This is a genomic window from Salinicola corii, from assembly GCF_008298015.1.
GTDB classification, from domain to species: Bacteria; Pseudomonadota; Gammaproteobacteria; order Pseudomonadales; family Halomonadaceae; genus Salinicola; species Salinicola corii.
Genome location: NZ_VTPX01000001.1, coordinates 56006 through 113204, shown reverse-complemented (window position 1 = coordinate 113204; position 57199 = coordinate 56006). Strand labels below are relative to the sequence as shown.

General features: G+C 64.1%; 51 protein-coding genes (2 of these 51 cut by a window edge). 26 read left to right on the top strand and 25 right to left on the bottom strand.

Features of this window, described 5'->3' with window-relative positions; genetic code table 11:
• From F0A16_RS00540 to F0A16_RS00520, 5 genes are all read right to left on the bottom strand, one after another.
• On the bottom strand, positions 1-191 hold the 5' portion of the coding sequence (locus tag F0A16_RS00540; protein WP_149433461.1) for a putative RNA methyltransferase. The gene continues 706 nt to the left of window position 1, outside the view; the window shows 191 of its 897 coding nt (coding positions 1-191); the start codon lies at positions 189-191; its stop codon lies beyond the left edge, outside the window.
• 65 nt (positions 192-256) lie between these two features.
• Complete coding sequence (gene solA, locus F0A16_RS00535) at positions 257-1405, bottom strand: N-methyl-L-tryptophan oxidase (protein ID WP_149433460.1); 1149 nt, start codon at positions 1403-1405, stop codon at positions 257-259.
• A gap of 28 nt (positions 1406-1433) precedes the next feature.
• A complete protein-coding gene (locus F0A16_RS00530; protein ID WP_149433459.1) occupies positions 1434-2681 on the bottom strand; it encodes a dicarboxylate/amino acid:cation symporter in 1248 nt (415 codons plus the stop codon).
• A 116-nt stretch (positions 2682-2797) separates the two neighbouring features.
• Entirely contained in the window at positions 2798-3652 is an 855-nt protein-coding gene (gene yghU, locus F0A16_RS00525) for a glutathione-dependent disulfide-bond oxidoreductase (protein ID WP_149433458.1), read from the bottom strand.
• 119 nt (positions 3653-3771) lie between these two features.
• A complete protein-coding gene (locus F0A16_RS00520) occupies positions 3772-5838 on the bottom strand; it encodes a sigma-54-dependent Fis family transcriptional regulator (protein ID WP_239023655.1) in 2067 nt (688 codons plus the stop codon).
• Positions 5839-6281: 443 nt separating this feature from the next.
• Here F0A16_RS00520 and F0A16_RS00515 point away from each other — a divergent pair, with 443 nt between their 5' ends.
• Genes F0A16_RS00515 through F0A16_RS22070 form a run of 3 tightly spaced genes read left to right on the top strand, consistent with a single transcriptional unit; the run spans position 6282 to position 9179 of the window.
• On the top strand, positions 6282-8078 hold the full coding sequence (locus tag F0A16_RS00515; protein ID WP_149433457.1) for an NAD(P)/FAD-dependent oxidoreductase: 1797 nt from the start codon (positions 6282-6284) through the stop codon (positions 8076-8078).
• A 31-nt stretch (positions 8079-8109) separates the two neighbouring features.
• Positions 8110-8928 carry an alcohol dehydrogenase catalytic domain-containing protein gene (locus F0A16_RS00510; protein ID WP_275401738.1) on the top strand — a complete coding sequence of 273 codons (819 nt, stop codon included), beginning with the start codon at positions 8110-8112 and terminating at the stop codon, positions 8926-8928.
• Positions 8823-9179 (top strand): zinc-binding dehydrogenase, encoded by a 357-nt coding sequence (locus F0A16_RS22070; RefSeq protein WP_338100579.1) that lies wholly within the window; start codon positions 8823-8825, stop codon positions 9177-9179. Before F0A16_RS00510 ends, F0A16_RS22070 begins: the two co-directional genes overlap by 106 nt.
• Before the next feature lie 16 nt (positions 9180-9195).
• On the opposite strand, the gene F0A16_RS00505 is transcribed toward F0A16_RS22070, so the two are convergent.
• From F0A16_RS00505 to F0A16_RS00490, 4 genes are all read right to left on the bottom strand, one after another.
• Positions 9196-9654, bottom strand: coding sequence for a DUF417 family protein (locus tag F0A16_RS00505; protein WP_149433456.1), 459 nt, complete (start codon positions 9652-9654; stop codon positions 9196-9198).
• A gap of 101 nt (positions 9655-9755) precedes the next feature.
• Entirely contained in the window at positions 9756-10541 is a 786-nt protein-coding gene (locus F0A16_RS00500; RefSeq protein ID WP_149433455.1) for a molybdopterin-binding protein, read from the bottom strand.
• The gene (locus tag F0A16_RS00495; protein WP_149433454.1) at positions 10534-11439 is read right to left on the bottom strand and encodes a cytochrome b/b6 domain-containing protein; all 906 of its coding nucleotides are present in this window, start codon (positions 11437-11439) and stop codon (positions 10534-10536) included. Before F0A16_RS00495 ends, F0A16_RS00500 begins: the two co-directional genes overlap by 8 nt.
• A gap of 60 nt (positions 11440-11499) precedes the next feature.
• The gene (locus F0A16_RS00490; protein WP_223119675.1) at positions 11500-11820 is read right to left on the bottom strand and encodes a pentapeptide MXKDX repeat protein; all 321 of its coding nucleotides are present in this window, start codon (positions 11818-11820) and stop codon (positions 11500-11502) included.
• A gap of 191 nt (positions 11821-12011) precedes the next feature.
• On the opposite strand from F0A16_RS00490, the gene F0A16_RS00485 reads away from it, so the two are divergent.
• From F0A16_RS00485 to F0A16_RS00470, 4 genes are all read left to right on the top strand, one after another.
• On the top strand, positions 12012-12722 hold the full coding sequence (locus tag F0A16_RS00485; protein ID WP_149433453.1) for a response regulator transcription factor: 711 nt from the start codon (positions 12012-12014) through the stop codon (positions 12720-12722).
• 2 nt (positions 12723-12724) lie between these two features.
• Positions 12725-14197, top strand: coding sequence for a sensor histidine kinase (locus F0A16_RS00480; RefSeq protein ID WP_149433452.1), 1473 nt, complete (start codon positions 12725-12727; stop codon positions 14195-14197).
• 52 nt (positions 14198-14249) lie between these two features.
• A complete protein-coding gene (locus tag F0A16_RS00475; RefSeq protein WP_149433451.1) occupies positions 14250-14840 on the top strand; it encodes an NADPH-dependent FMN reductase in 591 nt (196 codons plus the stop codon).
• 164 nt (positions 14841-15004) lie between these two features.
• Positions 15005-16231, top strand: a complete 1227-nt coding sequence (locus F0A16_RS00470; protein ID WP_149433450.1) for an MFS transporter — start codon at positions 15005-15007, stop codon at positions 16229-16231.
• 7 nt (positions 16232-16238) lie between these two features.
• Here the strand turns inward: F0A16_RS00470 and F0A16_RS00465 are convergent, their stop codons facing one another.
• On the bottom strand, positions 16239-17192 hold the full coding sequence (locus tag F0A16_RS00465; RefSeq protein ID WP_149433449.1) for a LysR family transcriptional regulator: 954 nt from the start codon (positions 17190-17192) through the stop codon (positions 16239-16241).
• Between the two features lie 126 nt (positions 17193-17318).
• Here F0A16_RS00465 and F0A16_RS00460 point away from each other — a divergent pair, with 126 nt between their 5' ends.
• On the top strand, positions 17319-18524 hold the full coding sequence (locus tag F0A16_RS00460; RefSeq protein ID WP_149433448.1) for an MFS transporter: 1206 nt from the start codon (positions 17319-17321) through the stop codon (positions 18522-18524).
• A gap of 95 nt (positions 18525-18619) precedes the next feature.
• On the opposite strand, the gene F0A16_RS00455 is transcribed toward F0A16_RS00460, so the two are convergent.
• Entirely contained in the window at positions 18620-18838 is a 219-nt protein-coding gene (locus tag F0A16_RS00455) for a tautomerase family protein (RefSeq protein WP_149433447.1), read from the bottom strand.
• Between the two features lie 72 nt (positions 18839-18910).
• Positions 18911-19651, bottom strand: coding sequence for an SDR family oxidoreductase (locus tag F0A16_RS00450; protein WP_149433446.1), 741 nt, complete (start codon positions 19649-19651; stop codon positions 18911-18913).
• A 157-nt stretch (positions 19652-19808) separates the two neighbouring features.
• On the opposite strand from F0A16_RS00450, the gene F0A16_RS00445 reads away from it, so the two are divergent.
• On the top strand, positions 19809-20729 hold the full coding sequence (locus F0A16_RS00445; protein ID WP_149433445.1) for a LysR family transcriptional regulator: 921 nt from the start codon (positions 19809-19811) through the stop codon (positions 20727-20729).
• Here the strand turns inward: F0A16_RS00445 and F0A16_RS00440 are convergent.
• On the bottom strand, positions 20724-21680 hold the full coding sequence (locus F0A16_RS00440) for a LysR family transcriptional regulator (RefSeq protein WP_149433444.1): 957 nt from the start codon (positions 21678-21680) through the stop codon (positions 20724-20726). The genes F0A16_RS00445 and F0A16_RS00440 overlap by 6 nt on opposite strands.
• 217 nt (positions 21681-21897) lie before the next feature.
• Between F0A16_RS00440 and F0A16_RS00435 the strand changes: the two genes are divergently transcribed.
• The 8 genes from F0A16_RS00435 (at position 21898) to F0A16_RS00400 (ending at position 31254) form a co-directional block, all read left to right on the top strand.
• Positions 21898-23397, top strand: coding sequence for a CoA-acylating methylmalonate-semialdehyde dehydrogenase (locus F0A16_RS00435; RefSeq protein ID WP_149433443.1), 1500 nt, complete (start codon positions 21898-21900; stop codon positions 23395-23397).
• 15 nt (positions 23398-23412) lie between these two features.
• Positions 23413-24741 (top strand): aspartate aminotransferase family protein, encoded by a 1329-nt coding sequence (locus F0A16_RS00430; RefSeq protein WP_149433442.1) that lies wholly within the window; start codon positions 23413-23415, stop codon positions 24739-24741.
• A gap of 93 nt (positions 24742-24834) precedes the next feature.
• Positions 24835-26325 (top strand): APC family permease, encoded by a 1491-nt coding sequence (locus F0A16_RS00425; protein WP_149433441.1) that lies wholly within the window; start codon positions 24835-24837, stop codon positions 26323-26325.
• 510 nt (positions 26326-26835) lie between these two features.
• Positions 26836-27639, top strand: coding sequence for an ABC transporter substrate-binding protein (locus F0A16_RS00420; RefSeq protein WP_149433440.1), 804 nt, complete (start codon positions 26836-26838; stop codon positions 27637-27639).
• A 113-nt stretch (positions 27640-27752) separates the two neighbouring features.
• A complete protein-coding gene (locus F0A16_RS00415) occupies positions 27753-28418 on the top strand; it encodes an amino acid ABC transporter permease (RefSeq protein ID WP_149433439.1) in 666 nt (221 codons plus the stop codon).
• Positions 28415-29143, top strand: coding sequence for an amino acid ABC transporter ATP-binding protein (locus tag F0A16_RS00410; RefSeq protein WP_149433438.1), 729 nt, complete (start codon positions 28415-28417; stop codon positions 29141-29143). The genes F0A16_RS00415 and F0A16_RS00410 overlap by 4 nt, the downstream gene beginning before the upstream one ends.
• A gap of 15 nt (positions 29144-29158) precedes the next feature.
• Positions 29159-30448: an NAD(P)/FAD-dependent oxidoreductase gene (locus tag F0A16_RS00405; RefSeq protein ID WP_149433437.1), complete on the top strand. Its 1290-nt coding sequence runs from the start codon at positions 29159-29161 to the stop codon at positions 30446-30448.
• A gap of 11 nt (positions 30449-30459) precedes the next feature.
• Positions 30460-31254, top strand: a complete 795-nt coding sequence (locus F0A16_RS00400) for an IclR family transcriptional regulator (protein ID WP_149433436.1) — start codon at positions 30460-30462, stop codon at positions 31252-31254.
• Positions 31255-31310: 56 nt separating this feature from the next.
• Here F0A16_RS00400 and tmpT read toward each other — a convergent pair whose 3' ends face one another.
• Positions 31311-31970, bottom strand: coding sequence for a thiopurine S-methyltransferase (tmpT, locus tag F0A16_RS00395; RefSeq protein WP_149433435.1), 660 nt, complete (start codon positions 31968-31970; stop codon positions 31311-31313).
• A gap of 416 nt (positions 31971-32386) precedes the next feature.
• Between tmpT and F0A16_RS00390 the strand changes: the two genes are divergently transcribed.
• Together F0A16_RS00390 and F0A16_RS00385 are read left to right on the top strand one after the other, a co-directional pair.
• Positions 32387-36379 carry a hypothetical protein gene (locus F0A16_RS00390; RefSeq protein WP_149433434.1) on the top strand — a complete coding sequence of 1331 codons (3993 nt, stop codon included), beginning with the start codon at positions 32387-32389 and terminating at the stop codon, positions 36377-36379.
• 341 nt (positions 36380-36720) lie between these two features.
• Positions 36721-37182, top strand: a complete 462-nt coding sequence (locus F0A16_RS00385) for a hypothetical protein (protein ID WP_149433433.1) — start codon at positions 36721-36723, stop codon at positions 37180-37182.
• A gap of 46 nt (positions 37183-37228) precedes the next feature.
• Here F0A16_RS00385 and F0A16_RS00380 read toward each other — a convergent pair whose 3' ends face one another.
• From F0A16_RS00380 to F0A16_RS00370, 3 genes are all read right to left on the bottom strand, one after another.
• The gene (locus tag F0A16_RS00380) at positions 37229-38935 is read right to left on the bottom strand and encodes a mechanosensitive ion channel family protein (protein WP_149433432.1); all 1707 of its coding nucleotides are present in this window, start codon (positions 38933-38935) and stop codon (positions 37229-37231) included.
• Positions 38936-39069: 134 nt separating this feature from the next.
• A complete protein-coding gene (locus F0A16_RS00375) occupies positions 39070-39456 on the bottom strand; it encodes an ester cyclase (RefSeq protein ID WP_149433431.1) in 387 nt (128 codons plus the stop codon).
• On the bottom strand, positions 39457-40110 hold the full coding sequence (locus F0A16_RS00370) for a TetR/AcrR family transcriptional regulator (RefSeq protein WP_239023654.1): 654 nt from the start codon (positions 40108-40110) through the stop codon (positions 39457-39459).
• A gap of 94 nt (positions 40111-40204) precedes the next feature.
• Between F0A16_RS00370 and F0A16_RS00365 the strand changes: the two genes are divergently transcribed.
• From F0A16_RS00365 to F0A16_RS00355, 3 genes are all read left to right on the top strand, one after another.
• Entirely contained in the window at positions 40205-41212 is a 1008-nt protein-coding gene (locus F0A16_RS00365; RefSeq protein WP_149433430.1) for an NAD(P)-dependent oxidoreductase, read from the top strand.
• Between the two features lie 279 nt (positions 41213-41491).
• Positions 41492-41920 carry a DUF2231 domain-containing protein gene (locus F0A16_RS00360; protein ID WP_149433429.1) on the top strand — a complete coding sequence of 143 codons (429 nt, stop codon included), beginning with the start codon at positions 41492-41494 and terminating at the stop codon, positions 41918-41920.
• Positions 41917-43344: a PQQ-dependent sugar dehydrogenase gene (locus F0A16_RS00355; RefSeq protein ID WP_149433428.1), complete on the top strand. Its 1428-nt coding sequence runs from the start codon at positions 41917-41919 to the stop codon at positions 43342-43344. The genes F0A16_RS00360 and F0A16_RS00355 overlap by 4 nt, the downstream gene beginning before the upstream one ends.
• An 88-nt stretch (positions 43345-43432) precedes the next feature.
• Here F0A16_RS00355 and lldD read toward each other — a convergent pair whose 3' ends face one another.
• The 3 genes from lldD to F0A16_RS00340 form a co-directional block, all read right to left on the bottom strand.
• Positions 43433-44629 (bottom strand): FMN-dependent L-lactate dehydrogenase LldD, encoded by a 1197-nt coding sequence (gene lldD / locus F0A16_RS00350; protein WP_149433427.1) that lies wholly within the window; start codon positions 44627-44629, stop codon positions 43433-43435.
• A gap of 168 nt (positions 44630-44797) precedes the next feature.
• On the bottom strand, positions 44798-46480 hold the full coding sequence (locus F0A16_RS00345; RefSeq protein ID WP_223119674.1) for a pyridoxamine 5'-phosphate oxidase family protein: 1683 nt from the start codon (positions 46478-46480) through the stop codon (positions 44798-44800).
• 28 nt (positions 46481-46508) lie between these two features.
• Positions 46509-47162, bottom strand: a complete 654-nt coding sequence (locus F0A16_RS00340; RefSeq protein WP_149433426.1) for a glutathione S-transferase family protein — start codon at positions 47160-47162, stop codon at positions 46509-46511.
• Between the two features lie 144 nt (positions 47163-47306).
• On the opposite strand from F0A16_RS00340, the gene F0A16_RS00335 reads away from it, so the two are divergent.
• Positions 47307-48203, top strand: a complete 897-nt coding sequence (locus F0A16_RS00335; protein ID WP_149433425.1) for a LysR substrate-binding domain-containing protein — start codon at positions 47307-47309, stop codon at positions 48201-48203.
• A 164-nt stretch (positions 48204-48367) separates the two neighbouring features.
• Here the strand turns inward: F0A16_RS00335 and F0A16_RS00330 are convergent, their stop codons facing one another.
• A complete protein-coding gene (locus F0A16_RS00330) occupies positions 48368-49372 on the bottom strand; it encodes an NADP-dependent oxidoreductase (RefSeq protein ID WP_239023653.1) in 1005 nt (334 codons plus the stop codon).
• 104 nt (positions 49373-49476) lie between these two features.
• On the opposite strand from F0A16_RS00330, the gene F0A16_RS00325 reads away from it, so the two are divergent.
• A complete protein-coding gene (locus tag F0A16_RS00325; protein WP_149433423.1) occupies positions 49477-50034 on the top strand; it encodes a TetR/AcrR family transcriptional regulator in 558 nt (185 codons plus the stop codon).
• Between the two features lie 79 nt (positions 50035-50113).
• On the opposite strand, the gene F0A16_RS00320 is transcribed toward F0A16_RS00325, so the two are convergent.
• Positions 50114-51493: an NAD-dependent succinate-semialdehyde dehydrogenase gene (locus tag F0A16_RS00320; RefSeq protein ID WP_149433422.1), complete on the bottom strand. Its 1380-nt coding sequence runs from the start codon at positions 51491-51493 to the stop codon at positions 50114-50116.
• A 281-nt stretch (positions 51494-51774) separates the two neighbouring features.
• Between F0A16_RS00320 and F0A16_RS00315 the strand changes: the two genes are divergently transcribed.
• The gene (locus tag F0A16_RS00315; RefSeq protein WP_223119673.1) at positions 51775-52755 is read left to right on the top strand and encodes an AraC family transcriptional regulator; all 981 of its coding nucleotides are present in this window, start codon (positions 51775-51777) and stop codon (positions 52753-52755) included.
• 76 nt (positions 52756-52831) lie between these two features.
• Here the strand turns inward: F0A16_RS00315 and F0A16_RS00310 are convergent, their stop codons facing one another.
• Together F0A16_RS00310 and F0A16_RS00305 are read right to left on the bottom strand one after the other, a co-directional pair.
• Positions 52832-53821, bottom strand: coding sequence for an alpha/beta hydrolase (locus F0A16_RS00310; RefSeq protein ID WP_149433421.1), 990 nt, complete (start codon positions 53819-53821; stop codon positions 52832-52834).
• Positions 53818-54735, bottom strand: coding sequence for an MBL fold metallo-hydrolase (locus F0A16_RS00305; protein WP_149433420.1), 918 nt, complete (start codon positions 54733-54735; stop codon positions 53818-53820). The genes F0A16_RS00310 and F0A16_RS00305 overlap by 4 nt, the downstream gene beginning before the upstream one ends.
• A gap of 135 nt (positions 54736-54870) precedes the next feature.
• Here F0A16_RS00305 and F0A16_RS00300 point away from each other — a divergent pair, with 135 nt between their 5' ends.
• Entirely contained in the window at positions 54871-55770 is a 900-nt protein-coding gene (locus tag F0A16_RS00300) for a LysR family transcriptional regulator (RefSeq protein WP_149433419.1), read from the top strand.
• A gap of 275 nt (positions 55771-56045) precedes the next feature.
• Here the strand turns inward: F0A16_RS00300 and F0A16_RS00295 are convergent, their stop codons facing one another.
• Positions 56046-57199, bottom strand: partial view of an amidase gene (locus F0A16_RS00295; RefSeq protein ID WP_149433418.1) — the 3' portion only. Its footprint extends 250 nt past the window's final position; the window shows 1154 of its 1404 coding nt (coding positions 251-1404); the start codon falls outside the window, past its right edge; it ends in the stop codon at positions 56046-56048.

The following is a 57199-nucleotide window of genomic DNA, read 5'->3' as shown; positions in this document are numbered from 1 at the left end:
CGCGCGGCAACCATCGCCTTGCTGTCGCCGGGGTCGCGCGAGCGCTTGTGCTGGACCGGCAACAGGTGGGTATAGCCCTGGCGCGCCACATCGAAGCTATGGCCGGCATCGCAGCGCCAGGTCCGACCCTGACGCTGCATCGGCTTGCCGTCCAGCGGACACGCCAGCGCGGAGAAAGGAGTGGAAGACATATCGCTACCGCTTGCTCGTAGAGCCCGCCAGTCTACCCGACATCCCATCCGATGAGTGCGGGCCGTCAGACTGAAAGACGCGCCAGGCCGAATCCTGCCAGCGCGGATACGGCCTCTCCCGTCACCAGCCATTGCCCCAGCGACTCGCCCAGGGCACTGGCGAACTTGAAACCGTGGCCGGAGAAGCCACCGGCGACGATCAGGCCGGGGAGCGGTTCATCGATCAGGAAATGCTCGTCCGGCGTGCGGATGTACTGACAGACCGCACCGCGATGCAACGCCCCGACGCCTGGAAGATAGCGGTCGATCACCCGCCGCAGCTCGACCAGGTCATCGGGGTGATCGCCGAACGGCGCCATCGGCTCGCCTGGGTCCAACGGCTGGCCGCTGTCATGGCGGCCGATCTTGAAGCCGGCACCGTCGATATCGGGGAAACCGTAATAGATGCCCAGTTCCTCATCGGTCAGGCTGAATCCCGGGAAGCGCTGGGGCAGATAGTGGGTGTCCGCCTCGAACCAGGCGAAGGTCTTGCGCACCCGGGTCAGCGGCAGCTCGATACCCAGCGGCGCCAGCAGAGGCGCCAGGTGCTGACCGGTCGACGCCAGTACCCGATCGGCGACAAAACGCCGGCCATCGTCACAACTGGCCTCGAACCGCCCATCGACCCTATGCCGAATGCGCGTTATCGCCGTACCTGTCGTCAGCGTCACGCCGGGGCTGCACGCCACCCGCCGCCGCCAGCAGTCGATGATGCGCTCGACCCGCAACACGCCGGCGCGCGACTCGAAGCCCCCGCGCATCGAATCATCCAGCTGCCACCCCGGCCAGCGCTCGGTGGCCGCCACGCCGTCCATCTCGTCCAGCGGCAGATCGTATCGTCGGGCACTGGCTTCGACCTGCCGAATGAACGGCGCCGATGCCGGGCCGAGGTTGAGCACACCCGTCGGAACGAACAGCGACTCGCCAGTGTCCCGCTCCAGTTCCCGCCAGCGCTCCAGCGCGCGCAGGGCCAGCGGGACATAGCCGCTGCCCTCGCCGTAAGCCAGCCGGATCAGGCGCGTCTCGCCATGATGCGCGCCCTGATCGTGAGGCGGGCTGTGGGCGTCGAGCACCTGGATCGAATCCTCTCCGGCCGAGGCCAGGTAGTCGGCCGTCGCCAGCCCCATGCTGCCGGCACCGATGATCAAGGTCTTGCTGTAAACGGTCTGTGTCATGCGTCGACGAATCCCGGTATTCAATGGCTTACGTGGCGGTCGCGTCGGCGGTGCGCGGGGCCCGCTCGCCTTCGTTGCGCGAGATGATGGCGGTACCCGCCAGGTCGCCGGTGACATTGAGGGCAGTGCAGCCCATCCCGACCAGTGCGTCTATCGAGGTCAAGAGCGCCACGGTCTCGATCGGCAATCCGACCTGGGCAAAGACCGTCGCGATCATCACGATGCCGGCGCCGGGCACGCCGGCGGTGCCGATGGAGGTCAGCGTGCCGATCAGCACGATCTCGACCATGGTCATGAAGTCCAGCGGCATGCCGACGACATTGGCGGCGAACACCGCCGAGATCGCGATCCGGATCGCCGCACCGTCCATATTAATGGTCGCGCCCAGCGGCAGGCTGAAGCCGTAAAGGCTTTGGGAGATGCCCAGGCGCTGGGCGGCATTCAACGTCAGCGGCAGCGTGCCGGTACTGCTCTGGGTGGCGAAGGCCGTGGCCATCGGCGTGCGTGCCTCGCGGAAGAACGCCTTCAGACGCACACCGAAGACGCTCATCAACACGCCATAGAGAACGAGGTGTACCGCCAGTGCGAGATAGAGCACCACCACCATGCTGCCCAGCGACAGAATGGTATCCATGCCCTGCTTGGCCACGGTGCCGGCGACGATGGCGAACACCCCGATGGGCACGTACTGGAGAACACCCGACATCACCTTCATGGTCACCGCGTTGAGGCCTTCGATGACCCCATAGAGCTTGTCACCCAGCTCTCTCTGCCCGTCGCCATGGCGCATCTTCAGCAGCGCGATACCGAACACGAAGGCGGTGAAGATAATCCCCAGCAGATTCGGCTCGGCCAGCGCGCTGAGGATGTTGTCCGGCACGATGCTCAGCAGCACGCTGACGATCCCCGGATTCTCCGGCACCTCGACACTGGCGCCGTTGTCGAGCGCCATGCCCGTGCCAGGCGACAGTAACGACGCCACCGCCAGGCCCACCACGATCGCCAGGGCCGAGGTCAACACGTAGTAGCCGAACACCTTGCCGCCGATCCGGCCCATCCGGCCGACATCGGCCTGGTTGATGCCCACGATCAACGTGAACAGCACGATCGGCACGATCAGGAACTGCAGCAGACGCAGCAGCAGATCGCCGAGCGGTGCCAGCCAGGCGGCGACGGACTCGCCGCCGATCAGCCCGACCGCCACGCCAAGCACCAGTGCAATGGTGACACGCAGAATGAGTGAAGAGTCGAGATAGCCTCGAAACAGAGTTTTCATGAATGTACCTATGACTAGCCGCCGGAGGACGTCGCAAACCGCAGCGGCGTCGATGCCGCATAGCGTAACGCAAAAGCCCGACGCTAGGCCGGGCTCGGTATGGCGGGAACGCGAAATCAGCCGCCGATCTTGTCCTGCGTCTGCGTCTCGAAATCGCTGGCGTCGTGGCGTTCGTGAAGCTGGGTTTCCGGCTCACCGAAGGTACGGTTGACCATGCGGCCACGCTGCACGGCCGGACGAGCATCGATCTCTCTGGCCCAGCGCTGCACGTGAGTGTAGCTCTCGACATCGAGGAATTCGGCGGCCTCGTAGAGCCGTCCCAACGCCAGTTGCCCATACCAGGACCAGGTCGCGATATCGGCGATGGTGTACTCGTCGCCAGCCAGGTAGCGCGACTCGGCCAGGCGACGATCGAGCACGTCGAGCTGACGCTTGGCTTCCATGGTGAAGCGATCGATAGCGTATTCGATCTTCTCCGGCGCATAGGCGTAGAAATGGCCGAAGCCGCCACCGAGATACGGCGCGCTGCCCATCTGCCAGAACAGCCAGTTCATCGTCTCGACCCGCTGGGCCGGATCCCTCGGCAGGAAAGCACCGAACTTCTCCGCCAGATGCAGCAGGATCGAGCCGGACTCGAACACGCGAACCGGCTTGTCGCCACTGCGATCCATCAGTGCCGGGATCTTGGAGTTCGGGTTGACCTCGACGAAACCGCTGCCGAACTGATCGCCGTCGCCGATCTTGATCAGCCAGGCGTCGTACTCGGCATCCTTGCCCAGTGCCAGCAGCTCCTCCAGCAGTACGGTGACTTTGACGCCATTGGGCGTCGCCAGCGAGTAGAGCTGGAACGGGTGCTCGCCCACCGGCAGCGCCTTGTCGTGGGTCGCCCCGGCGACAGGACGGTTGATACTGGCGAACTTGCCGCCGCTCTCTTTGGGTTCCCAGACCTTGGGAGGGGTATAGTCGCTCATCACAACTCCATGACAACAAGTGGTCCCGACGAAGCCGTCATCACGGCCTCGCCATCGTGTGATAAAAACATAGCGTGTTAAAGGTTGCTCGGCGAGCTCGATAGCGCGATGCAAGCGCCTCAGCCGCGGAGTGCCTCGCGGCGGTTGGGCGGGATCAGCCCGTGGCGGCGCATGCGCCGGTAGAGCGTCGGCCGTGAAATGCCCAACTGGCGCGCCACCTGGCTGACGTTCCAGCTCGCCTGGGCCAGGGTACGGGCCAACGCCAGGCCCTCGGGATCGGCCAGCGCGTCGTCGCTTTCGCGCCTTACGCGGGCCGCCTCCGACGTCGCGGATGTCGAAGCGAGTGGCGGCGCCGAGACCAGGCCGGCGCGGCAGCTCTCGGGCAGGTCGTGCACGGTGACCGTCTCCCCCTCGCGGGTGGCCAGGGCGAACGCCAGGGCACTCTTGAGCTGGCGCACATTGCCCGGCCAGGGCGCGTCGAGCAGCGCGTGCAGGGCGTCGGCACGCAGCTGCACGGCACCATCCTGCTCGGCGGCCAGGGCGGCGAACAGCCGCTGGATCAGATAGCGGCGATCGGCGCGCTCGCGCAATGGCGGCAGGACCAGCTCGGCGCCATTGAGGCGGTAGTAGAGATCCTCGCGGAAGCGGCCCTCGGCGATCAGCGCGGCGAGGTCGCGATGGGTGGCGGTGACCACGCGCAGCGCCACCTTGACCGGCCGCTCGGCCCCCAGCGGCATCACTTCCTGCTCGGCCAGTACCCGTAATAGACGGCTCTGCAGCGTCAGCGGCATGTCGCCGATCTCGTCGAGGAATAGCGTACCGCCGTCGGCCTGCGGGATCAGGCCGCGCATCCCCTTGGGGTTGCCGCCGGTAAAGGCCCCGGGCAGATAGCCGAACAGCTCGCTCTCGATCAACGACTCGGGAATCGCCGCGCAGTTGACCGCGATGAAGGGGCCCTCGGCGCGGTCGCCGCTGGCGTGCAGCGCACGCGCCAACACCTCCTTGCCGGTGCCGGTCTCGCCCCGGATCAGCACGTTGAGCGGCTGCCGGCAGAGCCGTCGGGCCAGGCCCAGCAGCCGCTGCATCGCCGGATCGTCCCCCGCCAGGCGATCCAGGTCCGGCGTCGAGGTCGTCGCCACCGGATCGTGGGACGCGGTGGTAGCGCCAGTCGCGATATCAGTCACGGCGTCGGTCGCCGCCGCGTCACGCTGACGCGAACGAACACCGCGCGGCTCCACCAGTGCGGCGAAACGGATCTCGCCGCTGGCGCGCAAGCGCAGGGCACGTAGCTGGTCCGGCTCGCAGCGCGGCAGCGCCAGCAGATCGTCCAGTTCGGCCTCGAACAGCTGGGTCACCTGGGTCGGTGCCGGCGGCGTGCGCTGGGCGTGGGCGTCGATCAGCGCCCGCCCCTCGCCGTTGGCGGCGAGCACCCGCCCCTGCGGGTCGAAGGCGAGCAGGCCACGGCCGTTGAAGTGGACGAAGGCGCGGGTGGTATCGAAGCGCAGGATGGTGGTGTCGCGATAGCGGTGCAGGAAGTAGGCGTCCTCGATCATCCGTGCGTAGAGCGTAACCAGCGGCAGGCCAAAGCTCTGGCTCTCCAGCCCGCGGGGTGACTGCAGGGCCGAGATATCGAGCACCGCGATGGGCCGCCCCTGGGGGTCGTGGATCGGCGCCGCGGTACAAGTGAGCGCGATATGGGTGGCGTCGAAGTGCTCGCGCTGATGACAGGTCAGGGCACGCGCCTCGTGGATACAGGTGCCCACGGCGCAGGTACCGGCGTGGCGCTCGTCCCAGTCGGCGCCGAGATAGAGCCCGGCGCGACGCAGCGCGGCATCCTGGTCCGGATGACCGCGAAAGTCGACGGTGACCCCGTGGCGATCGGTCAGCAGCAGGACATAGCCCATCGGCGCCACCTGGGCGAAGAGCTGGTCGACCCCGGCCCGGGCCACGTAGAGGAGTTCGTCCACCGGCTCGCGCGAGTCGACTAGCGCTTCGTGGGTCAGCACACGTACCGGCCGCGGGCGGCTGGGGTCGAGCCGATAGTCGTCGACGCAGCGCCGCCAGGAGCGCTGGATGATCTCGCGCCCCGCCAGGGCCTCGCGCCCCTCGCCCAGGCGTACCAGCGTGGCGATGTGCTGGCGCTGTGCCTGCTCGAACCTGCCCGCTTTCATCAAGCCGAGTTCCATTCCGACGCCTCCTGCCGATGGCCAGCTGCCAGCCTGTGCGCTGTCTGGAAAGTCGACGCGCAAGGGTGTGTACGAAAATCGGCGAGCGACGGCCAGTTTGGTTTCCAGACTACGCCCTCGCGGCTGGCTGACGCCCTTGTCCGTTGGTCGCAGCGCCACCACCGAGCATGACAACTGTCACGCCTGAGTTAACAGCTGTCACGCACAGCCGTTACACCCATGCCATCGGCGTGCCCCTGCTCTCCCGCCGCGGCCGGACCCTGGCGCATAAAATTCTGATTCATCAATACCTTGTCATCTAAGACTAAAGCGCTAGCGCGACCTGGCACGCTTGCTGCTCTGCTTGAGCCTGACACCCGAACCGGATCAGCACGCCCACCACCGGCGTCATCGATGGCAGCGATCGATAGCAACAACTCATAGAGCAACAACAGGAGCAGCCCATGCCAGCATCCCCCTCCACCCAGCAGGCCGAACAGTGGCTGGCGGATTTCGACGCCGCCCTGCGCGCCGATGATATTCCGCGCGCCACCGCGCTGTTTCGCGACGACGGCTATTGGCGCGATCTGGTCGCCTTCACCTGGAACCTGAAGACCCTGGAGGGCCCGACGGAGATCGCCGCGATGCTCGAGGCCACCCTGGCGCATACCGCCCCCGGCCAGTGGCAGCTCGACGGGGAAGCCAGCGAGAGCGATGGCGTGATCGAAGCCTGGTTCACCTTTGCCACCGGGGTCGCCACCGGCAAGGGGCTGCTGCGCCTGAAGGCAGGCAGGTGCTGGACATTGCTGACCACCCTGCAGGCGCTCAACGACTACCCCGAGCCGCGGGGACACCACCGCCCCAAGGGCGCCGAGCACGGCGCCAACAAGGCGCGAGAGACCTGGCGCGAGGCGCGCGAGCGCGAGACCGCCGAGCTGGGCATCACACGCCAGCCCTACTGTCTGATCGTCGGCGGCGGCCAGGGCGGCATCGGCCTCGCCGCCCGCCTGCGCCAGATGAACGTGCCGACCCTGGTGATCGACAAGCACGAGCGCCCCGGCGATGCCTGGCGCAAGCGCTACAAGTCGCTGTGTCTGCACGACCCGGTATGGTACGACCACCTGCCCTATCTGCCCTTCCCCGACAACTGGCCGGTATTCGCGCCCAAGGACAAGATCGGCGACTGGCTGGAGATGTACACCCGGGTGATGGAGCTCAACTACTGGAGCGCCACCGAGTGCGAGAGCGCCAGCTTCGATGAGGCCAGCCACGAATGGACGGTGAAAGTGGTGCGCGACGGCCAGCCGCTGACGCTCAAGCCCAAGCAGCTGATCCTCGCCACTGGCATGTCCGGCGTGCCCAATGTGCCGCACTTCCCCGGGGCCGACGACTTCGCCGGCGAGCAGCACCACTCCAGCCGTCACCCCGGCCCCGACGCCTACCGCGGCAAGCAGGTGGTCGTGATCGGCGCCAACAACTCGGCCCACGACATCTGCGCCGCGCTGTGGGAGAACGACGCCGACGTGACCATGGTGCAGCGCTCCTCGACCCATATCGTCAAATCCGACTCGCTGATGCAGCACGCCCTCGGCCCGCTCTACTCCGAGGAGGCGTTGGCCAACGGCATCACCACCGACAAGGCGGATCTGATCTTCGCCTCGATCCCCTACCGGCTGCTGCCCGACTTCCAGCGCCCCGCCTTCGACGCCATCCGCGAGCAGGATGCCGACTTCTACCGGCGTCTCGAACGCGCGGGCTTCCTGCTCGACTTCGGCGCCGACGACTCGGGCCTGTTTCTCAAGTATCTGCGCCGGGGCTCCGGCTACTACATCGACGTCGGCGCCAGCGAACTGGTCGCCAGCGGCGAGATCAAGCTGCGCAGCGGGGTCGACGTGGCCCGTATCAACCGCCACTCGGTGAGCTTGAGCGACGGCAGCGAGCTGCCCGCCGACCTGATCGTCTACGCCACCGGCTACGGCTCGATGAACGGCTGGGCGGCGGAGATCATCTCGCAGGAGGTCGCCGACAAGGTCGGCAAGTGCTGGGGTCTGGGCTCGGATACGCCCAAGGATCCCGGCCCCTGGGAGGGCGAGCTGCGCAACATGTGGAAGCCGACCCAGCAGCCGGCGCTGTGGTTCCACGGCGGCAACCTGCACCAGTCACGCCACTACTCGCACTATCTGGCGCTGCAGCTGAAGGCGCGTCTCGAAGGTCTCGAGACGCCGGTCTATGGCCTGCAGCCGGTCCACCACCTGGCCTGAACGCCGCACGACAGCGGCAGGAGAAGATGACATGAGTGAACAGCGCATGACGGCGGCACGTTGGTACCAGGCGCGCGATATTCGCGTCGAACGCATCGCGGTCCCGGCCCTGGGCGACCCGCACCAGGTCAAGGTGAAGGTCGCCGCCTGTGGCATCTGCGGCAGCGACCTGCACGAGTACGCCGCCGGGCCGATCTTCATCCCGGTGGACTCGCCGCACCCGTTGAGCCACGACCGGGCGCCCATCGTCATGGGCCACGAATTCGCCGGCGAGGTGGTCGACGTGGGCAGCGCGGTGACCCGGGTGGCGGTAGGCGACCGGGTGGCGATCGAACCGATTCTCTCGCCCCACCGCGACGGCGCTTATCTGATGGAACGCTACAACCTGAGCCCGCAGCTGGGCTTTCACGGGCTCTCCGGCGGTGGCGGCGGCTTCGCCGAGTACACCGTGGTCGGTGAGCATATGGTGCATCGGCTGCCCGATGCACTCTCCTACGAGCAGGGCGCGCTGGTCGAACCTGCCGCGGTCGGCCTGCACGCGGTGCGCCAGAGTTCACTCAAGGCGGGCGACAGCGCGGTGGTGTTCGGCGCCGGGCCGATCGGGCTGATGGTGATCGAGTCGCTCAAGGCCGCCGGCGCGGCGTCGATTCACGCGGTCGAAGTCTCCGCCGCGCGCAAGCAGCGCGCCAGCAAACTGGGCGCGGTCGTGCACGACCCCACGGAGGCGACATCGTGGAGCGGCTCGTGGCGGCCAGCGATGGCGGCTTCGACATCGCCTTCGAGGTCACCGGCCTGCCCACCGTGCTCAACCAGGCGATCGCCAGCAGCCACGCCGGCGGCGAGACGGTGATCGTCAGCATCTGGGAGTCGGAGGCGGCGATCCATCCCAACCAACTGGTGATCCAGGAGCGTACGCTCAAGGGCATCATCGCCTATCGCCATATCTACCCCGCGGTGATCGCGCTGATGCAGCAGGGCTACTACCGCGCCGAGGATCTGGTGACCGCACGCATCGCCCTGGACGACGTGGTCAGCCAGGGGTTCGAGGCGCTGCTCGCCGACAAGGCGCAGGTGAAGATCCTGGTCGACCCCGGCGCCTGACCTGCCGCGGCACGAATCAGACAGACTCATCACACCTTTTCGATGCCAGCAACGCTTCGGCCGATGTCCATAATGCAGCGCCCAGGAGTGTGAGATCCTTCACCAGAAAGCCTGCAGTGACCGATTCAAGCCCGAGGTCTGGCGTCGTGAACAGGAAACTTAACGTACCCACCAGCGCAAACGCGGCCATCAAGCTCCCTAGCGCAGAGAGTTTGGGATAAGGCCGCCGCAGCGCGATGAGCACGGCCGTGATCACTTCGATCACACCGATCAGATTCGAGCCCCCTCGCTGCCCGAGCAAGGCATTGACCCACGAAAAGAGGGGGCTGTTCTCCGTGAGCGGTGCTATCGCAGCGGCTTCGTAGGCGGTGAATTTGAACAGGCCATAGCCGAGAAAGATCAGCACCAGGCTATAGCGAAGGATGACGAGACCGGCTGTAGCGATCAGCGGTTGTAGTTTATCAAGCGCGGTCATACGAGCCTCCGTGAGCCTTTTCAGTGGCAACGCGACTTGATCAACACAGCAATTTCATATGCTTCGCGCATACAAAATAGGCAGCGATCATCGTCCCCTTTTCAGATTCCCGCCCACCAGTCGTATCCCCTGTCCTCCCAATAGCCGCCCTTGCCACCGTGAATGTTCTTGAAGCTGTCGACGAGTTCCACCCGCATGACGTACTTGGCCTGCTTGTAGCCCAGTTGGCGCTCCGCTCGCAGACGCAGGGGCGCGCCGTTGGCCACCGGCAGCGCGGCATCGTTCAAGCCATAGGCGAGTATCGTCTGCGGATGATAGGCCTCGACCATGTCGAGACTCTCGTAGTAGAGATCGCTACCGCCGTAGGTATGATCGGCACAATGAAAGACCACGAACCTGGCCTGATCCCGCGGACGCACGCGATCGAGCAGATCCGCCAGCGGTACACCGGTCCATTGGCCGATGCAGCTCCAGCCCTCAACGCAGTCGTGGCGCGTAATCTGCGTTCGCGACGGCATCGCGCCCAGCTCGGCCAACGATAACGTCGTGGGCTGCTCGACGAGACCGTCGATCGTCAACTGCCAATCGGCGAAATCGTTCTCCACCCAGGTTCGATAGTAATCTTCCTGGGGATTTGTCGTGCCGTTGGGACGGAAGACCGGTGCGATCTGGCTCTTGTCGAACTCCTGCGCCAGCGCCTGTCGAGAGGCGATCAGTCGCTGCGCCTTGTAGGTCAGTTGCTCGACGCTACCCAGCGTGCGCCTCACCGACGCGTTGTCGGTAATCCGGTCGCAACCCGCCAGCAGGCTTCCCGCCCCCAACGCCGCCATGCCGGAGAGAAGCCGGCGCCGACTCCGATTCGGCCCGGACGATTCTGGCTTACTCATGAGAATCCTCCCGATTCACCGGCCCAGCCGGGCTTTCAGTGATGCGATAGCGCCCTGTCACCATCGAGCGCAGGTTGTTGAAGACACCCGAGACCAGCACCAGGGCGATATGCACGAAGAAAAAACCCACCAGCGAAAACGCGCAGATGAAATGCAGGGTTCTGGCGCTCTGCCGGCCGCCGAACAGCTCCGTCAGCAACGGCCAGCTCGCATTGATCAAGGGAGACATCGTCAACCCGGTGAGGATCATCATCGGTAACAGCACGAACAGCACCAGGACATAGGTGAGCTTCTGGATGCCGTTGTAGTCGGCTTCGTGATGAAAACGGAACCGCGCGTGATCGACGATCGTCCTGGGTATGGCTCTCAGCTGTCGCCACGTCGGAAAGATCGAGCCTCGCCGACGACGGCTGATCACGGTGTAAAGCAGGTACGCCACCACCGAAGGGGCAAAGATCCAGCCCGCGAGAAAATGCCAGTTTCTCCCCATGGTCAGCCACTTGTCCCCCGGCAGCGTCGCCCAACGGGGAAAGGCACGTTGGCTTAGCTGTCCATTGTCATCGGAGAGCCCCAGCACGCCAGTGGTATCGATCGTGTAGCCGGCGACTCGTACCACGCCCCGTTGTTCACCGTCGTTTCCGGCTTGGGCATGAATCGCGATGAAGGGGTCGGAGAAACCGGATTGCTCTCCCCAGTACAGAGCCGGATGCGCGTTGAATATCTGCAGACCGCTCATCAGCAGCACGATGAGACAGAGAAAATTGGTCCAGTGCCACAGCCGAGTACCCAAGCTATGGCGCTTGATCAACCTAGACGACTCCAATGCTTCCGGCTCGGAGGCCGGCTTGGAACTGGAATCGGGCTTGGGATTGGCGACGGGGCCGATACCGGATGGCATGATTCACCTCGCTTTCACGCAGACGGCATCCGGCGGCCGTGGCCGCCGGAAGGCCATGGCTCAATTATCGTGATCCATGCTGTCCTGACCCATGGCGTCGTCGTGGCTCATGCCGTCCTGACCCATGGCATCGTCGTGGCCCATGCTGTCCTGACCCATGGCATCGTCATGGCCCATGTTGTCCTGACCCATGGCATCGTCATGGCCCATGTTGTCCTGACCCATGGCGTCGTCGTGGCCCATGCTGTCCTGACCCATGGAGTCTTGAGACATACTATCGGTTTGCGTTTCCTGGGCACTGGCAAGGCTCGTAAACAACACGCCACCGCTCAACAACGTGGCACTCAATGCAATCAGCAACTTCGATTTAGGCGAAATCATGGCCGTCTCCATACTCTGCGTCGGTAACACCACCTCGGGAACGAGGCGGTGATAGCAAGGTAATCCGCGATTTCGCGCCAATCATCACGAAATCATAACGTCCAATAATCGCGTTGCATCGATCACGTTCGCGTGATGACTCCACCGGGTATCTCGGCTATGTTCGGTCCTTTGATCGCTCGGAGTCACACATGTCGCGCTCGATACTCTGCGTGGAGGATGATCCCGATATCGGACGTCTTCTGGAGACCATACTGGCCGAGGCCGGCTACGCTACCGAATGGGTCAGTACCGGTGAAGCGGCACTGTCGCGATGGGCGGAGTCGTCGATGGTGATCCTCGATCTGATGTTGCCGGGCATCGATGGCCTGCAGGTCTGCCGCGAGATCCGCCGTGAGGACGCCACCATCCCGCTGATCATGTTGACGGCACTTGCCGGCACCCGGGAAGTGGTCGAAGGCCTGGAAATCGGCGCCGACGACTACATCACCAAGCCATTCGACACCGACATTCTGGTGGCGAGGATCCACGCGCTGATGCGGCGCCGGGAAGCGGTCGACGCGCACAGGAGGTCCGACCCCGGTCCCGTCGTCGTGATGGATCTGGAGATCGACGCCACCCATCACCGCGCGACGCTGCATGGGCGCCCGCTCTCCCTGACCGCCAGAGAGTTTGCTCTGCTCTCGTTCTTTTCCCGCCACCCCGGCCGCGGCTTTTCCCGGGGCGAGCTGCTCGACGCCGTGTGGGGTGCGGAATTCGACGGTTACGACCACACCGTCAACACGCATATCAACCGCCTGCGCAACAAGATCGAGGACGATCCCGCCCACCCGCGTTACATCCTGACCGTGTGGGGCATCGGCTACCGCTTTACCGACCTTCCGGCATTGGCGGCCGAGTGAACATGTGGCCACTTCTCAGACGAGCCTATCGCAGTCTCTACGCACGCATCGTCTTCATCTATCTGGCCAGCATGATCGCGCTGTCCGCGGCGACCGCGCTGATCGCAGTCGATCAGTTCGACCAGTTGGGCCGTGAATGGCTGCAACGCTCCCAGATCAACATGGCGCGACAGTTGGCCCAGACCCTTCGAGCACCACTCAGCCAGGGTCTCGACAACGACCGGGTGCATACCGCCATCCAGCAGATCATGACTATCAATCCGTCGCTGTCGCTATACGTTCTCGATGAAAACGGCAGCGTGGTCGGTGCCTACAGCGAGGGTTCGTGCGGTCTGGGCGAGCAGGTCGACCGGGGCGCCATCGCCGAACTGCTCTCGGAGATGCCCATGCTGCCGGTCTATGCGGACATGCCCTGCCAGGATGGTGAAGGGGTGTTCTCGGTAGCGCCGGTGACCTTCGGCCCCGAAGCCACACCGGGCTATCTGTTCGTTCGGCTGGAGGCCAATACCCAGGTATCGATGTCCAATATCTGGGAGACCAGCGGCATCACCCGGACCCTGCTCATTGCCACCGGCGTCGCCTTACTGTTGACTCTCGTGGTGGGGCTTGCGCTGTTTGCGTTGCTGACCCGCCGGTTCACTCGGGTGACACGCGCCGTGCGCCACTTCGCCCGCGGCGACTACCGCCAGCGCGTCCCCGACCGGATCGACGACGAGATCGGTCGCGTGGGCCGAGCCTTCAACGAGATGGCCGCCACCATCGAGGCGCAGGTAGAGGCGCTGCACGACAACGACCGTCAGCGCCGGGAACTGGTCGCCAATCTCTCCCACGAATTCCGCACACCGCTGACGTCGCTGTCCGGCTACACCCGGCAACTGCTGCGCACCGCGACCTCCGCCGACAGTCGCGAGAGCCTCGAGGCCATTCGTCTCAACGTGGATCGACTGACCCGACTGGCCACCCAGCTTTCACAGATGTCCCACGCCAATATCTCCGACCGGGCGCTGAGCCTCGAGTCTTTCTCTTTCGCCGAGCTGGCCAACGACATCGTCAGCAAGTTCCGGCCCAGGGCCGAGGAGAATGGCATCTTCCTCGCGGTCGAGAACGAAGCCGACATGGCCCAGGTGGCCGCGGATGTCGAGCTGATCGACCACGCCCTGACCAACCTGGTCGACAATGCCCTGTTCGCCACCAATGCCGGCGGGCGCGTCACGATCCGCATCCTCCACCTGAATGCCGACACCCTCAAGATCGGCGTTCGCGACACCGGTATCGGCATGAAACCCGAGGAGATCGCCCTGGTCTGCCAGCGCTTCTATCGCACCGCCCATGGTCGCGAGCGCGGCGACGGGACAGGCCTCGGCCTGGCAATCGTCTCCGATGTGCTGAAACGTCACGACTCGAAACTGACACTCGAGAGCAAGCCCGGCCGCGGCTCATGCATCTGGTTCACGCTGCCGCTGGCGAAGCCATGATAACCTGACCGAGACGGCAATCCCGGCTCGCTGGCTCTCACGGAGGCTTCTCATGACAGATCGTATCCTCGTGTTCTACGGTTCCTACCGATCCGACCGCGCCGGCATCCGGCTGGCTGACTATGTGGTGCGCACGCTCGATGCCCAGGGTGCCGACGCCGAGCTCATCGACGCCAAGGCCGTCGACCTGCCGATGCTGGACCGCATGTACAAGGAGTACCCCGCGGGCGAGGCGCCGCCACCGATGGAGGCGCTGGCGAACAAGATCCGCGGCGCGGACGGTTTCGTCTTCGTCACCGGCGAATACAACTGGGGCGTGCAGCCAGGGTTGAAGAATTTGACCGACCACTTCCTGGAGGAGTGGTTCTGGCGACCGGCCGGTATCGTCAGCTACTCGGCCGGCCGCCTCGGCGGTGCCCACGCCAATCTCGCCTGGCGCGGCACCCTGGCCGAGATGGGCATGGTGGTCATCTCCAGCACGGTCACGGTCGGCCAGATCGGCAAGACCCTGGACGACACCGGGACGCCCATCGGCGATGCCGGCAAATCCTTCGAACGCGCCTTCGGCCGATTTGCCGACGACCTGAGGTGGTGGGTCGAGGCAGGCAGGCGCCAGCGCGAGCATCGATCGCCGCCTTTCTGAGCAAACACGTTACACTGGTGTGACTATCCCACCTGCGAACGCGGGCGATGCCGGCCACGGATTCGGGCTCGGCGTCGACTTTATCGACAAGGAGTCTTCGACCTTCGCATGACCACCGATCCTCTCGTGTCAGTCGTCGCCCGTCATGGGCAGCCGTCCCAGCGATGAGCGACACCCGCCTCTTCCGCTCGCTGCGCGTCTACAACTACCGGATCTGGGCCGGTGGCGCGCTGGTCTCCAATATCGGCACCTGGATGCAGCGCGTCGCCCAGGACTGGCTGGTCCTGACCGTGCTCACCGACCACAACGCCAGCGCCGTCGGCATCACCATGGCGCTGCAGTTCGGGCCGCAGCTGCTGCTGTTGCCGTTCACTGGCTATGCGGCGGACCGCTTCGACCGCCGTCGCCTGATCATGTTGACCCAAGCCCTGCTAGGCCTGCTGGCGTTGGGGCTCGGCCTGGTCACCGTGACCGGCGCGGTCACGTTATGGCAGGTCTACGCCTTCGCATTGGGGCTCGGCTGCGTCACCGCCTTCGACGGTCCGGCCCGCCAGGTATTCGTCAACGACCTGGTCGGCGAGACCTACCTCGCCAACGCCGTCGCCCTCAACTCGACCTCGTTCAACAGCGCGCGCATGATCGGCCCGGCGGTGGCCGGCGTGCTGATCGCCGCCATCGGCACCGGCTGGGTCTTTCTCATCAACGCGGCCTCTTTCGCGGCCGTGCTGGGCTCGCTGTTCCTGCTGCGGGTCGACCAGCTCCACACGCCGCTCAAGTCGGATCGTCGCGCCGGCGGGCTGCTGGAGGGCTTTCGCTATGTCTGGAGACGTCCCGACCTGAAGGCGATGATGGTCATGCTGTTCCTGATCGGCACCTTCGGCTTCAACTTCCCGATCTACATCTCGACCATGTCGGTCTCCATCTTCCACGGTGGCGCCGACCAGTACGGCGTTCTCACCTCGGCGCTGGCGATCGGATCGGTGGGTGGTGCGCTCATGGCCGCCCGTCGGGAACGGCCTGACCTGCGCCTACTGAGCGTATCGACCCTCGTCTTCGGCGTCTTCAGCGCCCTGGCGGCAGTTTCGCCCAACGTCGTCCTTTTCGCCGCCATGCTAACCCTGACCGGATTCACGGCACTGACCTTCAACACGTCGTCCAACGCACTGATGCAGTTGACGACCGATCCCGCCATGCGTGGCCGGGTGATGGCACTGAGGATGGCGGTGATCATGGGCGGCACACCGCTCGGCGCCCCCATCGTCGGCTGGCTTGCCGATCACGCCGGACCGCGCTGGGCCATGATGGTCGCTGCCGCGTCCGGCGTGATCGCGGCGGCGGTTGCGGCGCGGCTGGTCCTGCAGCAACGGCTTCGTCAACGACCCGAACAGTAGCCGTGCATCATCGCGCTGAGGGCAGGCTGGGCCACCGCCTCGTCATGCCCGACATGCCGGGGGCCTGCTCGCGCATCAGTTCGATGAAACGGCGCAGACGCGGCGGATAATCGTCGGCGTAAGGGTAGACCAGATAGACCGGCAACGGCGACGCATACCAGCTCGGCACCAACTGGATCAGACGCCCCTCTTCCAGATCGTCAGCAACCCGCCAGGTCGAAAAGATAGCGGCACCGAAGCCGGAAACCGCGAGCCGACGCATGGCCGACAGATTGTCGGTACTCACCCTAGGGGCGATGGCGAAATGCTGTTCGCGGCCGTCGACGGCGTGTGTCAGCGAGACGCGATCGCGATAGAAGGTGCGTAGTGCCAGCCAGGGTAACGAAGCCACGGCATCGATATCATCGATCTCGATCCCGGCCACCACTTCCGGCGCGACCACCACGATACGCGGTACCTCCGCCACGGGCACGGCGACGACTGCGGGGTCCTCTACCTTGCCGACACGAATCACGCAGTCGATGCCTTCAGCGATGAAGTCCGGATAGCGGTCGTGCAGCAGCCATTCGACGCTGACCTCCGGGCAGGCCTGAAGGTAGGATTCGAGCAGTTCCAGCAACTGCTCCTGGCCGAAGGCATGCGGTACCAGCACGCGCAGCCTGCCGCGCGGCGTCTCGGTCAACCCCTGGAGATCCTGGACCATCGAGTCCCAGCACTCGCAAACGCTCTGGGCGTGGCGAAAGCAGCGCTCGCCATCATCAGTCAGGCTGAGACGATGGGTCGAGCGTTGAATCAGACGCAGGCCCAGCATGCTCTCCAGCGCCTTGAGACGCCGGCTGACAGTGGGCTGGCTCACGTTCAAGCGCTGGGCTGCGGCCGACAGATTGCCGGTCTCCACGATACGCATAAAGGTCTGCAGCAGTTCGAGGCGATCGGTGGAGCCAAGCCTGGGATCGTCCATGGCGATTTATTCGTTCCACGTATAACCGTTGTTCGAATCACGCTACTACACGCGATGGTCATACACCATCAGAATGCACGACACCCATCCCCTGTATTCTGCGATAAACGTGCTACGAGAAACCGCATGACCCTATCTTCCCCTCGGGAGTCGTCGGCGCTGTCGGCGCGATTGACGCTACTGCTCGCCACCGGCACCGGTCTCACCGTGGCATCGCTCTACTACGCCCAGCCGCTGCTCGGCGTGTTGGCGGCCGACATGCAGATACCCGCTCACACGGCGGGACTGATCCCGACGCTGACCCAGCTCGGCTACGCGTTGGGCATCTTGCTCCTGATCCCGCTCGGCGATCGCGTCAACCGCCGAAAACTGATCCTAGCCAAGATAGTGGCGCTCGTACTGGCCCTGCTGGCGACAGCGCTGGCGCCTTCGCTTGCGATGCTGCTGTCCGCGAGTTTTGCTGTAGGAATCACGGCAAGCGCCGCCCAGGACATTGTACCCGCAGCGACCCTGCTCGCCGACGATCGCGAGCGCGGCAAGGTCGTCGGTTCAGTGATGTCCGGCCTGCTCCTGGGCATCCTGCTGTCGCTGGTGGTGAGCGGCCTGGTTGCCCAGGCGTTCGGCTGGCGGGCGATCTTTCTGCTGGCCGCGCTGCTCGTCGCCCTGGTGGGCATTGCGCTATGGCGCGGGCTGCCACATTTCTCGCCGACCACCGAGCTGCGCTACGGCCAACTGCTGGCGACGCTCTACCATCTGTGGCGAGACCATGCCGAGCTGAGGCGCGCGGCCATCGCTCAGGGATTTCTGAGCATCGCGTTCAGTGCTTTCTGGGCCACACTATCGATTCATTTGCTCGACGCCTTCAATCTCGGCAGCGCCATCGCCGGGGCATTCGGTCTTGCTGGTGCCGGTGGCGTGCTAGCCGCCCCTTTTGCCGGCAGGCTCGCTGATCGCATCGGTCCGCACCAGGTCACCCGCATCGGTGCTGCGATCACTACGCTCGCCTTCATGGTCATGGCTGCCGCCGACTGGCTGCCTTTGGCTGGCGCGCTGATCGTGCTCGGGATAGGCGCCCTGGCGTTCAACTTCGGCCTACAATCGACGCTGGTTGCCCACCAATCGTTGATCTTCGGCCTCGATCCCGGTGCCCGCGGCCGCATCAACGCGGTAATGTTCAGCGTCGTTTTCGCCGGCATGGCACTAGGCTCCGCGCTTGGCAGCGCCATTCTCGGTCAGTGGGGTTGGCTCGGTGTCGTCGCGCTGGCAACGGTATCGGCGCTGGGCGCCTTGCTGATCCGTCTGCTCGATCGAACGCCGACGCTGGCCGCGTAACGCTGAGCGGTGCTGCGTAGTCAAGCGCGTCATGTAATCAAAGACGCCCAAAATGCCGCCGGTTTCCCGCCGGCGGCATCGACGATTCCACGAGGTTACGCGTGCTTGGAAGGAAACCCCATTTTCTCGAGCGTCAGAGTCTCATCGGCACGCCCCCAACCGCCATCGGCGACCTCCTCCACCAACACCATGGTGAAGGGACGAACCGCTTCGCCAAAATACTCGACGAACATCTCCGTCGTGCGATGGATGATCTCTTCCTTGCGAGCATGATCGAGAAGGCCTTCAGGTAACTTGTAGTTGGCAAATGGCATGGATTATCTCCCTAGGATCAAAAGGTTTGGGTAAGGCAAAGAACCGGCGATTCCGATCATGTCATCACTACTTCACACCATCCCGCCGTTGACGCGCAGAATCTGACCATTGACCCAGCGGCCCAGCGGCCCGGCCAGAAACGACACCACGCCGGCGATCTCTTCCGGCTGGCCCAGGCGTTCGAACGGCGCCATGTTGGCGATCGACTGGATCTGCTCCTCGCTCTTGCCCTCGAAGAAAAGCTCGGTACCCACCGGTCCCGGGGCCACGGCGTTGACGGCGATATCTCGCCCTCGCAGCTCGTTGGCGAGCACCTTGACCAGCCCTTCAACGCCGGCCTTGCTGGCGATATAGGCGCCGTAGCCGGGAAACGACTTGCCCAGCACCGAGGAAGAGAAAGCGATGATGCGACCGTCCGCGCTCAGGATCTCGGCCGCCTTCGCCATCACCAGCCAACTGCCGCGCAGATTGGTCGCGAGCGTCCGATCGAGAACCTCGACGTTGTCGCCGGTCATCTCCGCCATCTGCATCATGCCGGCGTTGTTGACCACCACATCCAGGCGACCGAATGCCGCCAACCCCTGCTCGAACAGACGGGTCACGGCATCGGCGTCCGCGATATCGGCCTGAACCGCCCGGGCATGGCCGCCCTCGGCTTCGATATCGGCGACGACTTCCTTGGCCAGGGCGGTGTTGCCTGCGTAGTTGACCACCACGGCGAAGCCGTCAGCGGCCAGTTGCAAGGCGATGGCGCGACCGATGCCCCGAGAGGCCCCGGTGACCAACGCGACTCTGAGTGTGCTATCCGTCATAAGTCGACTCCTTGTCGATGTCGTATCGATCAATCAATGTCGGGGCGATGCCAGGCGAGAGAGGCTCGCCGAGCGATCGACGCCAGTATTGGCATTTCTCTGACCCGAATAAATTCGCTAATCTGCCAATACTATTCAGAATGGGCGAACAATCCCTATGGACAGATTCGATTCGATGACGCTGTTCGTGCGAATCGTCGAGAGCGGCAGCTTCACCCGGGCGGCCAATGCGCTGGATATCCCCCGTGCGACCGCGACATTGGCGATTCAGAAGATGGAGTCCCGTCTCGGCGTGCGATTACTGGAGCGCACTACGCGCCGGGTCCGGCCCACACCGGAAGGCGAAGCGTTCCACCAGCGCTGCGTCCAGTTGCTGGCGGAACTCGAGGAGGCGGAAGCGATTCTTCGGCCGGTCGCGGACAGCCCGCGGGGGATACTGCGTATCGAACTGCATGGCACCCATGCCAGCCGAATCGTGCTGCCACGGCTTGCCGTCTTTCATGAACGCTACCCCTCGCTCGAACTCGTGATCACCACGGGAGATCGGCGTGTCGATCTCGTCGGCGAGGGTATCGACTGCGCGGTGCGTAGCGGAGAGCCCGAAGACTCCAGCCTGATCGCCAGGCGACTGGCGACGCTGGAGCAGGTCATCTGCGCTAGCCCGGGCTATCTGGCACGCATGGGGACACCGAGCACGCCCGACGAACTCCACGACCATCACGGCATCCACTTCGTCTCCGGGTACAACGCCCCGGACAAGACCCTCGACCTGATCGTCGACGGCGAGCCCCGCACTTTCCCCACCGCCGGCTGGCTGACCGTCAACGATGCGGAGAGCTACGTGGTCAGCGCCCTGGAAGGCTTCGGCCTGATCCAGTTGCCTCGCTTCAGACTGGCATCTCATCTTGCCAGGGGGGATCTGGTGGAAATCCTGCCTGCGTGGCAAAAGCCGGCACTGCCGTTGCACGTCGTCTATCCCCAGCGCCGCCAGCTATCGCCCAAGGTTCGGGTATTCGTCGATTGGCTGGTCGAGGTCTATCGAGAAGCGTTGGGCGGTCCCCGGCTCGCGTCGTCATGAACGTAGGTCGGGTGTCTGCTCGTCGCAGGGCAACGCCTCCATCAGGGATCGCAGCTCCTCGAGGAAACTCTCCAGCACCAGGTTGGGTGGTCGTCCCTTGCGGGTGATGGCGTAGTAGCGGGTGGCGTACTCGAAGGTGTCGGGCGCGAGCCGCTTCATGCGGCCGTGCTCGGTCCAGCGCTGGGCGAAGTGGGTGGGCAGAAAACCGACATAGCTGCCGGTCAGCACCAGGAAGGCGACACCCTCGCGGTCCGTGGCGGAGGCCTTCGGCTTGAGCGTCTCATGCACGCGCTTGATCTCGGGTGTCTGGGCGTAGGAGGGCACCACGGCATCGAAGCACGCGATCTGCTGTGGCGTGGGCGCTTCGGCGTTGAAAAGCGGATGCCGGTCGCTGCAGTAGAGCGCCGACTGCTCGTCGTAGAGCGAGAGATAGTCGAGCCCAGGTACGCGCTTGAGTTCCGGCACCACGCCGGCATGCAGGCTACCGCCGAGTACCGCCATCTCGATGTCGTTGGGGGGCGCCATGCGGATATTGATGTGGACGTTGTCGCCGCGCGCCTTGAGCGCCCGCAGCGCCTCGGTGACATGCATGTTGGGCATGGTGACGAGATTGTCGGTGATGCCGATATTGAGCTCACCGGTCAGGCTGGAGTGCAGCCCGTTGACGCGGGTACGAAAATCTTCCACGGCGGCGAGCAGTTGCATGGTGGCCTCGAACACCGCCTGCCCTTCGCTGGTCAACTGGAAGCCGCTGCGGCCCCGCTGGCAGAGCCGCATCGAGAGACGCGCCTCCAGATCGCCCATCGCCATGCTGATCGCCGCCCGGCTGATATTGAGCTCGACCTCCGCCGACGAAAAGCCGCCGCACTCCACCACCTTGCGGAAGATGCGCAGCAGGCGCAGATCGACGTCGCCCAACTGCCCCATTAGCGTGATCTTGCGTGAACTCATAACGGTACCTGTCGTTCCCGGCGCCCTATCGATCGACCGGGCGCCCGCGAGCGGCGGGGAAAGTTAAGCAAAGCGTTTAGTGAAATTAAGCATACAGGGATTTATTGACGCTATCCTCCAGCCTCAATCTGGACCCTGGCCAATCGGGCAAGCGCTCGCCACCGCGCCCTGCCCGAGATTTTCCATCGTCGATTGATACCCAAAGGATCGAGATCACATGTCCGACACGCTGACTCACTTCGTCGACGGCAAGCGCGCCGCGCTGGACTCGACGCGCACCAGCCCGATCTTCAACCCCTCCACCGGGCAGCGCTCCGGCGAGGTTCTGCTGGCCTCCCGTGCGGATGTCGAGCGGGTCATCGCCTCGTCGCAGGCTGCGTTCGAACAGTGGTCGGCCTTCTCCCCCCTCAGGCGCTCCCGGGTACTGTTCAACTACAAGTCATTGCTGGAGGCCCACGCGGACGAGCTCGCCCGGCTGATCTCCCAGGAGCACGGCAAGGTGTTCTCCGACGCCAAGGGCGAACTGACCCGCGGCCTGGAAGTGGTCGAGTTCGCCTGCGGCATGCCGCATCTGCAGAAGGGCGAGCACTCGCTCAACGTCGGCTCGGGCATCGACTCCTTCTCGCTGATGCAGCCGCTGGGCGTCTGCGCCGGCATCACCCCGTTCAACTTCCCGGCCATGGTGCCGCTGTGGATGTTCCCGATCGCCATCGCCGCCGGTAACACCTTCGTGCTCAAGCCGTCGGAGAAGGACCCCTCGGCCACCCTGCGCATTGCCGAGCTGTTCAGTGAAGCGGGGTTGCCCGAGGGCGTGCTCAACGTGGTCAACGGCGACAAGGAGGCGGTCGACACCCTGCTCACCGATCCGCGGGTGCAGGCGGTGAGCTTCGTCGGTTCCACGCCGATCGCCGAGTACGTCTACGCCACCGCCTCCGCCCACGGCAAGCGCGTGCAGGCCCTCGGCGGGGCCAAGAACCATATGGTGATCATGCCCGACGCCGACCTCGACCAGGCCGCGGACGCGCTGATGGGCGCCGCCTACGGCAGTGCCGGCGAGCGCTGCATGGCGATCTCGGTGGCGATGCCGGTGGGCGACGAGACCGCCGAGAAGCTGCGCGAGAAGCTGTTGTCACGGCTGGACGAGCTGCGCGTGGGCGAGAGCCTCACCGACGGCCCGGACCACGACATGGGACCGCTGGTCTCCCGCGCGCACCTGGAGAAGGTGAGCGGCTATATCGAGCAGGGCGTGCAGGAAGGCGCCGAGCTGGTGCGCGACGGCCGCCAGCTCCAGCACGACAGCGACGGCTTCTTCATCGGCGGCACCCTGTTCGACCACGTCAAGCCGGGCATGCGCATCTACGACGAGGAGATCTTCGGCCCGGTGCTGGTGATCGCCCGCGCCGAGAGCTTCGATGCCGCGGTCAAGATGGTCAACGACCACGAGTTCGGCAACGGCACTGCCATCTTCACCCGCGACGGCGACAGCGCGCGGCAGTACTGCGAGCAGATCCAGGTCGGCATGGTCGGGGTCAACGTGCCGATCCCGGTGCCCATGGCGTTCCACAGCTTCGGCGGCTGGAAGCGTTCGCTGTTCGGCGCGCTGCACGTGCACGGCGCCGACGGCGTGCGCTTCTACACGCGCATGAAGACGGTCACCGCACGCTGGCCCTCCGGTCTGCGCGAGGCGACGAACCAGTACACCATGCCCACTCTCTGACACGGCGATCCGATCATGACAACCCGTGAAAGCTCGTACACCGAAAACGTGGACAACGCCCACGTCAGGGCGCTGGACCGAGCCCACGTCTTCCACTCCTGGTCGGCCCAGGGCGCGCTCGATCCGCTGGTGATCAAGAGCGGCGAAGGCTGCCGGCTGTGGGACTACGACGGCCGCGAGTACCTCGACTTCTCCAGCCAGCTGGTCAACACCAATATCGGCCACCAGCACCCGCGGGTGATCGCGGCGATCAAGGCCCAGGCCGACGAGCTGACCACCATCGCCCCCGCCCACGCCAACTGGATGCGCGGGCGCGCCGCCGAGAAGATCCTCGAACGCGCCCCGGCCGGCTTCGCCAAGGTGTTCTTCACCAACGCCGGCGCGGACGCCAACGAGAACGCCATCCGCATGGCGCGCGCCGTGACCGGACGAGAGAAGATCCTCTCCGCCTACCGTTCCTACCATGGCGGTACCGGCTCGGCGATCGCCGCCACCGGCGATTTCCGACGTGTCCCCAACGAGTTCTCCCGCGGGCACGTCCGGTTCTTCAATCCGTTTCTCTACCGCAGCGAGTTCTGGGCCGATAACGAAGAGGAGGAGTGCCAGCGCGCGCTGCACCACCTGCGCCGGGTGATCGAGTGCGAGGGGCCGGCGAGCATCGCCGGGCTGCTGCTCGAGACCATCCCGGGTACCGCCGGCGTGCTGGTGCCGCCTCCGGGCTATCTGGCCGGGGTGCGCGCGCTGGCCGACGAGTTCGGCCTGGTGCTGATCTTCGACGAGGTGATGGCCGGCTTCGGCCGCACCGGCGCCTGGCTGGCGCTGGATCACTTCGACGTGGTGCCGGACCTGATCACCTTCGCCAAGGGGGTCAACTCGGGCTATGTGCCCGCCGGTGGCGTGATCGTCAACCAGTGCATCGCCCACCACTTCGACGACGAGATGTTCTACGGTGGCCTGACCTACTCCGGCCATCCGCTGGCCATGGCGGCGATCTGCGCCACCCTGGAGACGATGCAGGAAGAGGGTATCGTCGACAACGCCCGACATATCGGCGAGACGGTGCTCAGCCCCGGCCTCGCCCGCCTGGCCCAGCGCCATGCCCACGTCGGCGAGGTGCGCGGCCTTGGAGTGTTCCACGCCATCGAGCTGGTCGAGGATCGGGATAGCCGCGCGCCGCTGGCCGCGGCCAAGGTCGGCAAGCTCAAGCAGACGATGCTGGAACGAGGCCTGCTGCCGTTCGTGGTCGCCAACCGCATCCATGTGGTGCCGCCGTGCATCGTCACCGCCGGCGAGGCCGAGCAGGGGCTGGCGATCATCGACGAGGCGCTGGGTACACTGGTCTGAGAGGACGCTAGGCAACCACCGGCCAGACCCGGCGGACGTGACGTAGACACCGACGCGTCCGTCGCCATTCGCGTCACGTTGAAGGAGTTCGACATGCAGATCGCCGCCTGGCAGGCGCTGAGCGCGCCAGCCGATATCGCCACCAACCTCGCGCGGCTGGACGAGAGCGCCCGTCGCGCCGCGGCGGAAGGCGCGGCGCTGTTGATCACCCCGGAGATGTTCTTGACCGGCTACGTGCTCGGCGGCAACGCCCCCATCGCCCTGGCCTCCGGCAACGGAGCCGGCGCCCCGGTGGGCTTTCTCATCGCCTCGCTGGTGATGCTGATCTTCTCGGTCGGTTTCGTGGCGATGACGCCCCACGTCAAGGAGGCCGGCGCCTTCTTCTCCTACGTCACCCTCGGGCTGGGCCGGCGCCTGGGCCTGGGCACCGCGTTCATGGCGCTGGTCGCCTACACCGCCATCCAGGCGGGCGTCTACGGCTACATGGGCTGGGCGGTCGGCGACTTCGTCCGCCACAGCGGCGGCCCGGCCATCCCTTGGTGGATCTACTCGCTGCTCACCGTCGCCATCGTTGCCTACCTCGGCTATCGCCATATCGAACTCAGTGCCAAGGTGCTAGGGGTGGCGCTCGTGCTGGAGATCGCCGTGGTGGTGATCATGAATCTGACCATCTTCGCCGACGGCGGCGCCCACGGCATCGAGTTCTCCTCCTTCACGCCGAGTGCCGCGCTCACCAGCGGCCTCGGCGTGGCGGTGCTGTTCGCGCTCACCGGTTTCATCGGCTTCGAGGCCACCGCGGTATTTCGCGACGAAGCCCGCCAGCCGGCGCGCACCATCCCCCGGGCGACCTATCTCGCGGTGCTGATCATCGGCGTGTTCTACACCCTCTCGGTGTGGGCCCTGGTGGTCGCCAACGGCGCCGGCGAAGTCGCCGGCATCGCCCAGAAGACCCTGGATGGCGACGCCAACCTGCTGCTCGACACCGCCGAGCGCTATACCGGCGGCGTGATGCGCGATCTGATGCAGGTGCTGCTGCTCACCAGCCTCTTCGCCTGCGTGCTGAGCTTCCACAATGTGCTCGCCCGCTATCAGTTCACCCTGGCGCGTCAGGGCACGCTGCCGCGGCGGCTGGCACGCATCCATCCGCGCCATCGCGCGCCCTCCCACGCCTCGCTGGTTCAGACACTCACCGCGCTGGCGCTGATGCTGCTGTGTCTGGCGCTGGGGCTGGACCCGCTAACTCAGGTGTTCGGCTATATGGCGGGCATCGCCACCGTGGGCATGATCGCCCTGATGCTACTGACCACCCTGGCCTCGCTGGCGTTCTTCCGGCGCCATCCGGAACTCGCCGGGCGGCGCCACTGGCAGACGCGGATCGCGCCGAGTCTCGCCGCCGTGCTGCTGCTCGCCAGCCTGGCCCTAGTGCTCTCCAACTTCACCCTGGTGACCGGCGGCAGCGTCGGGATCAGCGCCCTGCTGGCGCTGATCCCGCTGCTCGCCCTGCTGGCGGGAGCGCTGTTCGGCCGTGCCCGCTCGGTGGCCGGCGAGGCGCCGCTCTCGCCGCCCCGCGCCGGGGCTTATTGAGACAAGACAAGGAGCGGCGCGGGCGCCTCGCGCTGGCGATAGTGGCTGGGCTCGCGTCAGGCGGTACGCCTCTCCTGGGCGGCCACCGGTAGCGAGCTCCCGACGGCGGTCAATTCAACGGCAACTGACACGGCAGCAGCTGCCAGGCACCGGATACCTTCTCCTGAGTCAGTCGCGCCAAGACACCTTACCGCCGACGCCTGTCGCCAGCTTAACCCAGTCGAGGCCGGGATCGAGTGACTAGACGTTGGTGGCATCGGAGAAAGCCTCGGTCGCCCCACGCCGCGTCGTCCCAGCGAGTCACGCCACCCCAGGAAAGGATTTGTCGAGTCAGAACCGGCGCTTAGCGATACACAGCCTGACATGGCGGTAACGTGACCTTGGCCTCCACATAGATTTATCGATATGCGATAACTATTAACACTTGCCGATAACTCAGAGCTTGGATAGGCTCGAACAGGCAGGTGAATCGCTGAGTCGACATAACAACCCCACAAGACAGGTAGCCTCATGATCGATTACTCACCCACTCCTCGCACACCCTTGCGTTGGCTATCTCGCCTACGCCACCACTGCATTCTGGCCGCCGCTGCGCTGGGCCTGGCCACGGCGGGCGTCAGCGCCGTCCAGGCACAGGAAACGCTGATCGCCGGCGGCACCCCGAGCGGTATCCCCTTCACCTTTCTGGATGTCTCCAGCGGCAAGATCACCGGCGCCATGGTCGATCTGATCGAGGCCGTGGGTCAGGACATGGGGGCCCAGGTCGAGATCAAGGAGTCGCCGTTCAATGCGCTGATCCCGTCGCTCACCTCGGGCAAGATCGACATCATCTCGGCGGCCATGCTCCGCACGCCCGAGCGCGCCAAGGTCGTCGCCTTCAGCGACGATGTCTATCCCTATGGTGAGGGCGTGATCGTCAAGCGTGATCATCAGGGCGACATTCATACCCTCGACGATCTCAAGGGCCAGGTGGTCGGCGCCCAGGTCGGTACGACCTATGTGCGCCAGCTGCAGGCGACCGGGCTGTTTCCCGAGATTCGCAACTACGACACCCTTGCCGACATGATGCGCGACGTCTCCCTGGGCCGCATCGTGGCGGGCATCGGCGATGCGCCGGTGATGGCTTACCAGCTCAAGCAGGGCCGCTTCGCCGATCTCGAGCTGGCTCCCGACTACCAGCAGCAGATGGTGGGCGACGTCGCGCTGGCCGTGGCCAAGGACAACACCGCCCTGCTCGAGCGCGTCAACGCCTCGCTGGCACGGCTCAAGGCCAGCGGCAAGCTCGACGCCATCTTCACCAAGTGGGGGCTGTAATCCGTACCCGCGTGTCGCCAGCGACACTCAGCCGCTCTCCCACGCTTCCCCGCTGACCGCCGCACGTCGGACCTCGCTGTCCGGCGCGCCCGGCCTCGGTCCAGGAGGACCCTATGGCGTACGCCGATATCGCCGCGTTTTTCCCGATCCTGCTCAAGGGCGCCGTCGTCACGGTGCAGATCACCCTGGGCGCCCTGCTGCTCAGCACCGTGCTGGGGCTGCTGCTGGCGCTGATGAAACGCTCGCCGTTGACGCCGGTCTCGGCACTGGCCGGCACCTTCATCAACGTGATCCGTGGCCTGCCGATCATCGTGCAGCTTTTTTACATCTACTTCGTCATTCCCGAACTGGGTATCGACCTGAGCGCCTTCCAGGCCAGCATCATCGGCCTGGGGATCGCCTATAGCGCCTATCAGGCGGAGAACTTCCGAGCCGGCATCGAGGCGGTCGATTCGGGCCAGATCGAGGCGGCCAAGTCCATCGGCATGAAGAGCGCCCTGATCATGCGTCGTGTGGTCCTGCCCCAGGCGATACGCATCGCCCTGCCCCCCTATGGCAATACCGCGGTGATGATCCTCAAGGACTCTTCCCTCGCCTCGACCATCACCGTGGCGGAGATGACCCGGGCCGGGCAGTTGATCGCCGCCTCGACGTTCCAGAACACCACCGTCTACACCATGGTGGCGCTGATGTACCTGGCGCTCAGCCTGCCGCTGATCTTCGGCGTCAACCGCCTGGAGCGTTTCTTCGCCAGGTCGCGACAGGGAGCCGACCAATGATCGCCATCGACCGTATCCACAAGGCCTTCGGCGCGACCCAGGTGCTCAAGGGCGTCAGTCTCGAGGTCGCCGCCGGCGAAGTGGTCTGTCTCATCGGCCCGTCGGGCTCGGGCAAGTCCACCGTGCTGCGCTGCATCAACGGTCTGGAGAGTTACGACAGCGGCACGATCACCATCCATGGCCAGACGGTGGATGTCCGGCGCAGCGATATCCACGCGCTGCGCACCCGGGTCGGCATGGTGTTCCAGCGCTTCAATCTCTTTCCCCACCGCACGGTGCTCGAGAACGTGATGGAGGGCCCTGTCTTCGTCAAGGGCGAGTCGCGGGCCGAGGCGCGCCAGCACGCCCAGGCGCTGCTCGAGAAAGTCGGCCTGGCCGAGAAGCAGGCGGCCTATCCGACCCAGCTCTCCGGCGGCCAGCAGCAGCGGGTGGCGATCGCCCGGGCGTTGGCCATGCGTCCGGAGGCGATCCTGTTCGACGAACCCACCTCCGCGCTCGATCCGGAGCTGGTGGGCGACGTGCTGACGGTGATGCGCGATCTGGCGGCGGAGGGCATGACCATGGTCGTGGTCACCCACGAGATGAGTTTCGCCAAGGAGGTGGCCGACCGGGTCTGCTTCCTCTACGGCGGCCAGATCGTCGAGGAGGGGACGGCATCACGTGTACTCAGCGCGCCACAGAATGCGCGTACGCAGGATTTCCTGCGCCGCGTGCTCGACCACTGAACAGGAGAGGCGTCGATGCCCACTTCACAGCCGATGCTGCGCTCGCTCTGGGCCGACAGCCAGCCGCCGACGGCGCCGCTACCAGCACTCGAAGGTACATGTCGCAGCGACGTGCTGATCGTCGGCGGCGGCTTCACCGGGGTCGCCGCGGCGCTGGCGCTGGCCGAACGCGGCATCTCGACGCGTCTACTGGAGGCCGACACGATCGGCTGGGGCGCCTCGGGGCGCAACGGCGGCCAGGTCATCCCGGGGCTCAAGTACGACCCCGATCAGTTGATCGAACGCTATGGCCAGGAGCGCGGCGAGCGCCTGATCGACACCAGCGGCCGCAATGCCGACGTGGTCTTCGAGCTCATCCAGCGCCACGCCATCGACTGCAACGCCCAGCGCCACGGCTGGCTGCAGCCGGCGGCCACCCGCGCCGGTATCCAGCGGATCGAGAGCCGCGCCGCACAGTGGGCCGCGCGTGGGGTCGAAGTCGAGTGGCTGGCGCGGGAGGCCTGCGCCGAACGCCTCGGCACCACGGCCTATCTGGCCGGCTGGCGCGATCCCCGTGCGGGCAGCCTCGACCCATTGGCCTTCGTGCGCGGCCTGGCCCGGGCGGCGAGCGCCGCGGGTGCGCAGCTCCACGAGGGTTCGGCGGTGACCGGGCTGGCCCGCCATGCCGGGGGCTGGCGGGCGTCCACCGCCCGCGGGGAAGTGACGGCCGAGCGCGTGCTGCTGTGCACCAACGGCTATACCGACACCCTGCAGCCCGGCCTGGCGCGCAGCGTGATCGCCGCCAACAGTTTTCAGATCGCGACCCGGCCGCTGAGCGCTGAGGAAGGCGCGACCATTCTGCCCCGGGGAGAGGTCGCCTCGGATGCGCGCAAGCTGCTGTTCTATTTCCGCCGCGACGCCGCCGGCCGGCTGCTGTTCGGCGGGCGTGGGCCTTTCCACGCCCCCCGCGATCCCGGCGATTTCCGCCATCTGATCAGCGGCATGACCAAGCTCTATCCGGCGCTGAAGGGGGTCGAGATCGACTATGCCTGGGGCGGACGGGTGGCGCTGACCCAGGATGCCATGCCGCACGTGCACGAACCCGCCCCCGGCTTGCACGTGGCGCTGGGTTACAACGGCCGTGGCGTGGGGATGGGCACGCATCTGGGCAGCCTGATCGGTCACCATCTCGGTACCCCGGCACTCGCCGACGCCCTGCCGCTGCCGCTCACCCCCATCGCGCCGATCCCGCTGCACCGCCTGCAGCGGCTCTACGTCGCGGCGGTGATCCAGTACTATCGGACCCAGGATTGGCTGGAGCGATGACAGGAGACCCGATGGCCGACTCAGCAAGCGCCGGTGCCCGCTCGGCGCTGTTCAACCAGTCGATCGAGAAGGCGTTCGTGGTACTGGGGCTGTTCGATGCGCATCACAGCGAGCTCAGCCTGTCGGAGATCGCCAGACTCACCGAGATGAGCATGGGCTCGGTGCAGCGCATCACCCATACCCTGGAGCAGCTCGGCTATCTGGTGCGCGTGGCGCAGAGCCGCAAGTACCGGATCGGCATCGGGGTGCTCCGCGTGGGGGCACAGTATCTCGAGGCCAACCTGCTGATCGACTGCGCCAACCCGTATCTATCGGATCTCAGCAATCGCTGCCTGGAGACGGTCTCGCTGACCGAGCCCTGCGGGCTCGACATGGTCTACGTGGCGCGCTTCACCAGCCGCCACTATATCCCGATCCACATGCCGATCGGCAGCCGCGTGCCGATGTTCTGCACCGCCTCCGGGCGCGCCTACCTCTCGGCACTCGACGACGCCGCCCTGCACGATCATCTCGAACGCAGCGAACGTATCGCCCATACCGCCAACACCGTCACCGAGATCGAGGACCTGGTGGAGATCGTGCAGCAATGCCGCCAGCGCGGTCTGGCCTGGAACAATGCCGAGTATTTCCGGGGCGACATCAATATCGCCGCGCCCGTGATCAACGCCTCGGGGCAGCCGGTGGCGGCGGTACATGTCACCGCCCCTGCCAGCCGCTGGCAGCTGGAGAACGCCATCGATACCCTCGGGCCGCCGCTGCTGGAGTGTGCCCGGGCCATCACGCAGGCGGCGCGCACCCGGCGCTAGGTCCCACCCGCGGACGAGTCGTCTACCCGTTTCGGTATCCCTGAAGCCATTCCGCGTTATCGATGCCTCGGCATCAGCTGCCACGCCACTTCGACAAATCGGGTGACGCCAGCCTCCTTGAAGTTGAGCGACGACTCGAGCACGTCCTTGCGCGACAGTTCGGCGATGGCATGGCTACCAGCGTAATGGCCGGCCACCTCCTCAGGCAGCACCGGAAACGGCGGCCCCGCCTTCTCGGCGGGATCGTACTCGAAGGTGATCAGCAATTGCGGCGCCGCGTGGGACAACGCCAGGATCTGAGCGGCATAGGCACCACGCATCGACGACGGCAAGGCCACCAACGCGGCGCGGTCGTAGACCAAGTCGACCGGCCCCAGATCGTCAGATTTCAGGCGGAAGATGTCACCCTGGAAGATTGCCAATCTACCGGACTGCCAGTACTGGCCGCCCTCCCAGGACGAGATGTCCGGGACGAGTTTCAGTGCTTCGAAAAGCTGACCCACCGCAATCTCGCTCAGCTCCGCACCGACGACCCGATACCCCGACTCCAGCAGCCAGCCGATATCCAGCGTCTTGCCGCACAGCGGCAGGAAGATCCTCGCATCGCCGGCGAGGCCAAAACGCGAAACGTTGCGCTTGAGAATGGGGTGGACGAAGGAGAGATGGAAACCGAGTTGATCGTTTTTCCATCGCGTCTGCCAGAAGTCGTGTTCCATGCTGATGCTCTTCATGTCGGGCCAACAGGGAGCTTACCCATATGGATCTCCGTTGACAGCACGACTTAAGTTTTTATGGAAACTCGTTCGTGATAATCGGGCAAAATCCGAATATTCGTCAATCTACCAACATCAAAATTTGAAGTCCCTATCGATATCGCCCAAGACATCGACTTAAGTTGAAGGATATCTCTTATTTAAACACGAATGAAACAATAAACATTATAAAAACACGCGACACGCATTCAACTTAACCCAAAGAGAGATCTATCGAGTGACTTCTGATTTTACCCTCTAGGGGTCAGTAATATAACGAAAGCCGCGTGAGCGTGTCTTCGCGCTCGCCGCTTCCCCTGCCGAGCCCGAAAAAGCCGACCACCAGAGAGTCGGCGGGGTAAACAACCAGGAGCCACGCCATGTCCGTTTCCGGAGTTGTCGTCACGCCTCGCAGTGTCGAAGAGTCGCTGTCCCGCAAATCGAACGACGGCGAAACGTCCGATAAAGAAAACTCGAGTGTCGAGTCGTTCAGAGCCAACGCCGACGAGAAGAACTGGCGAGTGGTGGAAGAGAACGACGGACTACCGCCCGTCAGCAACCTGAAACCCAAACGCGAAGACGCCACCACGATCACCTTCGAATACGAGGGCAAGACTTACGCGGTGTCCGAGCATCTATCGCCCTTCAAGTACTCGGTGCTGGAGAACAAGCTGGCGGGCACCGAGATCAGCCAGACCGATAACAACATTGAGGTCAAGGTCGAGGACTCGGAAGCGACCGACGTCATGAACGCCGAGACGACCGAGGACGGCAAGACGGTCGGCGAGCTGTTCAACGACACCATGAAGGAAGAATGGGGCGATCTGGATCTCGACGACCCTCGCCGACAGTACTACGAGTTGCTTCAGGCCAAGTCCGCGCTGGTCAACGGCTACGGCATCCTGCCCTACCAGACCCAGAAGGATGCGTTCCCGTGGCCGGGCGATACCGAGCCGACCCTGCCGAACTCCGTGATCATGGATCAGGCGAGCACCTACGGTCTGCTCGACGAGGAGGAGATCGCCAGCAAGCTCGCCGAGGTGTCCCAGAACGAGAGCGTCGTCTCCGGCGTCGACGACCTGATGCAGGGCGCGGTCGACAAGATCAAGGACAAGTCCGGCCTGACCAATCGCGTCCACGAAACCATGATGAGTTCCGAGTATCTGGAGATGCTCGAGGGCATGGGCGACGACGCCGCCAAGACCCGCTTCGCCAACGACATCAAGACGCTGGACTATCTGGATAGCGACAAGGCCAGCGAAGTACGCAGCCAGATACTCGACAAGGGCCTGATCGACGAGATCAGTGGCGTGATCGAAGAGGGCAGCTATTCCGACGAAGCCCTCGAGACGGCGGTCAACGATCAGGTACAGATGGGGTTGCAGGGCACGTTTTCCTCCATCTTCGGCATTACCTTTTCCGACCGGACCGTCCAGAACTACCTCAAGAACGGCGAGGGCGACCTGCCCGACGACGTCAAGCGCGGGCTGGACAGCTACAAGGCGGCGGTCAAGATCGCCTCCAACGCCGTTCTCGGGTCGTTCAAGGAGAATGGCAAGTTCGACATCAAGGATGTCTCGTCGCGGATCTCCCAGGTCATCGGCCAGAACAACGCCGACCTGCCCACCGGGGTGAGAAACGGAGCCGCCGCGCTGCTTCAGGCCAGCATGAAGAACGGCGTGCTGCCCGGCATGGGTGGCATCCTTACCGCCACCGCCGCGATCTACACCCTGAACAAGAACATGGGGGAGACCACGGAGGATCGCCTGGCGGCGGCGCGGCTGCTGCTGATCACCGTGGCCACCTCCCCCGCCATGGCGCTGGCCGGCGCCAAGACGTATGAGCTGTTCCAGGACACTCTCAACAAGCCCGGCATGGCGACACGGCTGGGTCTCGAGAACAACGATCAAATTCGGGAAGCGTTCGTCAAACATTTCCCAAACTCGACGGAGAGTGTCTCGGTACCGGAAGCCGACGTCGTCGAACTGGAATCCCTCGAGAGCCAGCGCCAGGCGATCTCCGCAACCCCGCCGCAACTGGATACGCCGGACCTCGCACCGGGCTGGGCCGACGACGTCGAGCGCTTCTTCGACGAGATCGCCAGCGGTGAAGGTGATGGCGCCCGCTTCGTTCCCCTCCCCGACGATGCCGACGTCGGCCTGGAAGAGGCGCTAAACGATCCCAACGAGCGTATCTCCAGCGCGGGCAGCAACAATGGCCAGAGCCTGGCCGACAATCTCGATGATCTGGATGCCGACAGCCGCGCCAGCGTGATGGGCATGGCGGGTGACCGGCTCAGTAACATGGGGCTCGATCCGAGCGAGATGGATACCCCCAGCAAGCTCAGGATCGTGGGTTCGGTGATGGGGACGGTCGGCGGCATCGCCGACGGCGCCGGCGGTATCCTGGATATCGCCCTGGGCGCCATGTCGATCGACCGGTTGCGCGACAACCCCGATGCCCTGCCCAGCGAGTACGCCGCCGCCTCGATGCAGTTACTCGGTGGCGTGGGCATCGCCGGCATGGCAGGCACCCAACTGGCCAGCATGATCGCGGGGCCGGCCACCGCCTCGGCGCTGGGCGTGGCCTCGGGCGCGCTGGGGATCGCCGGCGTCGGCTTCGGCGCCATCGCCGCCATCGTCACCGGCGTCATCGCCAAGCAGAAGCAGGATCAGAAAAAAGAGGAAGTGCGGGACGACTTCCGTACCTGGGGCGGGCTCGGCGTCACCGAGGATGACTGGGGCGACAAGCTCAACTACGTGCTCCACGCCCGCTACGAATACAACTACTACCACGGCTCCAGTCGTTACGACGACCTCTATCCCGAAGACAAGCCCATGTGGGAAGCCAGGCCGGAGCAGTACGAGGATTTCACCGAATACGTCGAAGAGCACGGCAATATTTCCGACGACTGGTTCGATGACTGGGACGACGATCATGACGCTGGTATCGGCGAGGGCACACCGGATCCTTCGGGCCTGCCTCGCTTCGGCGACGACGGAGACCCCGGTACGGCCGGTGACTTCAAGACAGACGTCGATCGCGTCGACGTGGGCTCGATCGAGCTGGCCGACGATGGTCGCGTCATCTTCGTCAAGGATGGGGTCAAGCAGGTCATCGATCCGCTGATCGGCGAAAAAGCCGACGAGAGCGACCGCAAGGAGATCATCGAATACCTCACCGATCTTCATGAAATCACTCACCCCGACGGGAAGCGAGATCAGAAAGTCATCGATCGAATCACTCGGCTTCACGACGAGTCAGACCGCTACAATGACATCGACGACCTGAAACGGGCACTCGACGATTCTCAGCCATTTCTTCTGGGCAAGGATGGCGAACACAAGGCGGGTACGTTCGAGGATTTCCAGGAGGATATCGATCGCGTCGAGATCGACTCCATCGAACTCGATTCGACCGACAGCAGCAAGATCAGCTTCATCAAGGATGGCGTTCGTTGGCAAATCGATACCGAGAACCGCGGAAGCTTGTCGAAAAGTGACGCCAACGATATCTTCGATTACCTGAAGAATCTCTACACCATGGTCCATCCGGATGGCGAGCTGGATCAGGAACTGGCGGACGAGATAGACGAGTTGGTAGGAGGTTCGGACGACTATAACGACCTCGACGACCTGCGCGACGAACTCGATCTCGGCACCGATCCCAGCGGACTACCGGTCTTCGGTGACGGCGGCATTCCAGGAACCTATGGCGACTTCAAGGAAGACATCGACCGTGTCGACATCGGCTCGATCGAACTGAAGGATGATGGGCGCGTCATCTTCGTCAAGGACGGTGTAAAACAGATCATCAATACCTCGGAAGGAGATGACTCCGATCGAAGCACACGGGAAAAAATCATCCGTTATCTGACGGACCTTCACGACATCGCCAGTCCCGATGGAGAACTGGACCAGGATCGCGTCGATGAAATGAACGATGTCTTCGGCAAGACCGATAGATACAACGATACCGACGCCATCAGGCAGTATCTCGACGCCGACGCCCCTGCGGCCTGGGACGAGAACCCGGGAACGGTCAAGATATTCGGTGACAAGGGAAGTCCGGGCCATTTCAGTGAATTCAAGAAGGACATCGATACCGTCGACATTGCCTCCATCAGACTGAGACCGGACGGCGAGATCTATTTCAAACGCTCGGGAGAGTGGTACGTCCTGACGCCCAACGCCAATAGCAAGATCGAGGATGAGTTCGACGATTTCGTGGACTACCTGACCGAACTTCACGATATCACCCACCCGGATGGCGTCCTGGACAAGCGGCTCGCGGCCAGGATCGATGAACTACAGGGCGGCAGCGACGACTACAACGATCTGGATGACCTGAAGGCGTTTCTGAACGTCGATTGAGTCTTGCCTACCCGTTTCCCATTCGCCGAAATCGACCGGCGGATGGGAAACATCGGCCTCGACCGCAACTGCCCCTCTCTGCTCCGGCCGTGATCGCCTCCTCTCTCCTGAGCTTGCGGCGCCTGACCTTGCGGCACAAAAATAGTCCAAAAAATGTCAGCCTCGCCAGACACCTATAAACATATAGACCAAAACGCAATTTCTTAATTAAAGTTCATTTTTGCCACGCCGATAGAGAGGGCCGGATCCAGCAATGACTGGATATCCGGCCGTCCAGATCTATTCGATGAGCGTGAGCGCTTCCTCGTATCGACCATGGAGACGGCATTCCCCATACCGTCATGCCGCTCAGCGGCCGATATCAGAGGATTTTCACCATCAAACGCTCGATACTCACCCGCTCGATCCTGTTCACGGCCACCGCGCTGGCCGCCGTGGCACTTACCGGCTGCGCGAACACCCGAGGCCCGGGCCTCGGCTCGGCATTGGATGCCGCCACCACTGCCTACGCCCTGGATCACGGCTACGAGGAAGCAAACCCGCTGTTGTCACCTATCGGCGATCCGTACCTGTCGGCGCTGGCAGTCATCGGCTTCAAACAAGGCATCAAGTACTCACTGCACGAGTACGCTGGCGTGAACGAGGATTGCGCTCACTATGGCGTGGAGACAGCGGCCATGGGCGCAGGTGGCTGGAACCTGGCCGTGCTGGCGGGTGCCGCCACAGGGCCCGGCCTGATCGTCGGCGTACTGTTCGGCGCTGGCTACTGGCTATGGACCGATGGCGAGGAGGCGTGCCGGTAACGGCGGAACCTGGCAGGAGGCCGGACGCCGAGGCGACGAGCCTCCGCTATTGGGCATCGTTCCCCTCATCGCCCGAGGCGTGTCCGCGGGCGATATCGCGATGGCTGATCACGACCACATCCCTGGGCCACCACTCGGGATGCTCGTCACGGATGAACGCCAGCAGTTTCTCCCGGACGCTCACCTCGGCGGCCCACCCCGATAGCGGGTCGATCGTCATCAGATAGCAGGTCACGGTCTGCGCCGGGCCGATCTGGTCGGTCACGCAGCACAGCAGCTTGTGGTGCTCGATGACGTTCTCCTCCGCCTTGGCGAACTCGAGGAACTTCTCGCGCAGGATCGGGATATCGGCGCTGAGGTGCAGCGTCAGTGCAAGGCTGCGGTACTCCTTCGTGCTCTTGGATGAGAGGTTTTCGAAAGCCTTGGACGCGAAGTAGGTGACCGGCACGATCAGGCGCCGCTCGTTCCAGAGTCGCAGCCGGATATGCGTATAGAAGATCCCCTCGACATAGGCCCACTGGCCTTCGAACATCACCAGGTCACCGACCCGTATCGGCTTGGCCAGCGACAGCTGAAACGACGACAGGATGTTGCCGAGTACGGCCTGCCCCGCCACGCCCACCAGCACCGCCAGCACGCTGGCAGAAGCCAGAATCGACAGTCCCAGGGTTTCGAAGAGCTGAACCTGCCCCAGCACATAGATCGACACCGCCGTCACCAGAACGAGGATGATGATGCGCCGCACCGCGTAGAGCGTCGTCAGCAGCTTGCGGTCGTCCTGGGGTTTGGAATCGTCGATCTGCCCCGCGAGGCGACGCGTCATCTTCAGCATCATGGTGTCGACGAGCCGCAGCCCGACGGCCCCGGTCCCCCAGGCCAGGATGGCGATCAGCACCACGCGCAGGGTGGTCGTCGCGACCGCCGAGAAGGAGACGACGTAATCGAGCAGCGCCTGGGTCAGCAACGACATCACGATGAGCGCCACCGGGCCACGAATCTGCTTGGCGAAGATGCTCGGCGCCCCGGAGGGCAACCAGCGCGTCATCACCTCGATCAACCGGTAGACCCCTTTGCCGACCAGGGCGACCGCCAGCAGTACCAGCGGGATCGCGATCCACTCCCAGATCCTGAGCAACCCGAAGGAGCCCTTGAGGCTTTCGGGAATGTGTCGCTCGAACGCCGTAGGGCCGTACTCCCGATAGAGCGCGGGGATCGCCGCCACGCTCTCCGGCATGATCAGCCAGACCGGTTCCTCGTCATCCCGTTGATAGCGACCCAGCCGGATGTCGTAGGTGTCGCCATCGGCCTCGAGCGAGGCCAGCTCGATGTCGCGACGTGGCTCCCCGGCATGGGGACTCTCGCCCGTGGGATCCTCGATGGCGGCATCCTGACGCCCGGAGAGATTGGAAATACGGATCGACTTGCCACGCTGGAATATGGCGGCGAGCTGTCGTGCCAGCTCGGCGCCTCGCTCACGCTGTTCCGCCGGGGATAGATCGGCCAGATTGAGGATATGGGCCGCCGCCTCGAAATCGCCCCGGTCGGTCAGGTCCCGGAAGGTGCGCATCGACTCCCGGGGCGTTCTGAGATTGACGGAACCCGGGGCCTTGCCCAGGCCACTGTTCAGCGAATCGATGGGGTACCACTCCCGCTCGCCGCCCTCCTCCTGCGTCTGTGCCAGGCACAGGCTGGAGACCAGCAACATCGATGCCGCCAACAACCACCGCCGCCACCATGCGCCCATGCGTTTCATCCCTGAGCCACCGCTTTCCTGAGTCGTTGGCCGGATCATCCCGCCTTCCATGATCCGCGTCCATCACGTGAGTCAATCCCGCGTGCGGGATCGCCAAGAGATTCCACCGCGGCTCTGGTGCTGGCAGAGGCGCGCTACAAGCCGAATAACTGCCTTTCTATCGCGGCCTTGTCGATGACCGACCACACCTCCTGGATCTTCCCCTCGGCGAATCGATAGAAGACGTTCTCGTGAAACACGACCCGCCGTCCGTCGACCCGCAGCCCCAGGAATTCGGCTTGCGGATGACAGTCGAAACGCAGCCTGCTGCCAACGATCGAAGCGTCGGATACCAGCCGTTCGACGACAAAGTGCAGGTCGGGTATGTCGCGATAGTTGCCGGCCAGCATTTCGCGATACCCGCTGATGCCGATCGTCGAACCGTTGTGGATGACGGCATCGCTGACGAACTCGTCGAGACCCTCGAGATCGCGGGCGTTCAGACACGTGATGTAGGCTTCATAGCGCGGCTTGAGATCCATTCACGTCTCCCCGCCGGATTGGCATGAAAAGGGGGTGCGCAACCCACCCAGAATCAGCGTTGCGAAAGTATCCGCGGCTTCGGCCTCACCGCAATTGCCACGTGCCATCGCGGCTGACAAGGCTTCACCGGCACCGATCAGGCCGATGCAGCGCCGCTCCAACTCGGCCTGCTGCAGATCCACGTACGGTTTCAGCACGGCAGCGAATAGCTGAACATAACCATCGAGCAGCTCCTGGTAGACCGCATCTTTCTCCTCGCTTCCCGCCAGCGCCGCGCCGATCGCGTGCCACTCTCCACTGGTGTCGGCATAACAGTGAATGTAGGCCGAGGCGAGAACCTCGATGGTCTCCTCGATACTGCGCTCGCCACTGGTCAGTGCGGCCTGGAGCGCCGCTGCCTGAGCCTGGTCGATCGACTTGTAGAGTTCGATGAGTAGCTTCGAACGCGTCCCGAAATGGTCGTAGGCGACCGGTTTCGAGATCCCGGCCCGAGCCGCCAGGTGTCCCAGCGTCAACCGATCGGCACCCTCATCACGAATGATCGCCAACGCCGTATCCAGCAGTTGCTGCCGCCGCTGGGCACGGGAAAGCCGGCGAGACACCGGCTTTCCCGTCTCTTCCCGGGGGTTTCCCTTCTCTTTCTCGCGTGCCAATCGATCGCTCCTCGTTGATAACCTACTAAAAGTAGCTTAACGTTATCAAAACCTACCATTGGTAGGTTTTATCACATTCCCAGGAGACGTCTCAATGACACCCGATCCCATTCTACTCATTGGCGGTGCCGGCATCGTCGGTCGCCAGACGGCGAAACATGTGCGCCACGCTTATCCCGACGTACCGCTACTGATCGGCGGCCGCGATCTCGACAAGGCGCAGCGTACGGCCCGGGAGATCGGCCATGCCGAAGCGGTGACGGTCGACCTCGCCGCAGCCGACCTGGGCCTTGGCAAGCGGCCGATCAGCGCGGTGGCGATCTATTTCACGGACACGAGTACCGCCGCGCTCACCTTTGCCCTGGCTCGCAAGGTTCCCTATATCAGCATCTCCCCCGCCCTGTATGAGATCGGCCCGGAAATCGCGGCGTATATGCACGAGCCGGATGCCGCCCCGGTGGTGCTGGGCACGGAGTGGCTGGTGGGTGCCACCACGATCCCCACGCTGGCGTTCGCCAAGTCGTTCAGCCGTATCGACACGATTCGCCTCGGCGCGGTGCTGGATGAGCAGGACGCTGGAGGGCCGGCTTCCTTCGACGATCTCGAGCGCCAGACGCAGGCCATTCCCGCCGTCCAGGTCCGTCGAAACGGCGCCTGGATCTGGCGAACCGGGGATGACCTCAAGACCACCTTTCGCGCAGCCGATGGCGTCGAGATGGAAGCCTCCGCGCTCTCGCCCCACGATGTCGTCGCCCTGGCAACCGCTACGGCCGCGGCGAACGTCGAGTTCAACCTCGCCATCGGCGTCAGTTCCAGCCGCCGTCGCGGCGAGCCGATGTCCACCGAGATTCTGGTGGAACTCGCTGGAGCGGATCATGCAGGCCAGACGCTACACACGCGCCACGCGGTGATTCACCCCGAGGGCCAGATGCCGTTGACGGGGCTTGGCGTGGCGCTGTTGCTCGAAAGACTCCTGGGACTCGACGGTGGGCCCTCCACCCCGCCCGGACTCTACTTCCCGTATCAGGTACTGGATTCACGGCACTATTTCGATCGATTCCATCAGGCAGGCGGCAAGATCGTGACGCTCGAGCCGGCGTGAAGAGGTGGGGTCGGCTCGAGATCGGAGCGCGTGCCGATCCGGCTCGCGCCGACCACGCACGGCGAGGGATGGCGACACGAAGCGATACGACAGGCCCTGCCCATGAACGAAACCCGAATCGCCTCGTGGTTTGGGTGAAGCGCCTTCATGTCGACTAGACTCCAGCCACGGGGACGAAGCCTCCGCGCCAGGGCCGTGTTACCGGCGAGGTGGCGGTCCCGCCGATGAAGACCTGGCTGACGCACGACGTCCTGGCCTCACCTGCAAAAGGAGCTTGCCATGCTTGCCACTGCCGAACGACCGGTCCGGACCGGGCCCAATCCGCTTCACGGGATGCTGCTTGCCGGCGCCTTCCCGCTGTTTCTGGGCGCCGCCTTGAGCGATTACGCCTACTCCACGAGTTACAATGTCCAGTGGAGCCACTTCGCCTCCTGGCTGATCGCCGGCGGCCTGGTGTTCTGCGGCCTTGCGCTGATCTGCGCACTGATCGGAATTTTCCGCCCGGCCGGTAGCCGCGGCCTGTCCGTGCTGTATTTCGTGCTGTTGCTGGCGACCTGGGGACTCGGCTTCGTCAATGCGCTGGTTCACGCCCGGGATGCCTGGGCGACGATGCCGACGGGCCTGACCCTGTCGATCGTCGTCGCAGTGCTCGCGTTCGTCGCCATCTGGATTGGATTCACCAGCCGCAAGAGCGGAGGCCACTCATGAAACACGCCAGCCAACTTCGCTACGCCGCACCGCTGTCGATCCTGCTGCTGGCCGGTGGCGCACACGCTGCCGACCCGGACCCGCAGTATGGTGCCAATCCGGAACTGCCCGATCCACAGCGCGGCCTACTGCCCAACATGGGGGTTCCCGAGCAGGCGCCCTGGGACGACAAGCTGCCCACGGTACCGGACGGCTACCGCATCGACGCCATCGCCACCGATCTCGAGGTCCCCCGTCAGACGCTGGTGCTACCCAACGGCGATATCCTGGTCGCCGAAGGGAAAGGTGGCGGCAATGCGCCAAAGTCCCGGCCGAAGGATTTCATCGCCGGCCTGATCCAATCGAAAGGCACCACCTCGGTCAAGGGCGGCGACCGGTTGACGCTACTGCGTGATAGCGATGGCGACGGCGCTTACGAGGAGCAGACGGTTTTTGCCGAGGGCCTCAATGCGCCCTACGGCCTCGCCCTGGTCGGCAATGATCTCTACGTGGCCAACCAGGATGCGTTGGTACGGTTCGATTACCAGGAGGGCCAGACCGAAGCCAGCGGCGAACCCGAGCTCGTGACGCCGCTGCCGGCGGAAATCAACCACCACTGGACCAAGTCGCTGACCGCGAGTCAGGACGGGCAGCATCTCTATGTCGGTATCGGTTCCAACAGCAACATCACCGAGCGCGGCATGGAAGCGGAAGTCGATCGCGCCGAGATCTGGGAGATCGATCCGGAGACCGGCGCGCACCGCGCCTACGCCACCGGCGTGCGCAACCCGACCGACCTGACGATCCAGCCGGAGACCGGCAGGCTGTGGGCCGTCGCCAACGAGCGCGACGAGTTGGGACCGCATCTGGTGCCGGACTACCTGACCTCCATCCAGGACGGCGGCTTCTATGGCTGGCCGTACAGCTACTGGGGCCAGCACGTCGATCCACGGGTGAAGCCGGAGAACCCGGAAAAAGTGGCATCGGCGATCGCCCCCGATTACAGCCTCGGCTCGCACCGCGCCCCGCTCGGGGTCGCCTTCTCGAACGACGCCGTCGGCGGGGAATTCACAGACGGAGCCTTCGTCGGCGAGCACGGCAGTTGGAATCGTGCCGACCCGGTCGGCTACAAGGTGGTGTTCGTGCCGTTCCAGAACGGAGAACCGGCCGGCGACCCGGTCGACTTCGTTTCCGGCTTCCTCACCGATGACGGCAGAACGCGCGGGCGTCCGGTCGGCGTGACCGTCGCGCCGGATGGCTCGGTGATCATCGCCGATGACCTGACCAACGCCGTCTGGCGGGTTACACGGGATGATGCGGGTCAGCCCGCCAATGACGAGGATGGCGCTGTCATGTCCGAGGACGACTCCACGATGGCGGACGAGGAATCCGACACCGCCAGCGACGATCCGGCCGCCGGGGAGGACACCAGTACCTCGCCCTGAGCCCGAGCAAGCCAGCTCCGCAGCATGAAGATGCCCCGATGGCGACAACCATCGGGGCATTTTTTGTGTCGAGCGCGTTGCCTCGAATTCAAAACCTGGCGGCTTCCGGCGACGCCACCGCCGGCCGCTGCTCGCTCTCCAGTGCTTTCGCGACGGTCTCCAGATGATCGGCGCTGAGTTCGGCCGGCGACCTGGCGCCGATCAGCGTCATGGTGACGCGCATGTCCGCGGCGATCAGTTCCAGCAGATGCGTCACGCCTCGCTCGCCGTCCGCGGCCAGGGCGTAGGCGTAGGCACGTCCGAGCAGAACACCCTTGGCACCCAACGCCAGCATCCTGACCACATCCAGCCCGGAGCGAACGCCGGAATCCGCCAGGACGGTGAGCGCGTCGCCCACGGCGTCGACGATATGCGGCAACGCCTGCGCCGTCGGGATCGCGCCGTCAAGCTGGCGCCCGCCATGGTTGGAGACGATGATCCCATCGGCGCCCATGCGTACCGCGTCCCGCGCATCCTCCTTGTCCAGCAGTCCCTTGATGATCAAGTTGCCCTTCCAGCTATCCCGAATCCACTCCAGTTCGCTCCAACTGATGGAAGGATCGAAATTCTTGGCCAGAAAGCCCATGTAGTCGTCCATGTTCATCTGGCGACCGGTATAGGCCTCGATATTGCCGAACGACAGCGGCTTGCCCTTGAGTGCGACATCGAACGCCCACCACGGATGCGTCACGGCCTGCGCGTATTGACGCAACTTGGCGTGAGGACCGGACATGCCGGAGTGACGATCGCGGTAACGCGAGCCCGGCAGCGGCATGTCGACGGTGAATACCAGCGTCTTCATGCCCGCCGCCCACGCGCGCTCCAGCGTGTTCCGCATGAAGCCGCGATCCTTCAACACGTAAAGCTGGGACCACTGCTCCCCGCCGGCCCCCTTCGCGACCTCCTCGATCGAACAGACCGACACCGTGGAGAGCGTATAGGGGACGCCGGCCTTTTCGGCTGCCCTGGCCGCCTGCACCTCGCCGCGACGCGCGTACATGCCCGTGGCCCCGACCGGTGCCAGCGCCACCGGCATCTGCCAGCGGCTGCCGAGCACGTCGGTCTCGAGTTGGGGAGTGCCGCCGCCCTGCAGCACGCGCTGGCGCAGGGGGATGGCCTGTAGTGCCTCGACATTGCCCCGCATCGTGCTTTCGGTCACCGCACCGCCATCGAGGTAATCGAACAGAAAGCGCGGAACACGCCGCTTGGCGGCGCGCCGATAATCGGAAGGGCCTGAGATGATCATGGATTCGCCTTAAGCTCGACTCGAGAGCGGTGAAAGAGAAGCTCGCCGCGGACGGCACTGGGAGACGTAGCCGCAACGAGACGCTAGCGTATCAAGTCTCTCCGGGGAAAAGCGGGTCGGAAATTAGGACTTTAGTCGGAGGCCATATCCCTGGAAGCTTCTGTCGTTTCACCCCGCCGGGCCGAACGTCTCGAAGTCGATCCGATCCGCATCGACACCACGATCTTCCAGGCCAGCGCTGATCTCGGCGAGAAACCGGGCCGGACCGCAGAGCAGATAGCTCGCCTCTGGCCCCGCGCCGAGTTCGAGCAGGTAGTCTGCGGTGATTCGCCCTTCGATGTCGTAATCGACACCTGCCGTATCGTTCGGACGCGGCGCGCTGTAGAGGATATGTCGCCTCACGTTGCGTGATTGGGACATCAACGCCCCAACCTCGGCCCGAAAGGCGTGTGTCCCGCCGTGGCGCGTGGCGTGGACGAACCAGACCGGACGTTGCTCGCTCTCCGCTTCCGCCACGATCGCGTGCAGCATCGCGACCATCGGCGTGATACCCACGCCGGCGCTGACCAGTACCAAAGGCCCTTGCCGGGAGGGCAAGACGAATTCGCCTGACGGCGGGCGTGCCGCGATCCGGTCGCCGATATCGATCCCGTCGTGCAGAAAACGCGACGCCGTACCCTGATCCTCGCGCTTGACGCTGATTCGGTACGTCCCGGCGGATGGCGGCCCCGAGAGCGAGTAACTGCGACCCACCCGCCCCGGCTGATGCGGTATCTTCAGCTCGACCGCCAGATGCTGGCCGGCCTGGAATGGCGGCAGCGCGCCGGCATCGGCATCGGCCAGATAGAAGGAGGCGATTCGATCGCTTTCGATCACCTTGTCGACGACCGTCAGCCGCAGCGGAGCTTCGTCCTCCCGCCGCCACCGCAGGGCCAGCGCGGCCGGGCGGTCGACCACCTGCTCGACGCTCACTTCGATCCAGCGCTTGGCGTTCGGGTCCTGGCTCTCCTGCGGCGCCCAGTCGATGCGGGCCCGGCCAGTGATCTGCAGCATGCCGCCGGTTTCGAAATCGACGAACAGCAATCCCACACGGGGGTCCTGGATCAGGTTGCCGATGGTGTTGAAGAAGTTGTTGCCGGCATAGTCCGGGATTCGCAGCGTTCCGTCCCCGGCCACCTGCACGAAGCCGGGCTCGCCGCCGCGGTGAGAGGCATCGTAACCCCGGCTCGTGCGGGGCTCCGATCCCGAGGCGTGGTTAAGGTCGAAGCCGGAGCCGATAAAGAAGGTATCCGCCGCAGCGATTCGCGCACGCTGCCCGCTGTCGAGTCGCTCCGAAACGATGGCGTCCGGGGCGGCAGTGGCTTCGACGCGTCGCCACTCGCGCTCGTGGATATATTGCGGACAGTTGCCGAAGCTCTGGCGTACCTCGAGACTCAGGCCGTCACCGGCGGCACGAACGACCCCGTTGAGCCGATTGCGCCGACGTGTCGCCAGCTCGATGCCGAGCAGGCCCACGTCGACGCCGGCAGCGATCGCCGAGGCCAGCGGATCCTGGGCGCCGGGTGCTGCCGCCACGGCCAGCGTTCGGGCGTCGGGCGACTCGATGAAACCCTCGTCGCCCTCAAGCAGCGTGACCCAGGGGCGCCCCTGCGCATCGCCGGCGGCCATGACGACGAAGGGCAACTGGGCAAAAAACGCCCGATGCTGCTCGGGCATGTAGCCGCGGATGAAACTGCCGGCCGAGCTGGCCAGGCTTTCCACGCCGGCGCGCCGCTGCGCCGCGAGCTCGCCTTCGTGGAACAGCGTCTCCTGGAAAGTCGTCTCTTGGGAAGGCATCGTTTCGCGTGTCATGACCGACCTCCGTTCGAACGTCCTCGAGTCAGGCCAGCGCCGGCGAGCGCGCCATGCCGATAAAGCGGGGCAGCGCCTCGATACGCGCCAGCCAGGCCCGGACGTGCGGATAGTCGGCGAGACCGACACCGCCTTCCGGCGCGTGGGCGATATAGCTGTAGCCGGCGATGTCGGCCAGCGTCGGCCTGTCGGCCGCCAGCCAGTCGCGATCCTCGAGATGGGCATTCATCATCTTGAGCAGCGCGTGCGCCTTGGCCTTCGCCGCCTCATGATCGAGCGGCGCATCGAACACGGTGACGAGGCGCGCGGCGCAGGGACCGGCGGCGATCTCGCCCGCCGCAATCGAGAGCCAGCGCTGCACCTGCGCCTTTTCGAGCGGCTCGGTACCGATCCAGAGGGCAGGATCACCGTAGCGCTCGACCAGATAGGTGATGATGGCGTTGGAATCCGAAAGCGTGATGCCGTTGTCCTCGATCGCCGGCACCTGCCCCAGAGGGCTGATCTTCAGATAGCCGGGCTCGCGGTGGGCGCCATTGGCCATGTCGAGATCGACAATGTCGTAGGGTACCTCGAGCAGGGCCAGCATCAGTTCGACACGGTGGCAGTGGCCCGACTTGGGGTTGCGATACAGCTTCACGGACTGGTCGTTGAGGGCGTTGGTTTCAAGCTCGGCGTTCGACATGACAGGCTCCTTCATCGCGATGATGATCGGGTTTATCGAAGCCGTTACTCTAGAACCTCACGAACAACGGAAGAATAGGGTTATTCTGAAAGGAACTGTTTTGTATTCTGAAATTATCATTCCTCTCGAGCCAAGCAGGACATCATGGATCGCCTTCAGGCTCTGAACGTTTTCGTTGCCGTCGCCGAAGCGGAGAGCTTTGCCAAAGGGGCAAGCGCCATCGGGCTCAGTGCGCCGTCTGCAACGCGTGCCATCAACATGTTGGAATCCACTCTTGGCGCCCGACTTTTTACCCGCTCGACCCGGCGTGTCAGGCTCACCGATGTCGGCCGGACGTATCTCGCAGAAGTGCGCGAGATCCTCGCTCATCTGCAAGCCGCCGACGACATGGCCTCGGGCGCGGCCAACACGCCCGTCGGGCAACTGCGAATCACCTGTCCGCAGGAGTTCGGGCGAATCCACGTCGCGCCACTGCTGACCGAGTTTCTGGATGAGTATCCCCGGGTTCGCGCCGACGTGCTGATGGTCGACCGCATCGTCAACCTGGTCGAGGAAGGCTTCGATATCGCCTTGCGCATCGGCCACCTGCCCTCATCCGAGCTCTCCGCCGTCCGGATCGGCCAGGTTCGCCGCGTCATCTGCGGCTCGCCGGACTATTTCGCCACGCGGGGGCGCCCGCAGGCACCCAGCGACCTCCTTTCTCATCGGGTGGTTGCCAGCGGGTCCACGCCTCCCCTCAACGAGTGGCGGCTCGGGCAGGACGGAGCGCATGGCGTCAGGGTGCATCCTCGACTCACGGTCAGCAGCCTGGCCGCGGCCATCGACACCGCCAGGCGGGGCTGGGGCCTGTGTCGCGTGCTGTCGTATCAGGTCGGGCCCGACCTCGAGTCCGGCACGCTCCAGACCGTGCTGGAAGAGCACGAGCCCGCCCCGCTGCCGGTTCATCTCGTGCATGTGGAGGGGCGCCGCGCGGCAGCGAAGGTTCGCGCCTTCATCGACTTCGCCGCGCCGCGGCTGAGGCAGATAGCAGTATTGCGTTGAGGTGATACCGACTCAGGGCGACCCGAAACACTGGATAGACGCTGCGCAACCACTCCGCCGTTCCGTGACGTAGCTTGAAGTTTGCGGACATCTGCACTCTCCCTCGACGGGGCACCAGCCGGGCCTGCCATGCCGGAACTGGCGCAACCTGATCCCCGTTTTTTCTACTCGACGGTCAAGACGATCTTGCCCTGGATATGGCCTTTGGCGGCTCGTTCGTGGGCCTTGCGGGCATCGACAAGCGGGTAGACACTGTCCACGACGACGCGAATCGTGCCGTCATCAAGCAAGCGCCCGATATCTGATAGCTGAGCCCCGTTCGACCGAACCTGGGTGGTCGAGATGGTGACGCCCCGCGCCGCGGCTTCCTCGGCACCGTCGAAACCTAGCGGGTAGATTGGGAACAGGGCACCGCCGCGCCTCAGCGTGGGCAAGAAACGCCCCGTGGTCGGGCCTCCAAGCGCATCGACGACCAGGTCAATGTCGTGGACGACGTCCTCGGGCGGCGTCTTTGTGTAATCGATGAACTCGTCGGTTCCGAGCTCGCGAAGAAGCGATTCATGTTTGCCCGACGCCACGGCAATGACGTGTGCACCCTTCAGTTTCGCAATTTGCACCGCAAAGTGCCCCACACCACCCGCGGCCCCATTGACGAGGACGGTCCTGCCCTCGAGCGGCACCGGCTGGTGCCGGTTCGGCTGAAGCGGATTGGGTTCATCGTGACCCAGTTCGACCATGAACTGCCACGCCGTGAGCAGCGACATCGGCGCCCCGGCGGCATGTACATGATCGATGCCGGTTGGCTTGGGTGCGACTTCCGACGCCGGCACGCTGACGTACTCGGCGTAGGCCCTGCTTTCCCCGAACATGCCGTCAGGGAAGCGAACCATCGAATACACCCCATCGCCGATGGAGAAGCCCTTGACATCGTCGGCGACCGCCGCGAGGACGCCGGAGACATCCGTTCCCAGAATGAGGGGGAAATCCAGCTGCGGCTGCCATTCAGGCGGCAGCGTTCTATAGCCATCGCGCAGATACCAGTCGGGCGGGTTGAGGCCAGCCGCGTGAACGCGAACGAGCACTTCGCCCGCTTTCAAGGCTGGCACTGGCGCATCCTCGAAACGCAGTACATCGGGGCCGCCGAATTCGTACTGGCGAATCGCTTTCATCGTTTGAGTCGGCATGACTTTCTCCCGAGCCACAGGTGGGCTATCGTTATCGGAGCAGTGCTCCGAATAATCGGAGCACCGCTCCATTTTGTCAAGGCTTGCCGATGAGAGTTGATGCCAGGAAAAATTACGACTGTCTGCTTGCGGTTGCGAGCGAGGTTTTCGCCGACCAGGGAGCCGACGCGTCGCTGAGAGACATAGCGCGCAAAGCTGGCGTCGGGCTGGGCACGCTTTACCGGCACTTCCCGACGCGAGAGGCTTTACTGGAAACGGTGCTGCGCGCCAGCTTCGAGGCACTGGCGGAGCGGGCCAAGGTGCTCGAGCGCTCGGACTCGGCCGACGAAGCGCTCTTGGCGTGGATGCAGGAAACCACGGAGTTCACGTACAGCCAGCGGGGCATCATCGCGTTGATGATGGACGCCATCGAGGATACGGATTCCGAACTCCATGCTTCATGCGTCATGCTACGCGCGGCAGGCACGGCGCTCCTCACTCGAGCTCAAGCCGAGGGCAAGGCCCGGGACGACCTGAATGGCGCGGAGCTGTTCGATCTCATTGCGGCGCTCGCCTGGCTACGCGAACAGCCGTCTCACGCGTCTCGTGCCGACCGACTGTTCGATATCGTCGCCGGTGCCGTTCTGAAGGATCGCGGCGACGTCTGACGAAACCGACTATCAACGGGAAAAGCGCCATACTCCTGCGCTCTTCCCGTCGAGCCAACCCGTTTAGCGCAAGACAACCTCACCGATCCAGCCCGCTCATCAGCACATATTTGACGTCCACGTACTCCTCGATACCGTAGAAGCTGCCCTCGCGGCCATAGCCGGACTGCTTGACGCCGCCGAACGGTACCGAGGCCGTGCCCACCGAGCCGCTGTTGAGAATGACCATGCCCGCCTCGATCTCACGGGACAGGCGGAAAGACCGGCCCAGATCCCGCGTATAGCCATAGGCGACCAGACCGTACTCGGTGGCATTGGCACGCTCGATGACCTCCGCTTCCGTCTGGAACCGGTAGACGGCGAATACCGGGCCGAATATCTCGGTCCGGGCCATCTCGGCATCGTCGTCGAGCTCGGTGACGATGGTCGGCTCGTAGAACAGGCCGCCGAGACCATGTGCTCTTCCGCCGAGAGCGATGTTCGCGCCGCCCCGACGGGCGCTCTCCACCAGCGAGGAGACTTTCTCCAGGCCGGTACGATTGATCATCGGCCCGACGACGAAATCGTCACGCATGCCCTCGCCGACTTCGATACGCGAGACGCGTTCGGCCAGCGCCTCGACGAACCGGTCGTGAATCGCGTCGTGCACGTAGAAGCGATTGGGCGAGATGCAGACCTGGCCCGAATTGCGCAGCTTGGCACCCACCGCGCCTTCCACGGCGGCCTCCATGTCGGCATCGTCGAAGACGATGAACGGGGCATTGCCCCCCAGCTCCAGCGTCATGCGGGTCAGCGTCTGACCGGCGGCACCGGCCAAGGTGCGGCCGACGGCGGTCGAGCCCGTGAACGAGATCTTGCGGATCCGCGTGTCGCTGGTGAAGCGCTCGCCGATCTCTTTCGGATTGCCTGTCACCATCTCGAACACACCTTCCGGAATGCCCGCCTCGCGCGCGGTTTCCAGCAGCTTGTAGGCCGTCAGCGGCGTTTCCTCGGACGGCTTGATGATCATGGTGCAGCCCGCCGCCAGTGCCGTCGCCACCTTGCGCGTGATCATCATGAACGGGAAGTTCCACGGCGTGATGGCCGCCGTGGGGCCGACCGGCTCCTTGACCACCATGACTTGAGCGTTCGCCGCATGGCTGGGAATGGTGTCGCCGTAGATCCGCTTGGCCTCTTCCGCGTACCACTCGATGAAACCGAGGCCGTATTCTATCTCGCCATACGCTTCGGCGAGACACTTGCCGTTCTCCTTCACCATCAACTCGGCGAAAGCCGCCTTGTCGTCGCGGATGCGCTCGAACCAACCGCGCAGCAGCTCACTGCGCTCTTTCGCCAATTTGCGGGACCAGGCGGGAAAGGCCTCGCAGGTACGGTCGATGGCAGAATTCACTTCGGAAAGGGTCATGGCCGGTGCCTGGCCGACCACGGTGCCATCGGCGGGGTTCAATACGTCGATCATGGAGATGCGCTCCTGAAAAGCAGAACAGGGGACGCCAGACGAGAGACGCTTCTGGCGAACGGATCTCATCGATGCCTTCACCGATGAAGGATTGCATGATAGATATCCACAACCGGGAAAGACGATGGCCTACAATCTGCTTTCATTGCCTAATACTATTAACTCCTAATAATATTGCTTCGCCTTCACCAAGGCCGAAGCTTGGCAACCCCGTCCGAACGCCCGATGACCCGGATTCAGGCGCTTCGTCGAGAACGGATTTCAAGACAGGACCAGACGACATGAGCAGGAGCGATCCCATACCCTCCTCGACCCTGCACCATCGCCACAAGCCCGACGCCCGGCAGGAGGAGATGGTCGCGCTGCTGAAGACGCTTGCGCCGGATGAGGGCTACAACCTGACGGCACTGCCGGATGTCCGGTTTCTGCGTTCGAACCGCCCTTTGGATTCCACCCCCGTGCTGTACGATCCCGGTATCGTCATCGTCTGCCAGGGCCGCAAGCGGGGATTCTTCGGCGGCCAGGTCTACCTCTACGATGAGCAGCACTACCTGGCGGTTTCGGTGCCGGTGCCCTTCACCATGGAAACCGACGCCAGCGAGCGGGAGCCGCTGCTCGCCATCTACATGCATCTGGACTTCAATCTCGCCGCCGACCTGATGCTGCAGCTGGACCAGCTCGGTGGTGTCGAACCCGCCAATCCCCAAGGCATGATGTCGACCCCCATGGACCGCCGACTGAGCGATGCGGTGCTGCGTTTCCTGGACGCCATGAGCCGGCCGCTCGATGCCGAGATCCTGGGTCCGTCACTGGTACGGGAGATCTACTTCCACGTACTGACCGGCGATCAGGGCCCTTCGATGCGGGCGGCGCTGGCCATGCAGGGCCAGTTCGGCAAGGTGGCACGTGCCCTGCGCTGCATTCACGCCTCCTACTCGACGGATCTCGACGTCGAACAGCTCGCCCGCAGCGCCGGCATGAGCGTTCCCACCTTCCATGCGCACTTCAAGGACGTCACTCACACTTCGCCCATGCAGTACCTGAAGTCCACCCGCCTGCACCAGGCGAGGCTTCTGATGGTCAGAAACGGCATCACGGCAGCGACAGCCAGCGCTCAGGTCGGCTACGAAAGCCCGTCCCAGTTCAGTCGCGAGTTCAAGCGTCTTTTCGGCAGAAGCCCGATGGCGGAAGCCAGAAGAATGCGGGAGGAGTTCGCCATCCCGCCCGCCCACGCCGCAGCGACGTTCGTCTCGTCGCATTGAGGAAGCCAAGAAGCGCTGAATATCGCGAGATGACACTAATACTCAATATATCAACGACGTCACGTTGCCCATTCCTCTAGTTTTCCGTAAGCACTTCATCCAGAAATGCGGCGATGCCATCAAATGCTTGATGCCGCTGGCGCTCAAGGATGAGCATGTGAGTGGTCTGCCCGATCTCGATCCAGCGTTTGTAGGCGGCACCAGTGAGGCGGCGAAAATAAGCCTGGTTCGTGTCCAGCGGCACGTCGCGGTCCCATTCACCATGGATCAACAGCGTCGGGGCCGTGATCTCGCCTGGGTCGTAGTAGGCGCGACCTGCGGCCCAATAGTCTCTCCTATCCTGCACGACCCCGTTCGGCACGTGATAGGGATTCGCATCATCGGCGCCAAACGTGATTTGTTCCCACTTTTCGACCAGCTCACGCGGAACCAAGGCCTCTCGCTGTTCATCCGGCACCGCGCCGAGCCAGCGTTCGCGTGCTGCCTCGCGGGAAACGGTGCGGTAAGCGCCAAGCTCGCCGCCCGTGTCAATCGACACCGATCTGCTATCAATCCATTGTGGCGCGATCAGCCCAAGCTTGTGCACGTGTTCGGGAACACGTGCAGCATACGCGCCCGCCACCGTACCACCCCATGACATGCCGATGAGGTTCAACTGCGAGAGACCGTTTCGTTCGATGACATGAGATATCGCGCGGCTCAGGTCGCTGATCGCAATCTCCGTGCTGACCGTCGGCGGACTGGCATCGGACGGCGCCATCATTTCCGGCGGTCGCGTCGAGCCGCCATAGCCTCTGACATCGACCGAATAGACGTCGTAACCACGCATCGCGAGGAAATCCATGAATGACCCCGTCTCGCCGTGGGCAACGTCAAACAGACTGTCACCGGCATAGGTCGCAGCGTGCATGAGCATCACCGTACGTTCACTACCAAACGCCTCGATATGGGTGCGCCGGCGGTTACGCAGGTATAGCTGGACACCAGCGGTATCGCTGTCGATGAACCACGACTGGCTGGCCAACGCTGGGTGAGAAAAGGTTGTTAGGGTTGCGTTCTGATTCATGATCTTGCTCCGGATTCTTCGTACTGCCAGGCGTAGCCGTCCCCGCGTCGGGTGATGCGGCCGGCGGAAGGTGCCGCGAAGTGCGTGCTGAAGTACAGAGCGTCATGTTCGACCGCATGATTCAGCGCCCAATAGCGAGAGGCGCGCGCCGGTTCGGCAAACTCACAGAACACGGAATTCCAGTCCGGGCAGTACACTTGAACCGGGGTATGCAGCACGTCGCCACCGAACAAGGCACGCTCACCCTTGGATACCAGGCTGATCGAAGTATGCGCGTAGCTGTGCCCCGGCGAACTATGGAAGGCCAGGCCGTCGACCACTTCGCGGCCGTCGGGCTCAATCATCTTCGCCAGCCCAGCGTCGAGAACCGGCTGGACGCTATCCTCGAAGCTGCCATGGCTTGGCGGCTGGACATTCGCCGGATTGGAATAGAATCGGTATTCCTCGGTTGGAAATACGTATTGCGCATTGGCAAACGTGGGTACCCAGGCGCCGTTCTGCCAACGGGTATTCCAGCCCACGTGATCGACGTGCAGGTGAGTGAGCAACACATAATCCACGTCCTCTGGCTGGACCCCGGCTCTGGCCAGGTTGTCGAGAAACGGCGTATCCAGCCGGTCGAATATCGGATTATCGGGACGCCGCTTGTCGTTTCCGGCCCCAGTATCGATCAGGATGGTGTGGTGCGTCGTCTGCACCAGCCAGCAATGCACACTCTGATTGAAATGTGCATGATCAGCGGTCAGGTCATGGGACGTCAGCGCGTCCAGGTATGGCTTAACTGCCGAATATTGCCAGTCAGGATAGAGTCGAGTGGCGGGGTTGTTCTCCAAGGGTTGGTCGACAATACGTGTAATCCGCGTATTGCCCACTTGATAAAGTTCTGCTTCAAAAATCGGGTCGGATGAACTCATAGTCATAACCGCTGCAGTTTCGAATGGTGCAGCGCAGAATGCACCCAGCATTGCTGCCGACCAACCACCGCCGCGCTAAAACAGTTGTCGCGCAAATGCAACAATCAGTTGGATACGCGCAGAGAGGAAAGCCCAGTGGATAAATTCGCTGCCATGCGCGCCTTTATCGGTGTGGTCGATGCCGGTAACTTTAGCCGGGCCGCCGAACAACTCGACCTGCCCCGGCCAACAGTGACGCGCCTCGTCCAAGAGCTCGAAAAGGAGTTACAGATCCAGCTTCTGCACCGGACCACCCGGCGCATGACCGTCACCGAGGAGGGGCGTCGGTATTACTTGGGCGCCCAGCAACTCGTCGCCGACGCCGACGCTTTGGAGTCCGATGTGGCGGGTGCGCGAAGCCGGCCGCGTGGCACGATCCACGTCGACGTGCCAGGCACGCTCGCGTCATCTATCATCATCCCCGCCTTGCCCGATTTCTTTGCCCAATATCCCGATATCGCTATCGATCTGAAAATCGACAACCGCTCGTCCGACCTGATCGAGCGCGGCATCGATTGCGTCATCCGGATCGGCTCGATAATCGACGACCGTCTGATCGCCCGGCCGCTGGCCGAACTGGCCTTTTTGACTCTGGCCAGCCCGGCGTATCTCGCCACTCGTGGCAGGCCTGAGCATCCGGAGGAACTCGCCGGCCAGCACACGCGCATCCAGGTCGTGTCCCCTCGAACCGGCCAAGCCTTTCGAACTACCTTAACCCGTGGTGGCGAAAGCGTTTCCCCTTGCACTGACCATCATTTGGCAGTCGATGACGCGCGGGCCGCACTCGCCGCATGTCGCGAGGGTTTGGGTATTACCACTACCTACGCACTGCTCGCCGCCCCCTATCTGGCGTCCGGCGAGCTCGAGATGATCCTGGATGATTGGGATTGTGGCCGCACGCCGGTACAGGTCGCTTATCCGTCCACGCGAATCCCGGCCCAGCGAGTGCGAGTATTCGTAGACTGGGTCCAGGATCTCTTCAAATCCCGCAGGTAGAGGCTCTGGACCATCGCAAACAATGTCAGCGATATCTATATCGCATCCAAGGCCGGAATAAGTGCTTGCGCGCGTGCTGCCCGATGAGTCGCGCAGCCGACAGGGAGAGGTCACCGGCCCCCATGCTTTCCTGGTGGGCAGGCATGGGGGCTGGATCAACACGCAGGTTATCCGCGCCAACGGCGGTTTTGCTTAAGGACATATTGATGGTGAGCGCCAAGAGCCGTCGCGAAGCAGCCGTCATCCTGACCAGTGGCCCCGCCATCCTAGACCACTCACTGATTCTGGATCGCCCTGGGTAACGACCATCCACTGCTCGTCTCTGCCCACGCGTGGGCCGCCGCCAACAGAATGGCTTCATGACCCGAACGTGCCAGGAGCTCGAGTCCGACGGGCAAGCCTTGACTGTCCAATCCAATTGGTAGATTGATGGCAGGCATCCCGGTTACTGGCGCCAACAGTGCATTGCTACCGTCCTGAGTTCCGCCGAGTGTTGTAGGCGGATGCCGCAGCGTTGGGTAACACAGCAAATCCAGCCCCTGGTCTATCATTGCGCTTTCAATCTGCTCGCGTAGCGCATCCTGGCGCGCACGCGCCTGCTGATACTCCGGACTGTCGGGGCCTGCATGATAGGCACGGTCACGCAGCACAGCCGCCATCTGTTCGTGATGCCGCCCCTGTTCGACGATGGTCTTCAGTGAATCAACCGGGCTATCGGGCCGTGCCGCTAGGTCCGCCGTCAACGCGGAGGCAAATTCGTAGGCAATGACGTTCGCACTATCGACGGCTCCTTTCAGACCATTGAAGTCGATCGGTGCACAACGCACGCCAAGGGTCTCGAAGCGCTCCACAGCTCGGTACGCGACCGCTGAAATGTCGCGGCTGGCTGCTTGTTCATCGCCAAACCACGTATCCAGCACACCGATCGAAAAATCGGTCCCCACTTCGGACATTGGGTAGGGCTGACCTGACAGCGCAGCAAACGCACGCTCCAGGTCGACGGCATAACGGGTGATCGGCCCCGGCATATCCTGTGTCGGGGACAACGGAAGAATACCCTGGAGCGGCAGGGCACCGCGGGACGCGCGCAGCCCGAATAGGTGATTGAACGCGGCCGGAATACGAACGGAGCCGGCTGTATCGCTGCCGATCGCCAACGGCACATAGCCTGCGGCCACGGCCACCGCCGCCCCGCTGCTCGATCCGCCCGGTGAGCGATCGAGTGCATGCGGATTGCGCGCGAAGCCTGTGAGCGACGAAGCGCCGGTAATACCGGCGGCCAACTCATGCATCGCGGTCTTGCCAACGATAACGGCTCCGGCTTGTCGCAGACGTCGCACGATCTCGGCATCTTGCTGGGCGATCAGACCGATCAAAGCGCACGATCCGGCGGTCGTCGGCCAGCCCGCGACGTCCATGTTGTCCTTGA

What these genes read in the sequence shown, in the direction of transcription:
- F0A16_RS00385 (WP_149433433.1), top strand. Translation starts at nt 36,721, where the DNA reads ATGCCGCTCAGCGGCCGATATCAGAGGATTTTCACCATCAAACGCTCG.
- F0A16_RS00305 (WP_149433420.1), bottom strand. Translation starts at nt 54,735, where the DNA reads ATGAGTTCATCCGACCCGATTTTTGAAGCAGAACTTTATCAAGTGGGC.
- F0A16_RS00335 (WP_149433425.1), top strand. Translation starts at nt 47,307, where the DNA reads ATGGATCGCCTTCAGGCTCTGAACGTTTTCGTTGCCGTCGCCGAAGCG.
- F0A16_RS00505 (WP_149433456.1), bottom strand. Translation starts at nt 9,654, where the DNA reads ATGACCGCGCTTGATAAACTACAACCGCTGATCGCTACAGCCGGTCTC.
- solA (WP_149433460.1), bottom strand. Translation starts at nt 1,405, where the DNA reads ATGACACAGACCGTTTACAGCAAGACCTTGATCATCGGTGCCGGCAGC.
- F0A16_RS00330 (WP_239023653.1), bottom strand. Translation starts at nt 49,372, where the DNA reads ATGAAAGCGATTCGCCAGTACGAATTCGGCGGCCCCGATGTACTGCGT.
- F0A16_RS00420 (WP_149433440.1), top strand. Translation starts at nt 26,836, where the DNA reads ATGATCGATTACTCACCCACTCCTCGCACACCCTTGCGTTGGCTATCT.
- F0A16_RS00310 (WP_149433421.1), bottom strand. Translation starts at nt 53,821, where the DNA reads ATGAATCAGAACGCAACCCTAACAACCTTTTCTCACCCAGCGTTGGCC.
- F0A16_RS00500 (WP_149433455.1), bottom strand. Translation starts at nt 10,541, where the DNA reads ATGAGTAAGCCAGAATCGTCCGGGCCGAATCGGAGTCGGCGCCGGCTT.
- F0A16_RS00475 (WP_149433451.1), top strand. Translation starts at nt 14,250, where the DNA reads ATGACAGATCGTATCCTCGTGTTCTACGGTTCCTACCGATCCGACCGC.
- F0A16_RS00355 (WP_149433428.1), top strand. Translation starts at nt 41,917, where the DNA reads ATGAAACACGCCAGCCAACTTCGCTACGCCGCACCGCTGTCGATCCTG.
- yghU (WP_149433458.1), bottom strand. Translation starts at nt 3,652, where the DNA reads ATGAGCGACTATACCCCTCCCAAGGTCTGGGAACCCAAAGAGAGCGGC.
- F0A16_RS00520 (WP_239023655.1), bottom strand. Translation starts at nt 5,838, where the DNA reads ATGGAACTCGGCTTGATGAAAGCGGGCAGGTTCGAGCAGGCACAGCGC.
- F0A16_RS00470 (WP_149433450.1), top strand. Translation starts at nt 15,005, where the DNA reads ATGAGCGACACCCGCCTCTTCCGCTCGCTGCGCGTCTACAACTACCGG.
- F0A16_RS00345 (WP_223119674.1), bottom strand. Translation starts at nt 46,480, where the DNA reads ATGACACGCGAAACGATGCCTTCCCAAGAGACGACTTTCCAGGAGACG.
- F0A16_RS00425 (WP_149433441.1), top strand. Translation starts at nt 24,835, where the DNA reads ATGCAGATCGCCGCCTGGCAGGCGCTGAGCGCGCCAGCCGATATCGCC.
- F0A16_RS00375 (WP_149433431.1), bottom strand. Translation starts at nt 39,456, where the DNA reads ATGGATCTCAAGCCGCGCTATGAAGCCTACATCACGTGTCTGAACGCC.
- F0A16_RS00320 (WP_149433422.1), bottom strand. Translation starts at nt 51,493, where the DNA reads ATGATCGACGTATTGAACCCCGCCGATGGCACCGTGGTCGGCCAGGCA.
- F0A16_RS00390 (WP_149433434.1), top strand. Translation starts at nt 32,387, where the DNA reads ATGTCCGTTTCCGGAGTTGTCGTCACGCCTCGCAGTGTCGAAGAGTCG.
- F0A16_RS00490 (WP_223119675.1), bottom strand. Translation starts at nt 11,820, where the DNA reads ATGATTTCGCCTAAATCGAAGTTGCTGATTGCATTGAGTGCCACGTTG.
- F0A16_RS00360 (WP_149433429.1), top strand. Translation starts at nt 41,492, where the DNA reads ATGCTTGCCACTGCCGAACGACCGGTCCGGACCGGGCCCAATCCGCTT.
- lldD (WP_149433427.1), bottom strand. Translation starts at nt 44,629, where the DNA reads ATGATCATCTCAGGCCCTTCCGATTATCGGCGCGCCGCCAAGCGGCGT.
- F0A16_RS00400 (WP_149433436.1), top strand. Translation starts at nt 30,460, where the DNA reads ATGGCCGACTCAGCAAGCGCCGGTGCCCGCTCGGCGCTGTTCAACCAG.
- F0A16_RS00380 (WP_149433432.1), bottom strand. Translation starts at nt 38,935, where the DNA reads ATGAAACGCATGGGCGCATGGTGGCGGCGGTGGTTGTTGGCGGCATCG.
- F0A16_RS00455 (WP_149433447.1), bottom strand. Translation starts at nt 18,838, where the DNA reads ATGCCATTTGCCAACTACAAGTTACCTGAAGGCCTTCTCGATCATGCT.
- F0A16_RS00410 (WP_149433438.1), top strand. Translation starts at nt 28,415, where the DNA reads ATGATCGCCATCGACCGTATCCACAAGGCCTTCGGCGCGACCCAGGTG.
- F0A16_RS00465 (WP_149433449.1), bottom strand. Translation starts at nt 17,192, where the DNA reads ATGGACGATCCCAGGCTTGGCTCCACCGATCGCCTCGAACTGCTGCAG.
- F0A16_RS00430 (WP_149433442.1), top strand. Translation starts at nt 23,413, where the DNA reads ATGACAACCCGTGAAAGCTCGTACACCGAAAACGTGGACAACGCCCAC.
- F0A16_RS00445 (WP_149433445.1), top strand. Translation starts at nt 19,809, where the DNA reads ATGGACAGATTCGATTCGATGACGCTGTTCGTGCGAATCGTCGAGAGC.
- F0A16_RS00435 (WP_149433443.1), top strand. Translation starts at nt 21,898, where the DNA reads ATGTCCGACACGCTGACTCACTTCGTCGACGGCAAGCGCGCCGCGCTG.
- F0A16_RS00485 (WP_149433453.1), top strand. Translation starts at nt 12,012, where the DNA reads ATGTCGCGCTCGATACTCTGCGTGGAGGATGATCCCGATATCGGACGT.
- F0A16_RS00405 (WP_149433437.1), top strand. Translation starts at nt 29,159, where the DNA reads ATGCCCACTTCACAGCCGATGCTGCGCTCGCTCTGGGCCGACAGCCAG.
- tmpT (WP_149433435.1), bottom strand. Translation starts at nt 31,970, where the DNA reads ATGGAACACGACTTCTGGCAGACGCGATGGAAAAACGATCAACTCGGT.
- F0A16_RS00460 (WP_149433448.1), top strand. Translation starts at nt 17,319, where the DNA reads ATGACCCTATCTTCCCCTCGGGAGTCGTCGGCGCTGTCGGCGCGATTG.
- F0A16_RS00440 (WP_149433444.1), bottom strand. Translation starts at nt 21,680, where the DNA reads ATGAGTTCACGCAAGATCACGCTAATGGGGCAGTTGGGCGACGTCGAT.
- F0A16_RS00495 (WP_149433454.1), bottom strand. Translation starts at nt 11,439, where the DNA reads ATGCCATCCGGTATCGGCCCCGTCGCCAATCCCAAGCCCGATTCCAGT.
- F0A16_RS00450 (WP_149433446.1), bottom strand. Translation starts at nt 19,651, where the DNA reads ATGACGGATAGCACACTCAGAGTCGCGTTGGTCACCGGGGCCTCTCGG.
- F0A16_RS00325 (WP_149433423.1), top strand. Translation starts at nt 49,477, where the DNA reads ATGAGAGTTGATGCCAGGAAAAATTACGACTGTCTGCTTGCGGTTGCG.
- F0A16_RS00530 (WP_149433459.1), bottom strand. Translation starts at nt 2,681, where the DNA reads ATGAAAACTCTGTTTCGAGGCTATCTCGACTCTTCACTCATTCTGCGT.
- F0A16_RS00510 (WP_275401738.1), top strand. Translation starts at nt 8,110, where the DNA reads ATGAGTGAACAGCGCATGACGGCGGCACGTTGGTACCAGGCGCGCGAT.
- F0A16_RS00415 (WP_149433439.1), top strand. Translation starts at nt 27,753, where the DNA reads ATGGCGTACGCCGATATCGCCGCGTTTTTCCCGATCCTGCTCAAGGGC.
- F0A16_RS00515 (WP_149433457.1), top strand. Translation starts at nt 6,282, where the DNA reads ATGCCAGCATCCCCCTCCACCCAGCAGGCCGAACAGTGGCTGGCGGAT.
- F0A16_RS00340 (WP_149433426.1), bottom strand. Translation starts at nt 47,162, where the DNA reads ATGTCGAACGCCGAGCTTGAAACCAACGCCCTCAACGACCAGTCCGTG.
- F0A16_RS00315 (WP_223119673.1), top strand. Translation starts at nt 51,775, where the DNA reads ATGAGCAGGAGCGATCCCATACCCTCCTCGACCCTGCACCATCGCCAC.
- F0A16_RS00365 (WP_149433430.1), top strand. Translation starts at nt 40,205, where the DNA reads ATGACACCCGATCCCATTCTACTCATTGGCGGTGCCGGCATCGTCGGT.
- F0A16_RS00480 (WP_149433452.1), top strand. Translation starts at nt 12,725, where the DNA reads ATGTGGCCACTTCTCAGACGAGCCTATCGCAGTCTCTACGCACGCATC.